49 protein-coding genes (1 of these 49 running past the window's edge) are annotated in these 57,671 nt (G+C 57.3%); 26 read left to right on the plus strand and 23 right to left on the minus strand.

Annotated features, from left to right (window positions below):
• Positions 1-177: 177 nt before the first annotated feature.
• On the minus strand, positions 178-663 hold the full coding sequence (locus V7680_RS04150; RefSeq protein ID WP_335652032.1) for a DUF2165 domain-containing protein: 486 nt from the start codon (positions 661-663) through the stop codon (positions 178-180).
• A gap of 182 nt (positions 664-845) precedes the next feature.
• Here V7680_RS04150 and V7680_RS04155 point away from each other — a divergent pair, with 182 nt between their 5' ends.
• Positions 846-1,598: a class I SAM-dependent methyltransferase gene (locus V7680_RS04155; protein WP_335652033.1), complete on the plus strand. Its 753-nt coding sequence runs from the start codon at positions 846-848 to the stop codon at positions 1,596-1,598.
• Here the strand turns inward: V7680_RS04155 and V7680_RS04160 are convergent.
• The 5 genes from V7680_RS04160 to V7680_RS04180 all read right to left on the minus strand — a co-directional run bounded on the left by V7680_RS04160 (position 1,574) and on the right by V7680_RS04180 (position 7,291).
• Positions 1,574-2,035 carry a DUF3237 domain-containing protein gene (locus tag V7680_RS04160; RefSeq protein ID WP_335652034.1) on the minus strand — a complete coding sequence of 154 codons (462 nt, stop codon included), beginning with the start codon at positions 2,033-2,035 and terminating at the stop codon, positions 1,574-1,576. The two genes, V7680_RS04155 and V7680_RS04160, sit on opposite strands and share 25 nt — an antisense overlap.
• Positions 2,036-2,078: 43 nt before the next feature.
• Positions 2,079-3,176, minus strand: a complete 1,098-nt coding sequence (gene ribA / locus V7680_RS04165) for a GTP cyclohydrolase II (RefSeq protein ID WP_335652035.1) — start codon at positions 3,174-3,176, stop codon at positions 2,079-2,081.
• A complete protein-coding gene (gene xth, locus V7680_RS04170; protein ID WP_335652036.1) occupies positions 3,173-3,967 on the minus strand; it encodes an exodeoxyribonuclease III in 795 nt (264 codons plus the stop codon). Before xth ends, ribA begins: the two co-directional genes overlap by 4 nt.
• 290 nt (positions 3,968-4,257) lie before the next feature.
• On the minus strand, positions 4,258-4,887 hold the full coding sequence (locus tag V7680_RS04175; protein ID WP_335652037.1) for a LolA family protein: 630 nt from the start codon (positions 4,885-4,887) through the stop codon (positions 4,258-4,260).
• Between the two features lie 94 nt (positions 4,888-4,981).
• A complete protein-coding gene (locus V7680_RS04180) occupies positions 4,982-7,291 on the minus strand; it encodes a DNA translocase FtsK 4TM domain-containing protein (RefSeq protein WP_442954969.1) in 2,310 nt (769 codons plus the stop codon).
• Positions 7,292-7,463: 172 nt separating this feature from the next.
• Here V7680_RS04180 and V7680_RS04185 point away from each other — a divergent pair, with 172 nt between their 5' ends.
• Entirely contained in the window at positions 7,464-8,696 is a 1,233-nt protein-coding gene (locus tag V7680_RS04185) for a UbiH/UbiF/VisC/COQ6 family ubiquinone biosynthesis hydroxylase (RefSeq protein WP_335652039.1), read from the plus strand.
• 9 nt (positions 8,697-8,705) lie between these two features.
• Here V7680_RS04185 and V7680_RS04190 read toward each other — a convergent pair whose 3' ends face one another.
• Positions 8,706-9,473: an SDR family NAD(P)-dependent oxidoreductase gene (locus tag V7680_RS04190; RefSeq protein WP_335652040.1), complete on the minus strand. Its 768-nt coding sequence runs from the start codon at positions 9,471-9,473 to the stop codon at positions 8,706-8,708.
• A gap of 73 nt (positions 9,474-9,546) precedes the next feature.
• On the minus strand, positions 9,547-10,221 hold the full coding sequence (locus V7680_RS04195; protein ID WP_335652041.1) for an OmpA family protein: 675 nt from the start codon (positions 10,219-10,221) through the stop codon (positions 9,547-9,549).
• Between the two features lie 155 nt (positions 10,222-10,376).
• Here V7680_RS04195 and V7680_RS04200 point away from each other — a divergent pair, with 155 nt between their 5' ends.
• The gene (locus V7680_RS04200; RefSeq protein WP_335652042.1) at positions 10,377-11,693 is read left to right on the plus strand and encodes a hemolysin family protein; all 1,317 of its coding nucleotides are present in this window, start codon (positions 10,377-10,379) and stop codon (positions 11,691-11,693) included.
• A gap of 28 nt (positions 11,694-11,721) precedes the next feature.
• Here V7680_RS04200 and V7680_RS04205 read toward each other — a convergent pair whose 3' ends face one another.
• The 3 genes from V7680_RS04205 to V7680_RS04215 all read right to left on the minus strand — a co-directional run bounded on the left by V7680_RS04205 (position 11,722) and on the right by V7680_RS04215 (position 15,181).
• Positions 11,722-12,321, minus strand: a complete 600-nt coding sequence (locus V7680_RS04205) for a hypothetical protein (protein WP_335652043.1) — start codon at positions 12,319-12,321, stop codon at positions 11,722-11,724.
• Between the two features lie 148 nt (positions 12,322-12,469).
• Complete coding sequence (locus V7680_RS04210; protein WP_335652044.1) at positions 12,470-13,231, minus strand: OmpA family protein; 762 nt, start codon at positions 13,229-13,231, stop codon at positions 12,470-12,472.
• 204 nt (positions 13,232-13,435) lie between these two features.
• The gene (locus V7680_RS04215) at positions 13,436-15,181 is read right to left on the minus strand and encodes a vWA domain-containing protein (RefSeq protein WP_335652045.1); all 1,746 of its coding nucleotides are present in this window, start codon (positions 15,179-15,181) and stop codon (positions 13,436-13,438) included.
• 227 nt (positions 15,182-15,408) lie between these two features.
• On the opposite strand from V7680_RS04215, the gene V7680_RS04220 reads away from it, so the two are divergent.
• The 4 genes from V7680_RS04220 to V7680_RS04235 all read left to right on the plus strand — a co-directional run bounded on the left by V7680_RS04220 (position 15,409) and on the right by V7680_RS04235 (position 20,335).
• Positions 15,409-16,848 carry a M20/M25/M40 family metallo-hydrolase gene (locus tag V7680_RS04220; protein WP_335652046.1) on the plus strand — a complete coding sequence of 480 codons (1,440 nt, stop codon included), beginning with the start codon at positions 15,409-15,411 and terminating at the stop codon, positions 16,846-16,848.
• A 78-nt stretch (positions 16,849-16,926) separates the two neighbouring features.
• On the plus strand, positions 16,927-17,502 hold the full coding sequence (locus tag V7680_RS04225) for a hypothetical protein (RefSeq protein ID WP_335652047.1): 576 nt from the start codon (positions 16,927-16,929) through the stop codon (positions 17,500-17,502).
• Positions 17,503-17,591: 89 nt separating this feature from the next.
• Positions 17,592-18,833, plus strand: coding sequence for a putative DNA modification/repair radical SAM protein (locus V7680_RS04230; protein WP_335652086.1), 1,242 nt, complete (start codon positions 17,592-17,594; stop codon positions 18,831-18,833).
• Between the two features lie 5 nt (positions 18,834-18,838).
• On the plus strand, positions 18,839-20,335 hold the full coding sequence (locus V7680_RS04235; RefSeq protein WP_335652048.1) for a UdgX family uracil-DNA binding protein: 1,497 nt from the start codon (positions 18,839-18,841) through the stop codon (positions 20,333-20,335).
• 19 nt (positions 20,336-20,354) lie between these two features.
• On the opposite strand, the gene V7680_RS04240 is transcribed toward V7680_RS04235, so the two are convergent.
• Positions 20,355-21,641 carry an OmpP1/FadL family transporter gene (locus V7680_RS04240; protein ID WP_335652049.1) on the minus strand — a complete coding sequence of 429 codons (1,287 nt, stop codon included), beginning with the start codon at positions 21,639-21,641 and terminating at the stop codon, positions 20,355-20,357.
• Between the two features lie 229 nt (positions 21,642-21,870).
• Here V7680_RS04240 and V7680_RS04245 point away from each other — a divergent pair, with 229 nt between their 5' ends.
• Positions 21,871-23,178: a M20/M25/M40 family metallo-hydrolase gene (locus V7680_RS04245; RefSeq protein ID WP_335652050.1), complete on the plus strand. Its 1,308-nt coding sequence runs from the start codon at positions 21,871-21,873 to the stop codon at positions 23,176-23,178.
• Between the two features lie 461 nt (positions 23,179-23,639).
• Here V7680_RS04245 and purD read toward each other — a convergent pair whose 3' ends face one another.
• On the minus strand, positions 23,640-24,920 hold the full coding sequence (gene purD / locus V7680_RS04250; RefSeq protein WP_335652051.1) for a phosphoribosylamine--glycine ligase: 1,281 nt from the start codon (positions 24,918-24,920) through the stop codon (positions 23,640-23,642).
• Here purD and xseA point away from each other — a divergent pair.
• The 3 genes from xseA to V7680_RS04265 all read left to right on the plus strand — a co-directional run bounded on the left by xseA (position 24,919) and on the right by V7680_RS04265 (position 27,546).
• On the plus strand, positions 24,919-26,385 hold the full coding sequence (gene xseA, locus V7680_RS04255; RefSeq protein ID WP_335652052.1) for an exodeoxyribonuclease VII large subunit: 1,467 nt from the start codon (positions 24,919-24,921) through the stop codon (positions 26,383-26,385). The two genes, purD and xseA, sit on opposite strands and share 2 nt — an antisense overlap.
• Before the next feature lie 82 nt (positions 26,386-26,467).
• Complete coding sequence (locus V7680_RS04260) at positions 26,468-26,677, plus strand: DUF2093 domain-containing protein (protein WP_335652053.1); 210 nt, start codon at positions 26,468-26,470, stop codon at positions 26,675-26,677.
• Complete coding sequence (locus V7680_RS04265; protein WP_335652054.1) at positions 26,674-27,546, plus strand: M23 family metallopeptidase; 873 nt, start codon at positions 26,674-26,676, stop codon at positions 27,544-27,546. The genes V7680_RS04260 and V7680_RS04265 overlap by 4 nt, the downstream gene beginning before the upstream one ends.
• A gap of 8 nt (positions 27,547-27,554) precedes the next feature.
• Here the strand turns inward: V7680_RS04265 and V7680_RS04270 are convergent, their stop codons facing one another.
• Positions 27,555-28,124, minus strand: a complete 570-nt coding sequence (locus tag V7680_RS04270) for a hypothetical protein (protein ID WP_335652055.1) — start codon at positions 28,122-28,124, stop codon at positions 27,555-27,557.
• Between the two features lie 354 nt (positions 28,125-28,478).
• On the opposite strand from V7680_RS04270, the gene V7680_RS04275 reads away from it, so the two are divergent.
• The gene (locus V7680_RS04275; RefSeq protein WP_335652056.1) at positions 28,479-31,514 is read left to right on the plus strand and encodes a TonB-dependent receptor domain-containing protein; all 3,036 of its coding nucleotides are present in this window, start codon (positions 28,479-28,481) and stop codon (positions 31,512-31,514) included.
• 101 nt (positions 31,515-31,615) lie between these two features.
• Positions 31,616-33,112 (plus strand): 2OG-Fe(II) oxygenase family protein, encoded by a 1,497-nt coding sequence (locus V7680_RS04280; RefSeq protein WP_335652057.1) that lies wholly within the window; start codon positions 31,616-31,618, stop codon positions 33,110-33,112.
• A gap of 12 nt (positions 33,113-33,124) precedes the next feature.
• Here V7680_RS04280 and V7680_RS04285 read toward each other — a convergent pair whose 3' ends face one another.
• Positions 33,125-34,075: a hypothetical protein gene (locus V7680_RS04285; protein ID WP_335652058.1), complete on the minus strand. Its 951-nt coding sequence runs from the start codon at positions 34,073-34,075 to the stop codon at positions 33,125-33,127.
• A 551-nt stretch (positions 34,076-34,626) separates the two neighbouring features.
• Positions 34,627-37,212: an ATP-dependent chaperone ClpB gene (gene clpB, locus V7680_RS04290; protein WP_335652059.1), complete on the minus strand. Its 2,586-nt coding sequence runs from the start codon at positions 37,210-37,212 to the stop codon at positions 34,627-34,629.
• A 159-nt stretch (positions 37,213-37,371) separates the two neighbouring features.
• On the opposite strand from clpB, the gene V7680_RS04295 reads away from it, so the two are divergent.
• Complete coding sequence (locus V7680_RS04295) at positions 37,372-39,579, plus strand: acylase (RefSeq protein ID WP_335652060.1); 2,208 nt, start codon at positions 37,372-37,374, stop codon at positions 39,577-39,579.
• 95 nt (positions 39,580-39,674) lie between these two features.
• Here V7680_RS04295 and nadB read toward each other — a convergent pair whose 3' ends face one another.
• Entirely contained in the window at positions 39,675-41,267 is a 1,593-nt protein-coding gene (gene nadB, locus V7680_RS04300; protein WP_442954967.1) for an L-aspartate oxidase, read from the minus strand.
• Between the two features lie 103 nt (positions 41,268-41,370).
• The gene (locus tag V7680_RS04305) at positions 41,371-42,309 is read right to left on the minus strand and encodes an ABC transporter ATP-binding protein (RefSeq protein ID WP_335652061.1); all 939 of its coding nucleotides are present in this window, start codon (positions 42,307-42,309) and stop codon (positions 41,371-41,373) included.
• Positions 42,310-42,525: 216 nt separating this feature from the next.
• Here V7680_RS04305 and V7680_RS04310 point away from each other — a divergent pair, with 216 nt between their 5' ends.
• The 12 genes from V7680_RS04310 to amaB all read left to right on the plus strand — a co-directional run bounded on the left by V7680_RS04310 (position 42,526) and on the right by amaB (position 51,684).
• Positions 42,526-43,083, plus strand: coding sequence for a DUF4402 domain-containing protein (locus V7680_RS04310; protein ID WP_335652062.1), 558 nt, complete (start codon positions 42,526-42,528; stop codon positions 43,081-43,083).
• Positions 43,084-43,169: 86 nt separating this feature from the next.
• Positions 43,170-43,718 (plus strand): DUF4402 domain-containing protein, encoded by a 549-nt coding sequence (locus V7680_RS04315; protein WP_335652063.1) that lies wholly within the window; start codon positions 43,170-43,172, stop codon positions 43,716-43,718.
• Between the two features lie 47 nt (positions 43,719-43,765).
• A complete protein-coding gene (locus V7680_RS04320) occupies positions 43,766-43,975 on the plus strand; it encodes a zinc-finger domain-containing protein (protein WP_335652064.1) in 210 nt (69 codons plus the stop codon).
• 48 nt (positions 43,976-44,023) lie between these two features.
• Positions 44,024-45,451, plus strand: a complete 1,428-nt coding sequence (gene tldD / locus V7680_RS04325; protein WP_335652065.1) for a metalloprotease TldD — start codon at positions 44,024-44,026, stop codon at positions 45,449-45,451.
• A 36-nt stretch (positions 45,452-45,487) separates the two neighbouring features.
• Positions 45,488-46,021, plus strand: coding sequence for a DUF924 family protein (locus V7680_RS04330; protein WP_335652066.1), 534 nt, complete (start codon positions 45,488-45,490; stop codon positions 46,019-46,021).
• A gap of 4 nt (positions 46,022-46,025) precedes the next feature.
• Positions 46,026-46,532, plus strand: a complete 507-nt coding sequence (locus V7680_RS04335; RefSeq protein WP_335652067.1) for a CPBP family glutamic-type intramembrane protease — start codon at positions 46,026-46,028, stop codon at positions 46,530-46,532.
• Between the two features lie 13 nt (positions 46,533-46,545).
• A complete protein-coding gene (locus V7680_RS04340) occupies positions 46,546-47,103 on the plus strand; it encodes a pyridoxamine 5'-phosphate oxidase family protein (RefSeq protein ID WP_335652068.1) in 558 nt (185 codons plus the stop codon).
• Between the two features lie 3 nt (positions 47,104-47,106).
• Complete coding sequence (locus V7680_RS04345) at positions 47,107-47,319, plus strand: putative signal transducing protein (protein ID WP_335652069.1); 213 nt, start codon at positions 47,107-47,109, stop codon at positions 47,317-47,319.
• Positions 47,316-48,146 (plus strand): patatin-like phospholipase family protein, encoded by an 831-nt coding sequence (locus V7680_RS04350; protein WP_335652070.1) that lies wholly within the window; start codon positions 47,316-47,318, stop codon positions 48,144-48,146. Before V7680_RS04345 ends, V7680_RS04350 begins: the two co-directional genes overlap by 4 nt.
• Positions 48,147-48,288: 142 nt before the next feature.
• The gene (locus tag V7680_RS04355) at positions 48,289-48,627 is read left to right on the plus strand and encodes a P-II family nitrogen regulator (protein ID WP_335652071.1); all 339 of its coding nucleotides are present in this window, start codon (positions 48,289-48,291) and stop codon (positions 48,625-48,627) included.
• An 18-nt stretch (positions 48,628-48,645) separates the two neighbouring features.
• A complete protein-coding gene (locus V7680_RS04360) occupies positions 48,646-49,968 on the plus strand; it encodes an ammonium transporter (RefSeq protein ID WP_335652072.1) in 1,323 nt (440 codons plus the stop codon).
• A 207-nt stretch (positions 49,969-50,175) separates the two neighbouring features.
• Entirely contained in the window at positions 50,176-51,684 is a 1,509-nt protein-coding gene (gene amaB, locus V7680_RS04365) for an L-piperidine-6-carboxylate dehydrogenase (RefSeq protein ID WP_335652073.1), read from the plus strand.
• A gap of 25 nt (positions 51,685-51,709) precedes the next feature.
• On the opposite strand, the gene V7680_RS04370 is transcribed toward amaB, so the two are convergent.
• The 5 genes from V7680_RS04370 to recQ all read right to left on the minus strand — a co-directional run.
• Positions 51,710-53,296 (minus strand): GMC family oxidoreductase, encoded by a 1,587-nt coding sequence (locus V7680_RS04370; RefSeq protein ID WP_335652074.1) that lies wholly within the window; start codon positions 53,294-53,296, stop codon positions 51,710-51,712.
• Complete coding sequence (locus V7680_RS04375) at positions 53,230-54,276, minus strand: phosphatase PAP2 family protein (RefSeq protein ID WP_335652075.1); 1,047 nt, start codon at positions 54,274-54,276, stop codon at positions 53,230-53,232. The genes V7680_RS04370 and V7680_RS04375 overlap by 67 nt, the downstream gene beginning before the upstream one ends.
• Before the next feature lie 215 nt (positions 54,277-54,491).
• Complete coding sequence (locus V7680_RS04380; protein ID WP_335652076.1) at positions 54,492-55,391, minus strand: sterol desaturase family protein; 900 nt, start codon at positions 55,389-55,391, stop codon at positions 54,492-54,494.
• A gap of 47 nt (positions 55,392-55,438) precedes the next feature.
• A complete protein-coding gene (locus V7680_RS04385) occupies positions 55,439-55,960 on the minus strand; it encodes a TIGR01244 family sulfur transferase (RefSeq protein WP_442954968.1) in 522 nt (173 codons plus the stop codon).
• Between the two features lie 8 nt (positions 55,961-55,968).
• A protein-coding gene (recQ, locus tag V7680_RS04390) for a DNA helicase RecQ (protein WP_335652077.1) crosses the window boundary here: on the minus strand, positions 55,969-57,671 show its 3' portion. Its footprint extends 76 nt past the window's final position; the window shows 1,703 of its 1,779 coding nt (coding positions 77-1,779); its start codon lies off the right edge, out of view; its stop codon occupies positions 55,969-55,971.

A 57,671-nucleotide genomic window follows, 5' to 3' on the forward strand; every position in this document is an offset into this window, starting at 1 on the left:
GAAATGCTCGACAGCAAGCCAGGCGGCGGCGGTCAGGGCGGCGGCGCTTTTGACAGCGATCTGGACGACGACGTACCGTTCTAGGGAAATATAGAGCCGGAGATTGTCTGGTCCATTGATCGCAATTTCTACAGACTGACGGGTCGGCCCTTTTTCACTACAGAAAAAGTGGCCGGCCTATTCGTCGCGCATCCCGACAAACAGCGCAATCAATCCGATCATCCCGCAATAGCGGAAGGCAGCGTCGAGCGCCGCTTCGCGCAGGACCTCGGATCGCCACAATTCGAACCATGTTTCGGCGATGACGATCCATCCGGAAAACAGCATGAAAATAGCGACCCCACAGCCGGCGAGCGCGTATGTCTTGGCCTGTGAAAAGGCGACGGTGTCAGCTCCACGCGCGGTCCACATCTGCCACGCTCCGGTCAGGCACAAAATTGCGCTGGCAGATTTGAGCAATATGATGGCCAAGGCCCCGGCCAGAACTATCGCGGGATTGGATGTGGCTCGCCAATCGTCGGCGCCACCGTCAAATGTCGACATGGAAGTCGTAGCAGCCACGGCGCCCGTCGTTCCGTTCCAGTCGAGAATATTGCCAAAGGCGCCGAGCACGGCCCAGGTGCCGACGCTTACAATCAACAAGATTTTCAAGATGCGTAACATGCTATTGTCCCCCTCGTGGATAACGATATGCTTTCGCGTTCTTCAATTGAAGCGATTTTTCTCAACGAATCTAGCGTGATTTTCAGAATCGTTGTTCGTGGCGGTCGATATATAATGCTTCAGATCGCTTGCGAAGCTTTCGGAACAGGCTGGCGAAGAATATCGCCTGACGCTAGGCTGCAATGATGAGCGCAGTATATGACAAAATTGGCGTCGGTTATTCGCACAAACGTAAACCTGATTTCAGGATCGCCCGAGCGATCCACGATGCGCTTGGTGACTCCAGGTCGGTGGTGAATGTCGGGGCCGGAACCGGCTCCTACGAACCAACGGATCGAGTGGTGATTGCGCTGGACCCGTCAGCCGAGATGATCGGTCAACGCCCACCCGGATCTGCAACGGCCTATCAGGGGGCGGCCGAAGAGATGCCCTTTGCGGATGATCAGTTTGACGCTGCAATGGCGGTGCTGACGGTTCACCACTGGTCGGATCTCGATGCTGGTCTTCGTGAAATGCGCAGGGTTGCAAAAGGCCCATTGGTGATCCTGACCTTCGACCCGGAATCGCACTATTTCTGGCTGGCCGATTATATCCCGGAAATTATCAAACTCGATCAGCCGATCATGCCAAAGCTGGAGGCGTTCGAACGGATTTTAGTCAGAACCGAAATCAAAACCATCCCGATACCCCGCGATTGTACCGACGGCTTCCTGGGCGCCTATTGGCAACGTCCTCGTGCCTATCTTGATCCCCAGGTTCGTGCCGCAATATCCACCTTTTCAAAGCTCGAGAATATCGCGGATACTTTGGTAAAGCTGGAACAGGATCTGGCATCTGGTGTCTGGCAGGACCGTTATGACCATCTGATGGAGTTGGATAGCCTCGACGTCGGCTATCGTTTGGTGGTTGCTCAACCGATCTCGAAGAAGGAATAGATCGGACCATCTGCGGTCTGTTCGCCGGTTCCTGCGGCGACGACATTGTTCAGCCAGAGATATTGTTCTGCTCCGGCTTCGAACTTTGCGGTAACCGCCAGCGAATATTCTTCCGGTTTCAGCACCGCACCCTTGGCGAAGCGCGCCATGACTTCCGGCTCGGCCAGAAAGCGGCCCTGATAGGTCAGGTAGATCATCGCCCCGTCGTCGGTTTGCAGCGGCAAGCGGACATCGATTTCCATGACACCGTCGGGCCGGTTGATCACCCAGTCGGCGCCGGGCAGGACTTTGCCGTTCAGGCGTTCACCAGAGAAGCGGCCGCTGGTGACCGGAGCAATGCGGCGCAATCCGGCCGGCGTCTTGCCGATCATCAACATGTTCGCGAAATCGACCGTCAGGGTCAGGGTTATCAGATGTTCGTGTTTGAGCTGTGTCATCGGGGATGTCTTTTCTGTTGCTCAGGCAGGTTCGCCATGAGCGTTATAATTTGTGCCCGGTCCGGTCGCGCTTGGTATCGAGGTAAAATTCATTGTGCGGATTGGCCGCAATCTTGACCGGCAGGCGCTCTTCGACGGTCACGCCACATGCTTCCAAACCTTCCACTTTTTCCGGATTGTTGGTCAGCAATTTGACTTTGGGCACGTTGAGCAGATCCAGCATCCGGGCGGCGATCGAGAAATCCCGCGCATCAATGGCAAAACCGAGCCGCTGGTTGGCATCGACCGTATCAAAGCCCTGATCCTGCAAGGCATAGGCGCGCAGCTTGTTGATCAGGCCGATCCCGCGTCCTTCCTGCCGTAGATAAAGCAGCACACCCCAGGTCGCTTCGCCCATCTGGTCGAGCGCAGCGTGGAGCTGCGGGCCGCAATCGCATTTCAGGCTGCCGAGGACATCGCCAGTCAGACATTCGCTGTGCAGGCGGACGATCGGCGTGCTGCTGTCGCGCTTGCCGACGACCAGAGCGATATGGTCGGTGGAGTCAGCATCGCTGCGGAAGCCGTAGATATGCGCTTCGCTATTGGCGGCGACGGGAAGTCTGGCATGGGCGCTGATGATCAGCGCGTCGGCGTCGGCAAAGGCCGCAACATCCTCTGCTTGTGTGATATCTTCAGAGCCATCGACAATCACGAAGGCAGGCAGCAGGCCACCGTGCCGAGCGAGTTCCATCGCTGCGGTGGCGGCGGGCGCATTGGTCAGCGTCTCGCTGCGGAACGGGCCCTTCATCGGATAGCGCATGTCGAGCACCGGATCGACGATCGCGATAATTTCGGCTGCCGTTACCGGCGCGGACAGGCTGATCTGGATCGGCAGGTTCGGGTCGGCGGCGGCAAACTGGTTGAGCAGTTTCAGCGTCGCTGCGCGGCTGGCGGAGATGATCAGCGATATCGTCCCGGAGGAGGGCAGGGCCGCCTCCAGATCAGCGGTCTCGACCGGCAACAGGTTCAGGCGTTTGCCTTCCGCTTCCACTCCGATAGGCCAGCCCCGGCGGAGCGCATCGATCGCGCGGGCCGCACGGCGGGCGGCAGCCTTATCAGCCCCATCTACCTTACGGGCCCCGTCGAGAGGCGCTGTGTTCAAAATTCGAATTCCGTGATCAATGGCGCGTGATCCGATGGCTTGCCCCAGCTGCGCGCGTCTTCGAGAACCGAATGGCTGACCGCCTTGTCACCCAGTTCCGGGCTGACCCAGACATGGTCGAGCCGCCGGCCCTTGTCCGATGCGCGCCAGTCCTTGGCGCGATAGCTCCACCAGGTGAATAGCCGCTCGGGATCGGGAATCAGCTTGCGGCCGACATCGACCCAGCCATGGGCGTCGCGCATCTTGTAGAGATGATCGATCTCGATCTGGGTGTGGCTGACGACCTTGAGCAGGGCTTTGTGGTTCCAGACATCGGAGGCCAGCGGGGCGACGTTGAAGTCACCCATCAGGATCGTCGGTTCTTTAAGATTGGTCGACCATTCGGTCATCCGCCCGAAGAAGTCGAGCTTCTGGCCGAATTTGGGATTGATGGTTCTGTCGGCCACTTCGCCGCCAGCAGGAATATAGACATTCTCGATTCTTACACCATTTTGCAGCACCGCGCCGACATGGCGGGCTTCGCCATTATCCTGCCAGTCGTACCGTTCATCCTTGTGCAGCGGCACACGGCTGATGATCGCAACGCCATGGTGCATCTGCTGGCCGTTGAGTATTTGATGATTATAGCCGAGGCGCCGGAACATTCCTTCGGGGAATTGTTCATTGCGCACTTTGGTTTCCTGCAGGCACAGAACATCGGGTGCTTCCTCGGTGAGGAAGCGCTCGACGATGTCGAGGCGGGCGCGGATGCTGTTAATATTCCAGCTTACAATTTTCAGGGTATCGCTCATGCCGAGTCTACTAGCCACGCTCGCGAAGAAACCCAAGCCCAAAGGCGATTGGGTCGGGCAGTATTTCTATCGGTAGAGAATGTAAAACCCCCACCTCCGGGGGCATTAAGGAGGTGGGGGCTAACTCGCGTTCGTCACGCAAAAGAATGGGTTGAGGCATGTTTCGTCAGGTAACAGGGGGAAGACCTGACTGCCTCTTCTCATCCTGTGTTAGGTTATAGTCCTGTCATTCTGTCGCGAATATGAACAGAAAAAATATCATATTCTGCTGATCGGTAGTTCGTCTCGTTTCATCGCTTGCCGCGACTTTTTATCCGGGGATCGGTCCAGTTGAAGCTGCTATTGGACACCGGAACACCGAATTTCTGATTGGAAAGTCGGATCGACGTGCGATTATTTTTCGAGTCCAGTGAAACCCAGCCATCCAGAGCCAACCCGCCGGGCGCGCCCGATTTTTTGCTGAATACCATTGTAATTACGCCATATTCCGGACGTTTGGGGTCGTTGACTTCAACGCTCAGCACATTGGGATTGCGAGTCGGAACGATCTTGCCATATTTGGACAGGTCGCGTTCGGGATTGAGCAACGCAGAGAGCGGGCTGTTGCTGATTGGCCAGCGCTGTACCTGGTTCACATCATAGTCGATCAATGTCAGAGCTTTTCCGTCTCCGACGATCAGCAGATTGGCGTCTTTCTGATATTGAAAGCGGATTTTGCCGGGTTGCTTTATTGTCAGCTTCCCGGACAGCAATTGACCGCTGCGGTCGGTCTGGCTGAAAGTCGCAGTCATCGTCGACATCGAACGCAAATGGTTCGATATTTTTGACAGACTGTCGGAAGGGCTTTGCTGGGCGGTGGCGGGCAGGCTTGCTGTCAGGGCCAACGGCGCAGCGATCAAGGCGAAACCATATTTCAACATTAAGAAAACTCCAGATAATCAAGACATCTGCCTAGCCAGTGGCGATTGAACAATGGCTTAATCACTTTGTCAGCAAACGGACCGGGTCCGGTCCCTAGAGCGGCTGGCCATGTTGATCGCGCAACACTTCCCGGCGACCGATATGGTTGGGCGCGCTGATGAATTCATCTTCCTCCATCCGGTCGATGATCCGCGCGGCGGTGTTATAGCCGATCCGCAATTGCCTCTGCAGCCAGCTGGTCGAGACTTTCTGGCTTTCGAAGACAATCTGGCAGGCCTGCGTATATTGCCGGTCTTCCTTATTGTCGCTCAAATCTGCTCCATCGAGAGCGAAACTGCCGTCTTCCGGCTCTTCTGTCACGGCCTGGATATAGTCCGGCGCACCCTGCGAGCGCCAGTGATCGGCGACCCGCCGGACTTCGTCATCGGAGACAAATGGGCCGTGCACGCGGGTCAGTTGCTTGCCACCGGGCATATAGAGCATATCGCCCTTGCCGAGCAGCTGCTCGGCGCCCTGTTCACCGAGAATGGTGCGGGAATCGATTTTGGAAGTGACGTGGAAGCTGATCCGGGTCGGCAAGTTGGCCTTGATGACGCCGGTGATGACGTCGACAGACGGACGCTGGGTGGCCATGATCAGGTGGATGCCGGCAGCACGTGCCTTTTGCGCGAGCCGCTGGATCAGAAATTCGACTTCCTTGCCGGCTGTCATCATCAGGTCGGCGAGCTCGTCGACGATGATCACGATCTGCGGCAGCACTTCGAAATCGAGCTGTTCTTCCTCGTAGATCGGGCGCGATGTTTCAGGGTCATAGCCGGTCTGGACGCGGCGGCCAAGCGGCTGGCCCTTGGCCTTGGCGCCCTTTACCTTTTCGTTATAATTGGCGAGATTTCGCACAGAGATGGACGACATCATCCGGTAGCGTTCTTCCATCTGCTCGACCGCCCATTTCAGCGCGCGGATCGCCTTGGCCGGCTCGGTAACTACCGGCGACAAGAGATGCGGAATATCGTCATAGGTGCTGAGTTCGAGCATCTTGGGATCGATCATGATCATTTTGCACTCGTCGGGCGTCAGCCGGTAGAGCAGCGACAGGATCATGCAGTTCAGGCCGACTGATTTACCCGAACCGGTGGTACCGGCGACGAGCAGATGCGGCATCGGCGCAAGATCGGCAATCACCGGATCGCCGGATATATTCTTGCCCAATATGATCGGGAGCTTGCCAGTCTGTTCGGCGAAGCTGTCGCTACCGACCATCTCGTGAAGCACCACCATTTCGCGGGTCGCGTTGGGCAATTCTATGCCCATGACTGTGCGACCGGGTATTGCTGCGACGCGCGCCGATAGCGCCGACATGTTGCGGGCGATATCCTCGGCTAGCTGGATCACGCGGCTGGCCTTGATGCCAGGCGCCGGTTCCAGCTCGTACATGGTGACGACGGGACCGGGACGGACCGCATTGATCGTGCCCTTGACGTGAAAATCGTCGAGCACCGATTCCAGCAGTCGAGCGTTACGCTCGAGACCGGCCTTGTCGATCACATTGTTATTCTGTTCGGGTGCAGGTGTCAGCAGATCGAGCGAAGGCAATACATAGGGACCGAAGAAATCGCCCTGTTTGGCCTTGTTGGCGCTGGCTTTCTTCGGTGGCAAGGCACGGTCGCTGATTTCCGGTGGTGGTCGATTGTCGGGCTTGACCTCTTTGCGCGGAGCCGGGTCCTTCTTGGCTTTTACAGCACCGGAACGATCGGGCTCGATAACCAGTCCCTCGTCTTTCTGAACGAAGGGATTTTTGACCGTCGGGATTTTCAGCGAAGTTCCTGAAAATAGAGGCTTTTCGAGCCGCAAGCATGTATAGCTAAGGACCAGTCCGCATGACAGGGTCAGGGCGATCAGAATTCCCGAGGCCAAGCCGCTCCAGCTGGCAGAGATTGCGTTGAGGCCGGCGAGGGCCCCGTTTGCCAGCAACATGCCCGCTAGTCCGCCCATGCCCGCCGGCAATTCCATCTGCGGTTCCGGGAACCACAATGCCAGACTGAAGCCGACTAGCAATGTCGCTAGCAGGCACCACAATAATTGCTTTTTCCAGCCAGGCTGCGGAATGTCCCGCCACAGACGATTGGCGAGTACCAGCATCAGCGGCAGGAACAGGACCACCGGCAAGCCGATCAGCGACAACAAGAGATCGGACAGATAGGAACCGGAAATGCCCATCCAGTTATGGTCTACGCTACCCGCCGCCGTGTTGAAAGCCGGGTCGCTGGGCGAATAACTGACCAGGGCCAGAAACAGGAAGGCGGTCGCCAGCCCGATCGCGATCGCGCCGATCAAGGCACCACTGCGCAACAGGCTGAGACGCATGATCTCGCGCCAGTTCGCTTCTTTGGCTTTTTCCGCCATCATATACTCCCGTGCGTCACCCCAGCCGAAGGCGCGCGTTAACTAAACGCTCCTTTGCGCGAATCGGGGACTCTCCGTCAAGTTTCTTGGCGTTATTTTACCGGATTTGCCTTTCTTTCCCGACCATCGATGCCTACCTATATCGCATATTATGGCTCGGAAAGGCGTCTCGATGGAATCTGATTCTCGAAATAGCGATATCATCATATTGGGTGCGGGCATGATCGGTCTGACCCAGGCGCTGACTCTGGCCGCCCATGGATTGCGTGTCGCTATCATCGACCGCGCCGAGCCGGATGATTTGCTGAACCCCCAGAATGATGCGCGGGTTTCGGCGATCAACAGCGCCAGCTGGAACATGTTCGACGCCATTGGCCTAGCAGAGAAGCTCCGACCACATGGCTGCAATATCGACAAAATACTGGTCAACGACGGGCTGAAGCCGGGCACTCTGGATTTTGTACCGGGCGAGGGTGAAGGCCCGATGGGCATCATGGTCGAAAACGCGGTCTTGCGCCGGCTGCTGTTCGAGGCGGCAAAAGCCGCGGACGGCATCGATCTGCATCTGTCGACGCAGGTGGCAAGCTGTGATCGCCAGGAACATCGCGTTAATATCACGCTCGACAATGACAAGCAGCTCTCCGCGTCGCTGCTTATCGCAGCCGACGGCCGGGGCAGTCGGATGCGGGAAGAGGCCGGGATCATCATGGCCCACTGGCAATATGATCATAGCGCGATTGTTTGCAAAATCGCGCATGAGAAACCGCACGGCAATGCCGCTTATGAACTATTCTTCCCGGCTGGACCCTTTGCGATCCTGCCGATGCTCGATGATGCGGACGGCAAGCATCGTTCGGCGGTGGTATGGACGCTCTCCAGAAAAGACGGGCCGGCCTTTGCCAAGATCAACAAGCGCGCCTTTGTCGCGGAGATGATGAAGAAAACCGGTGGGTTTCTTGGCGAGCTCGAGCTGCTCACCGATCGCCAGACCTACCCGCTGGGTTTCCACCACAGTTCCCATCTCACCGCCGACCGGCTGGTGCTCATCGGTGACGCGGGTCATGGCATCCACCCGATCGCGGGGCAGGGGCTCAACCTCGGCTTGCGCGATGTTGCCGCGCTCACCGAATGTCTGGTCGAAGGTGCTCGCACGGGGCTTGATCTTGGGGATTCCCAAATTCTCGCTCGCTATGACCGCTGGCGCAGCCTCGACAATATGATGGTCTCTGCCGCGACCGATATCTTGACCCGATTGTTCGGCCTACCGGGAGAAACCTCTTCGGCGATCCGGCGCATGGGCATCGCGCTGGTACAGCGGATCCCGCCGCTCAAGGCGCAATTCATGGCGGAAGCGAAGGGCGAGACCGGCGATCTGCCGAAGTTGCTCAGGGGCGAAATGGTCTAGGATTAGAGCCTAGCGAGAACCCTGGCCGTCATCGATCTTGATCACGGTGCCGGTCACAGCGTCGGAAGACGGGGACACCAGAAACAGCAAGGTGCTGTCCATCTGTTCCGGCTGACCCAGCCGTTTACGCGGGAAATGGACGGAAAAGTCGCCCATCCGGTCGAGCATGCCGTCCATCATGTCCGATGAAAAGGCGCCCGGTGCGATGCCGTTGACGTTGATATGGAATTTCGACCATTCCACCGCCAGCGTTTCGGTCACCCGGACTACTCCGGCTTTGGTCGTTGAGTAGAGCGCGGCGCCGTGACCGTCGTAATGGGTGGCGGCGATGGAAGCGATGTTAACGATCCGGCCAGGCATTTTCTGCGCGATCAGCGGCCGGGCAAATTCGTTCGAGAGAATGAAGACGCTGCGCAAATTGGTATCGAAGACATCATTAATTAGTTCTGGCGACATCTTGGTGGCGCGTTCGGCATCAACGATCCCGGCGTTGTTTATCAAAATGTCGGGCTGGCCGAGCGCCTCGGTGACCGCGGGGATGATTGCCTGAAGCTGTTCGATATCGCGTACATCGAGAGCAAAGGCTTTGGCGGTGCCGCCCTCAGCGCTGATCTCGTCGACCAGATCGTCCAGCTTGTCCTTGCGGCGTGCCGTGCAGGCAACTTTAGCCCCGCAGGCAGCCAATACTTTGGCGAACCGGCGTCCCAATCCGGCGGAAGCACCCGTTACTATTGCGGTGCGACCTGTCAGATCGATAGAAAAATTGGGTATAGTCATAATCGGGCATCCTCTTCTGATTTTCGAAGAGGATGCCCGTAATCAATGGTTTAGCGCAAGCGCTATATTGGATTTACAGATCGGACTGTGCAATCGGAACGATCTTGATTTCGACCCGACGGTTGGCTGCCCGGCCTGCTTCTGTGCTGTTGCTGGCGACCGGCTGGCTTTCGCCATAGCCTCTTGTTGCCAGACGAGCGCGCTGGACGCCGCTGTTGGCCAAGAAATTGGCAACCGACTCTGCCCGACGTTCGGACAGGGACTGATTGTAGGAGTCGCTACCAGTGCTGTCGGTATGGCCAAGCACGTCGACATAGCTCTTTTCATAACGCGAAAGCGTATCTGCAACATTGCTGAGAGTGGTTTGAAACGCAGGACTGATAGCACTGCTGTCGACACCGAAGGTCACGTTGGACGGCATGTTGAGGATCAGATTGTCGCCTTCACGGGTGACGTCGATACCGGTACCGGCCGTCTGTTCGCGCAGTTTCTTTTCCTGTTCGTCCATATAGATACCGATGCCCGCACCAGCGAGGCCACCGACGCCAGCGCCAATGATTTTCGCGGTACGATCATTCTTGCCGCCCAAAACGTCACCCAGCAGATAGCCACCCAGGGCCCCGCCGATGCCGCCGATGGCTGCTTTTGAAATGGTCTTGTTCCCGGTTTCAGGATTGGTGACGCAGCCGCTGGTCAGTGCCAGAGCGCTTAGTGAAGCTGCCGCGATTATTGATCTGTTTATCCGCATTTTCTTTTCCCTTGTAGAAATATCTGTCCAGTCAGGATAACGCCCCGCCGACCAGAAGGTTCCACTTAACCTACGCTAAATGAACGGTGACTGACAGCAAACTTGAGATTATGTAAAACATGCTGCTAAAGGGCTTATGGCATTTCGCCCTTTCAATGGACAATATGACACCCTTTCCCTGGTTTGACGTCGCGATCATTATTCTGCTGGTGCTGATCAATGGCATATTTGCCATGTCGGAGCTGGCGATTGTCTCTGCGCGCAAGGCGAATTTGCACAGTCTGGCCGATCAAGGCAATCGCGGAGCAAAAACCGCGTTGCGTCTGGCCAGCGATCCCGGCAAATTTCTATCCACCGTGCAAATCGGTATCACCCTGATCGGCATTGTTGCCGGCGCGTTTTCCGGCGCCAGCCTTGGTGGACCAACAGCGGAGCGGTTGCAGGCGTTGGGGATGAGCTCCGAACTGTCGGGCACCGTCGGCTTTGTGCTGGTGATCGGCCTGACTACTTACGCCTCGCTGGTGATCGGCGAACTGGTACCCAAGCAGATTGCGCTACGTTCGGCAGAGCGGATCGCGATTGTCATGGCTCAGCCGATGGCGATACTGGCGCGTATTTCGGCGCCGCTGGTCTGGGTGCTCGACAATAGCAGCGCGCTGATCTTCCGGATGATGGGGATGAAGCGCGACGAAACCAGTCACGTCACCGCCGACGAATTGCAGATGGTGTTTGCCGAAGCTACCCGTTCCGGGGTGATCGAAGAACATGAGCGCGCGGTCATCGCCGGTGTCGTGCGGATGGCCGACCGTCCGATCCGCGAGGTGATGACTCCGCGGACCGAAGTCGACTGGCTCAACGTCGGGGCGACGACCGAGGAAATCCACCGGGTGTTGATCGGCTCGCCGCACAGCCGTTTTCCGGTGGCCGAAGATTCGGTCGATGATATTTGCGGTGTTGTCCAGGCGCGCGATATCGTTGCGGCGCAATTGGGTGGCGAACTGCTCGATCTGCGCAAGTTAATGCGTCCGCTCGAGAAGGTTCCTGACCAGCTTGATGCGCTCGACGCGCTGGATATACTCCGCGAGGCAGAAGTACCGATGGTGCTGGTGCACGACGAATATGGCCATTTCGAAGGGATAGTGACGCCCAATGACCTGCTCAGTTCTATCGCTGGCGAATTTGTGTCCGACCGGGATGAAAGAACCCAGCGCAGCCTGATCGAACGCGCCGATGGCAGCTATCTGGTGTCCGGTGCGATGGCGATTGATGCGCTGGCCGAACGGCTGGGAATCAGGCTATCGGAAGACCGCGACTATGCCACCGTCGCCGGTCACGCACTGGCGCAATTGCGCCACTTGCCGGAAGAAGGCGAGACGTTCGAAGATCAGGACTGGATTTTCGAGATTGTCGACATGGACGGCCGCAAGATCGACAAGTTGATCGTCCGCGCAGGCAATCCCGAAGTAGATTGAATGAGGTCAGGACCCGAGGGTCCTGATCCTAGAGCTTGCCGTATTTCTTTTCGAAACCGGCGATATCATCCTTGGCCAGATATTTGGCCTGATCGATCCAGGCGTCTCTGGTGATCCGTCCGGCGAAATTCTCGAGATATTGGTCGACCTCTGTGATTTCCGCTTCTTTCCATCCGGCGATCTGGTCGAACCGGGTGACACCAAGATTGTTGAGTAATGTGTTCAGCTTCGGACCAACGCCTTTGATCAGACGGAGGTTGTCCGGTTCCCCGACGGCTGCGGCTATCTTCGGCTGGCCGGCAGGCGCGGGTGCAGCCTCCACCTTGGCGGCTGGTTTGAGGCTTGGTTTCGGGGTGGTGACGACCGGCGTCGCGGCTACCTTGGCAGGTTCTACTGCCGACTTGGCCGGCGCGGGCGCAGGTGCTGTCACAACTGGCGGTGCGGGCTCGGGCCGGGGCTCTGCTGGCTGGACCGGTTGGCCGGCTTTCTCCAGAAGTCCGTCCTCGGCGTTGAATCCGTCGACGGAGGCTTCTCCACCGGATGCTGCCCAGACCCAAAAAGCCGTCGCAACGCCAATGAACAATGCAATCACGTAAAGCAGCCAGTTGGCGGTAATCAGCGTAATCATCTTATCAAAACCCCGTATTAATCTGGTTCATTGCCGTTCTCGGCTAATATTCTTCGGTGCTGCGGCCCCAGATAAACCAGCCGATGGCGAGGCCAATTGCAAAAGTAATCAGAAGGAGCAACAGATTTTCAAGCAAAAGTGGCATGGTTCATTCTCCCTGTTGCGCTTTGGCACCATTTTTTGGTGCACCATTCGCAGATCCGATCCGGAATTCTATCCGCCGGTTCTGCGCATCAGCCGCGGCATCGTTACCCTTTGCGCGCGGGCGAGTTGAGCCATAGCCGGTTGCGGTAATCAGGTCTGCGGGAATCCCGCGGTCGACCAGACCGGCCTTGATCCGGTCGGCCCGCTCTTGCGACATGACCTTGTTGACAGCTTTGTCGCCATTGTCGTCGGTATGGCCTTCCACCGCTATCGACAGTCCATCGCATGGCTTCAGAGCCGTTGCGAGTATGTCCAGAATTTGATTGGAGTCGGGTGACACATAAGCGCTGCCGGAGCGAAAGCTGATTTTTCTCGTTTCGATAATTTTGTCGACACCGTCCTGGCATTTGGCGATCTTGCCATCCGTGGCCGAATTTGCCGTTGCTGAACCGCTTTGGTCGGCTTCAGCTGGTGTGGCTTCTTTTTGGCCGAGCCAGCTTGCGCCGGAGATGCCGGGGATCGCTGCGACCACACCCAAGGCTTCCTGCTTCATATCGTCCGCCAGCTCGCCGTCCAGAATGGCGCTGCGGGAGAGAGGAGCGCGTCCAAGGGTTACAGTGGCATTATCCAGTCCCCGCGCGGCCAATTCGGTCCGCGCATTCTGTTCCAGACCGGAAATGAAGCTCTCGCCCGATAAAATATGGCCTACCAGCCCCAAGGCGACCGTTGCCGCCGCGCCGACCAAAATCTTGCCTCCAAATTCCATAGCTAACCTCAGTCCCTGTTTCGACCCAACACCATTTCTCAAAAATGATTGAGCAAAATGGCGGATAATGATGCGCGAGTCCAGTTAGGACACGCCACCACCCTGCGGCTTTCCCGTAGAAGCTGTGCCTATATGATACAAAAGGTTACCAAATTAGGTTAATTTCGATAACTATGTCGCGCAAACCTGTCGGCCTCCGTTTATTCAACCGCTGCTGCTATCCGCCAGATCGTTCAGTTTGCGGAATTCCTGACGCCAGTAATCGCCGCCATCGCCGCTGAGCAATCCGATATTCCGGAAATCATAGTCGCCGAGATATTTGTCCCCGCGCAGCTTCTGGCCAAAGGCGGCTACCGCGACAGCAAAAGCCATGTCCCCGCTTGGGCGGCTTGCCGAACGCAGGTCTCGCGAGGCGATCGGCCGGGTGATCAGCCGTGATTTGTCGCCATCGGGCAATTTATAGCGCAACTTGACCTGCGCCATTTCGCCGTTGAAATCCGGTTGCCGTTCAACCACCCGGTTGGCGGGATAGCGCCGCTCGGGAAGCCAGCCGGACGCATTGGTCGGCATGACCTCGTAGAGCGCGGTTACCTGATGCCCGGCACCGATATCACCGGCGTCGATCTTGTCATTGGCAAAATCCTCTTCGGCCAGCAGGCGGTTTTCATAGCCGATCAGGCGATATTCCTTCACATGCGCCGGATTGAACTCGATCTGGATTTTGACATCCTTGGCGATGGTGAACAGGGTCGAGCTGAGTTCGGATCCCAGCACTTTGCGGGCCTCCATCGCGCTGTCGATATAGGCGTAATTGCCATTGCCAACATTGGCGATGCCCTCCATCAACTCGTCACGGATATTACCGCTGCCATAGCCGAGCATGGTCAGCGTCACGCCGCTTTCGCGCTGCTTGGCGACATATTTCTTGAGCTCGTCGGTATTCGATGTGCCGACATTGAAATCACCGTCGGTCGCCATGATGATCCGGTTAATCCCGCCATCGAGGAAATTGCCGCGAGCGGTTGAATAAGCCAGTTTGAGCGCGTCGCCGCCGGCGGTTGACCCGCTGGCGGAAAGGCAATCAACCGCCTGTTTGACATAGTCCTTGTTCGAGGTCGGCGCGAGCAACAGTCCGACCGTGCCCGAATAGACCACGATCGAAACCCGGTCGTCGCTGCGCAACTCATTGGCGAGCGCGGTCAGAGTCGATTTGACCAGCGGCAGCTTGTCCTGGCTGTTCATCGATCCGGACACGTCGACCAGAAAGACCAGATTGGCGCGGGGCCGTTCGTTGCTGTCGACATCATAGCCGCGCAGGCCGATTCTCAGCAGCCGGCTGCTATCATTCCACGGGGTTGTGGAAATGTCGGTGGAGACGCTGAACGGTGTGTCGCGATTTCGCGGCTTCGGATAATCATAGCGGAAATAATTGATCATCTCTTCGGTCCGCACAGCCGCTTCCGGCGGCAGGCGTCCTTCATTCAGGAACCGCCGGACATTGGAATAGCTGCCGGTATCGACGTCGACGGCAAAGGTGGAAACCGGTTCGTCGGCGACACGCTTGATGCTGGCGACATCCTTGCCGTCATAGCGTTCGCGATCCTGCGGCTGGGCTTGGGGATAAGGCAGCGGTCGGGGGTAGGGATAGGGTGCCATGCTGCGTTCGGCGGCCATCGCACCGCTGGCCACGGCCTTGCCGGTCGTCACGATTTGTGACGCGGGCGGCGGGGGCGGAGGTGGTGCCATAGAGGGTGAGGCGCGCAGCGCGCCGGTCCGCCGATTGGTGTAGCGGTCTTCGTTCACCCGCGAGAATATGCTGCAATTCACCGGATGGGGCGGAGCCGGACGGGCGATCGAACGCGCGTCGAGTGACGGTGTAGCCGATGTCAGCGCAAGGCCGGCAACCGCCAGCACCGAAAGGCTTTTTCCTGGAAAATTGAAATGCCGCATAGTTTCCCTCCATTGTTCCGACCCGATCGCAAAGCTGACAGATCGTGCCTGACTGGAGAATGAACGCATGATATGTTGTTACATTCATTGCGATCCTGATATGACCGGAAAACGCGTGGCCAGGCTCTCAACAATGGGTCGCGGCATTGCCCTTCAAACCGAAATGGATAGAATGATTTACATTCCTTATCCATCGGATAAGATACGATTTTTAGGGGGGAACTGTTGTGACCGCAAAGAAGATGACACAAAGATATTCTGGCCGGCTGGCGATCGCACTATTGGCGGGCGCTTTCGCTGCCCAGCCTGTGCTGGCGCAGGACGGTGCCGCGTTGACGCCGCATCAGCAACTGGCGCGGGATATTTACCGCGATGTGATTGCTTTCCGGACAGCGCGCGGTCAGGAACAGGTTCCGGCGATGGTCTCCTATCTTGTCGACCGCTTCAAGAAGGCGGGGTTCAGCGACGATGATATTCAAGTCACCGATTATGACAGCGACGGCGAAAAAACCCAGGGGCTGATGGTTACATATCGCGCAAAAGCGGGCAGCACGGACAAACCGATTGTTCTGCTGGGTCATATGGACGTGGTTGACGCGCTGGCCAAGGACTGGGTGCGCCCGCCCTTCACTTTGACCGAAGAGGACGGCTATTTCTTTGGCCGCGCCACGATGGACAATAAATATGGCATCACAAATCTGACATCGACCTTCCTGCGGCTCAAGGCAGAGGGCTGGCAGCCGTCGCGCGATCTGGTTCTGGTTTTTTCCGGTGACGAGGAAACCGGTATGATCTCGACCGAGGCGCAGGCGAAATATGTGGCGGAAAATATCGATCCGGCCTTCATCCTGAACAGCGATGCCGGCGGGATCGCGCTGGCGGAAGATGGAACGCCGGTCGCGTTTCAGGTGCAGTCTGCGGAGAAGACCTACGCCACCTACGAGCTGACCGTGAATAACCCCGGTGGTCATTCATCCCGCCCGCGCCCCGACAATGCGATCTACGAACTGGCCGAGGCATTGGGCAAAATCGCCGCCTATAAATTTCCGGTGCAGGCGACGGAACTGACCAGAAGCTATTTTGCCACAGCCGGCAAACTGACGCCGGGCGAGATGGGGCAGGCGATGCTGCGCTTTGCCGAAGACCCGACTGACAGTTCGGCGATCGCAACCCTACAAGCCAATCCGGAAACCGTCGGCACGCTCGGTACAACCTGTGTCGCGACCATGTTGCAGGCCGGTCACGCGGAAAATGCCCTGCCGCAATCCGCGACGGCAACCGTCAATTGCCGGATATTCCCCGGAGTGGGGGCTGCTGCAACAGAGGCGAAGCTGAAAGACATCATCGGCAATGACAATGTCAGCTTCAAGCTGATCACCGACGTCACCGAAAGTCCCGAATCCAAACTCCGCGACGATGTCAAAGCGGCGATCCGGTACAGTATCGACAAGCGCTATCCGGGTCTGCCGATCCTGCCCTATATGGAGTCGGGCGGAACCGACGGCATGCATTACCGCGCGCTTGGCTATGACACGGTGGCGCTCTCGGGTGCCGCGATGAAAGCCTCCGACATGTTCGCCCACGGCTTGAACGAACGCTTGCCGGTCGCGTCTTTCTATGGCGGACTGGATCACTGGTACTGGATTCTGAAAAAACTGGCGGAATAAGCGCGGGTCTCGGACGAATATGCTTTCTCCCTCGACGCAGATTCTGTTGCGTCGGCCTATTTTGCAAAAAGGCTTGGTATGAAAATCTGTAACTCCCGAATTTCCCGTCTGTTTGGCGGATTGTCAGCCGGGGTGCTGCTGGCAATGGCCAGCACGCCAGCCGCTGCTCAGGATAGTTCCGAACGGCAATGGTCTTATAAGGACTGGCATGCCGAATATAAGGATGGCCATTGCGCGATCTCGACTGGCGGCGACGGGTCGGGCTGGCTCCGCATCGAATTTGAAAAGGGCGGACTCAACAGCTCTGCCAGTTATTTGCCGATTGTTTACAGCCGCGAACCTTTGCCGCTGCGGGAGGATGACAAATTCGCGCTGATCATCGACAACAGCCTGGTGGGCGTCGGCGAGGAAATGTCTTATTACGACGGCCCGGACGCTTATGGCCGCTTCATGGTCGGTGCGTCGCTGACCGGTGGTTTTGTCCCCGATCTGATCACCAAAATGCGCAAGGGCGATAATCTATCGGTGCGGGTCGAGCATAGCGGGGAGGTGAACGTGATCATCGACGATTTCTCGCTATCCGGCTTTACCGCCACCTATCTTAAGATCGCCCAATGGTGTGATTTCGATCCGGATGATCTGTTTCGGTCCTGAGGGATCGGGTCATCGCCCGGGTCACGATTATTTTGGTCGCACCGATTTAGGCCGTTGAACAAAACAAGAACATAGCCTATTATATGGCTATGTCAAAAATCTCTAGATCAGAAAAGCTGGCGATTCTCGCGGACGCTGCCAAATATGATGCGTCTTGCGCGTCGAGCGGATCGGTCAAGCGCAATTCTGCCAAATCCGGAGGCATTGGCTCCACGGGCGGGATGGGCATCTGCCACAGCTATGCGCCGGACGGGCGCTGTATTTCGCTGCTGAAAATCCTGATGACCAACTATTGCATGTTCGACTGTCTCTATTGCATCAACCGCTCGTCGAGCAATGTGCGCCGCGCGGCTTTTACGGTGCAGGAGATCGTCGACCTGACGCTGGATTTCTACAAGCGCAATTATATCGAGGGGCTGTTCCTGTCCTCCGGCATCATCCGCAGTCCCGATTATACGATGGAGCAGCTGGTCGAAGTGGCGCGCCGCCTGCGGGTCGTCCATCGTTTCGGTGGTTATATCCATTTGAAAACCATTCCGGAGGCTGATCCCGAACTTCTGAAACAGGCCGGGCAATATGCCGACCGTCTGTCGATTAATATCGAACTGCCCGACGATGAGTCGATCGCGCGGCTGGCACCCGAAAAAGACGGCAAGCTGATCCGCCAGACCATGGACAATCTCGGCAAGCGGGTGCGCGAAGCGAAGGCGGAGCGCAAGACCTCTCGCAAGGCGCCGCTGTTCGCACCGGGCGGGCACAGCACCCAGATGACAATCGGTGCCGACGCGTCCGACGACGCCAAGATCCTGACCACCAGCAATGGGCTTTATGACAGCTATGGTCTGAAGCGGGTTTATTATTCCGCTTTCAGCCCGATCCCCGACGCCAGCAGCAATCTCCCGGCACAGGCTCCGCCATTGTTGCGCGAACACCGCTTGTATCAGGCCGACTGGCTGCTGCGCTTCTACGGCTTTTCCGTCGCAGAAATCATGCAGGGCGGTAGCGCGGGGCAACTCGACCTTAACATCGATCCGAAGCTCGCCTGGGCTTTGCAAAACCGCGCGCGCTTTCCGGTCAATATCAACCTGGCCGATCAGGAAAGCCTGCTGCGCATCCCGGGGCTGGGCGGCAAAGGCGTAGGCAAGATATTGCAAGCCCGCCGGTTCACCGCCTTGCGTCTCGCCGATCTCGAACGCATCTGCCAGTCGGTGAAGAAGATATTGCCGTTCATCACCACGATCGACTGGCATCCGGGCAAGCAACTGGATTCCCTGAATCTCTACGACCGGCTGAAACCGCCACCCGAACAGCTCAGCCTGTTTCCCGGCTGACGGTCATGACGATGATGCCAGATTTCAGAGGCGGCGATGCTCTCGCCAACAGTATCTACCGGATATCGCTCTCCAGCGAAGTCGATCTGGAAGGCTGGCGCGACCATGCGCGACGGTTATTGCAAGCAGGTATCGCGCCGGAACAGGTGATCTGGACGGTCGAAGGGCGTGGCACTGGCGGCGAACTGGATCTGTCGCCACCCGCCGCCTTGCCGGAGAAAAGCAGCGATCAAATTGCGCGCCAAGTCCGCATTTCAAAGACTTTGCTCTCGCTGATCAACACCGGGCTGCTGCACAGCAATGAAGATCGTTTCGATCTAGCCTATCGCCTCCTCTACCGTTCGCAATCGGTGCCCGCTCTGCACCGCAACCCCGCCGATGCCGACGTCCTGAAACTCAACCGCTACGCCAAGGCAATCCGGCGCGACATTCACAAGATGCACGCCTTTGTCCGCTTCCGCAAAATCGGCGCGTCAGAGGGCCGCGAGCAATTTGTCGCGTGGTTCGAACCGGACCATCATATCACCGAAGCGGTAGCGCCCTTTTTCCGCAACCGCTTCACCGGCATGGACTGGCTGATCGTCACGCCCCGCGCGAGCATTGCATGGGATGGGCAGAAGCTCTCGGTCGGTCCCGGTGGCTGCAAGGAGGACGTGCCGCAGGAAGATGTTGTCGAGGCAGAGTGGCGGACCTATTATGCCAATATCTTCAACCCCGCCCGGGTCAAGATCAACGCGATGAAATCCGAAATGCCGATGAAATACTGGAAAAACCTGCCCGAAGCGGAACTGATCCCGTCGCTGCTGGAGCAGGCCGGTGCGCGGGTCAAGGCGATGGTGGCGCACACGCCCGACGATATGCTATTTGACCCGAGAATGGATGAAACGGTCGCAAATCTGCCAACCTCGCTGGATCAGCTCTATGCGCTGCTGGAACAGCAACCCGACGCGCCGAAAGACAAATTCTCCGACCGATTGATCCGCGGCATCGGCCCGGACCATGCCGATATCATGATTATCGGCGAGCAGCCCGGCGATCAGGAGGACAGGGAGGGCAGGCCTTTTGTCGGACCGGCAGGCCAGTTGCTCGATCGGGCATTCGCAGAGGCGCATATTGATAGGCAACAGACCTTCCTCACCAACGCCGTCAAGCGCTTCAAATATACGCAGCGCGGCAAAAGGCGTATCCATGAAACGCCCAATGTCGGCGAAATCAACTATTATCGCTGGTGGGTCGAACAGGAGATCCGGCTGGTCGATCCGAAGTTGGTCGTCGCGCTCGGGGCAACCGCCGCCCGCAGCCTGACCGGCAAGCCGGTAAAAATTGCCCGCCACCGCGGCGAGATATTGTCCGGCGCGGATGGCCGGTCGATCCTCATCACCGTCCACCCGTCCTATCTGCTCCGCATCCCCGACGAGCAGGGACGACAGGTCGAATATGCGAAATTCGTTCGTGATCTGGAAGCAGCAGCGGCTTTCGCAAGGCAGGGCCGGGCACCATGATGATGCCCGGCACCCTTGCCTAGAAACCGAAGCCCAGCGAAAAGCCGATAGCCGTCTCTGCAAGCCGGATATTCGCCTCGCCGCCACCAAAGGGTGCCGGGATCGATCCGGAGCCGTTGACCGTCTGGCGCGGCGCGCGCATTGCGTAACCGGTGATCTCTAGATTGTCGGATGCCTTGATCGTCGCGCCCAATGTATAATGATCGCGGACCACGCCCGGCGCCAAAATATTGAGCAATGTCTCCGACTGCGGGACCGGGTTGTCGGAGCGGCCATAGCCTGCGCGCAGGGTCAGCTTGTCGCTGGCCTGATAGACTGCGCCGACTTTCCACACGTCGATATCGTCCCAGCCGAAGCCGGGACCGTTATCCGCGCCAAAGGGGACGCCCTGAAGCAAAGACGCAATCGGGTTGCCTACCGAGTTCACGCCCGAATATTCGATATGCTTGAAATCCACACCCAATGTCAGCTTCGGCGTCGCGTCGACCGAAACGCCCGCGCCCCAGGATGCGGGCATGTTGAAGCCGCCCTGTTCCGCGAACAATCCGGCATAGCGGTCGAACTCGGTGGTCCAGACTTTCGACTGGTAGAAAGCGCCGACGCGGACATCATCGCCAAAGCTGCCGAGATAGCCGACGCGGAAGCCCGCGCCAAAGGCCCAGTCTTCACCGCGGTTGGTGAAATTCGCCGGATCCTGTGAATTGGCGGCGAACGGCTGGATGCCTTCTACCTCAAAGCTTTGCACGACGAAATGCGGCGAAAGTCCGAGGCTCTGCCCTTCGGCAATTTCCACCGCAATGGTCGGTGCGATCGAGATCTGCCGCAGGTTCACGCCTGCCGCGCCGGTGGCGCCGAAACTGGCGAAAGGGTTGGTCTCGTAATCGGTGTTCATGCCGCCATTGCCGTTGACTGCGATACCGATCGACACCGTGTCGGACAAAGGCCGGACATACGCGAATTCGGGCAGGATGAAGGGGTTGGCGCCATTGCCGGAATAAGTACCGTCGAGCCCCGCCTGATTGCCGACAATCTCTGCCCCGCGATCGGGGATGAAGACTTCGAAACCGACATCCAGCCGATGCTCGATGACGGTCGCGGAAGCCGGGTTGCTGGCAATCGAGAAAGCATCCTGAGGCATTGCAATAGCCACGCCACCTGCGCCCTTGGCCTTGGCACCGACACCGTTGAGGAAGTAGCCGTCCGTCGCCTGGGCCGTGCCCGGCATGCAAAGCGCCGCGCCTGCGAGCAGGATAGTGGCCAGCGAACGGATCTGGCGATTGGCGGCAGGGGCAGTGAAACGGGACATGACTATATTACTTTCTTTTGGTGCATCGGCGGAACGGGAGAGGGTGTTTGCCGGAGCGCGTCACTAGCGATCCCGACCCGCGCGCAGCATGTAAGCATTGGTTGCCGGTGGCGTAGTTAAACTTGGCGTGATTGGGCCTGCCGGCAGATGGCCCTTGCGGTTGACCGCTGGACCGCTAGTTTCGACTTTCAATGCCAATATCCACGACCGAAGAGAAAAGGCCTCCAATATGTTCGCGATAATGAAAGCCGCCACTTCCGCATGCCTGCTGCTTGCCACGCTCACAGTCTCGATCACGAGCGCGAGCGCTAGTGACAAACCCATTCTCGACGCCGTCGACGCCAATGGCGCGGAGCAGCTGCAGTTGCTTGAAGAGACGGTCAACCAGAATTCCGGGTCGCTCAATGCCGCAGGGGTCCGCAAGGTCGGCGAAATCTACCGGCGCGAACTGGAGGATATCGGCTTTGCGGTGCGCTGGATCGACATGCCGCAATCGATGGGCCGTGGCGGTCATCTGGTCGCCGAACGGGATTTTGGCGAGGGTCCGAACCTCCTGCTGATCGGCCATCTCGACACGGTGTTCGAACCGGACAGTCCTTTCCAGCGCTTCGAGCGCGATGGCGACAAGCTGCGCGGCCCGGGCATCGCGGACATGAAGGGCGGCAATGCAGTGGTCATCTATGCTATGCGGGCGCTGATCGAGGCGGATGCAATCAAGGGCGGCAAGGTGACGATATTCTTCACCGGTGACGAGGAAAGTACCGGCACCCCGCTCGCCTATGCCCGCAAGGATCTGATCGCGGCCGGCAAAGCCGCCGACTATGCGCTTAACTTCGAAGGAGGCAGCCCTGAATGGGGAGTGATTGGCCGGCGCGGTTCCTCCAAATGGAAGCTCGAGGTGACCGGAAAGCGCGCCCATTCCTCGGGAATTTTCAGCGACGATAGCGGCGCCGGTGCCGCTTTCGAAATGGCGCGCATCCTGAACCGCTTTTACGGCGAGGTCCGCGGACCGCTCGGATTGACCTTCAATCCCGGCATGGTCGCCGCAGGGTCGGCGATCGACCCGGTCGGCAGCGCCGGAGCAGTGACGGTCAGCGGCAAGGATAATGTAATCGCCGAAACCGCCATTGCTTCAGGCGGTCTGCGCTTCATGAACGAAGCGCAATTGCGCGCCGCAGAAGCGCTGATGCAAGGCATCGTCGAGGACAGCCTGCCGCACACGCAGGCGACCATCACCTTCGAAGATAGATATCCCGCGATGGAGCTGACCGAGGCGAATGAAGCATTGCTCGAACGCCTCAACGCGGTGCACGCGCGGCTAGGCCTCGAACCCGCGAAATCCTTCCCGCCGGAAGGACGCGGCGCGGCGGACATCAGCTTCGTAGCGCCCTATGTCGCCAGTATGGACGGACTGGGCGTCGCCGGCACCGGCTCGCACACCGTCGAGGAGGAAATGGAGCTCGGCAGCCTGCAACAAGCCACGCACCGCACCGCCTTGCTGGTGGCGGATTTGCTGGCGAGTGATCTGATAAAGTGATGGTTCCCCGCTCCCTCGCTGGAGAAGGTGAAAACCGCTGTCCTACATCCGACCCGATCGCTTAATATCACAACCGCTCCGCACCATGCGCGGGACGGGCTCTTTGACAATCTGGATATGATCGCGGCGCTGGCAGCGGGGTGCGTGTTCCTATCGGACCGGTTTTGGCGGCAATCTGGAAGGTTACACTCGGTGACCGGTTGTTTTCCCAAAAATGCTGGAATTTTGCGGTCTGGGGGCAAAGATTACAGAAAATAAAAGCGGATGTTTGTGTAAAGTTCACGGCGCGACGCAAAATGGTCAAGCTCGCACGAAGACACTAAGCCACAAAGCGCAATCTCTTAGCGCCTTCGTGTCTTCGTGCGAGTCCCATAACCATGTTCCCCGACAAACGGGCAGGTGAGAACCGCTCCTTGGCCCCAACTTTGACAAACTTTGGGGTTCAAACGCGTCGCGAAAAACTAGTTCCCCGCCTCCCGGGCAACCTCGCGCCAGCCGATGTCGCGGCGGCAAAAGCCGCTCTCGAAATCGATCTGGTCGACCGCAGCATAAGCCTTGGCCTGCGCTTCGGTGGCGCTGTCGCCCAGCGCGGTGACGTTGAGCACGCGGCCGCCGCTGGCGACCAGTGCGCCGTCTTGCTCGGTGGTACCAGCGTGGAATATCTTGGCGCCCTCGCGTTCGGCTCGCGCCAGATTCTGGATCTTGCCGCCTTTCTCCGGTGTCGCGGGATAGCCCTTGGCGGCCATAACCACGGTCAGCGCGGTTTCGGGCGCAAAGATCGGGGCGCTGGTCTGGGCGAGGTCGCCCTTGGCGGTGCGCATCAGCAGCTTGGCGAGATCGCTTTCCAGCCGCATCATCAGCACCTGGCATTCCGGATCACCGAAGCGGGCGTTATATTCGATCAGCTGCGGGCCCGTGTCGGTCAGCATCAGCCCGGCGAACAGGACGCCGCTATAGGGCGTGCCCTCGGCGGCCAATGTGTCGACGGTTGGCTGGATGATCTCGTCCATCACCTGCTGTTGCAGGGCGGCGGTGAGGACAGGGGCGGGGCTATAGGCACCCATGCCGCCGGTGTTCGGGCCAGTATCGCCTTCGCCGACCCGCTTGTGATCCTGCGCGGTGCCGAAGGGGACGACCGACTTGCCGTCGGTGATCGCGAAGAAACTGGCTTCTTCGCCGGTCAGAAATTCCTCGATCACCACTTCCGCGCCGGCCGCGCCAAAGCCGCCGCCGAACATGTCGGTGATCGCGGCCTCGGCTTCGTCGCGGGTCTCGGCGATGATCACGCCCTTGCCGGCGGCCAGGCCATCGGCCTTGATCACGACGGGAATGGAGAAGCCGTCGAGTGCCTTGAGCGCGTCGGCGGAATTGGTGGTCCGGACATAGCCGGCGGTCGGGATATTGGCGCGGCTGCACAGGTCCTTGGTGAAGCCCTTCGAGCCCTCGAGCTGGGCCGCTGCCTTGTCGGGACCGAACACCGCTATGTCGGCGGCGCGCAGGCTGTTGCCAAGCCCGTCGACCAGTGGCGCTTCGGGGCCGACGACGACGAGATCGATGCGCTTGCCCTGGCAGAAGCGGACGACCGCGTCATGCTCGGCGATGTCCAGCTGGACCAGTTCGGCATGTTGCGCGATGCCGGGATTTCCCGGGGTCGCGTAGAATTTCTCGAGAGAAGGGGATTGCGCCAGCTTCCAGGCCAAGGCATGTTCGCGGCCACCGGAGCCAATCAACAGGATATTCATGGACGATTCCCTCTCATTAGACGCGAAGCTCCTAGCCGAGAGCGGGCAGGGTGACAACGCCCCGCCTTTGTCGGTTTCGGAAATATCCGGAGCGCTCAAGCGGGTGGTCGAGGATCGCTTCGGCTATGTCCGGATCAAGGGCGAGATATCGGGCTTCAAACGCGCGGCCTCCGGGCATGTCTATCTGGCGCTGAAGGACGACAAGGCGGTGATCGACGGGGTGATGTGGAAGGGCAATGCCGGGCGGCTGCCCTTCCAGCCAGAGGATGGCGTCGAGGTTGTGGTCTCGGGCAAGCTTACCACCTATCCCGGCCGCTCCAAATATCAGGTCGTGATCGACAAGATGGAACTGGCGGGCGAGGGGGCGCTGATGGCGCTGTTCGAGAAGCTCAAGGCCAAGCTGCTCGCCGAGGGTCTGTTCGATCAGGATCGCAAGAAAGCAATCCCGTTCCTGCCGAAAACCATCGGCGTGGTCACATCGCCAACCGGTTCGGTGATCCGCGATATATTGCACAGGCTCGCCGACCGCTGCCCCAGCCATGTGATTGTCTGGCCGGTGCTGGTGCAGGGCGAGGGTGCGGCGAAACAGATATCCCACGCCATTCGTGGCTTCTCCGACATGGCGCCGGATGGTCCGGTCGCCCGGCCCGATCTGGTCATCATCGCACGCGGCGGGGGTTCGATCGAGGATCTGTGGAGCTTCAACGAAGAGATTGTGGTCCGGGCTGTCGCGGATTGCGCGATCCCGATCATCTCCGCCGTGGGGCACGAGACCGATACCACGCTCTGCGATTTCGCCGCCGACCTGCGCGCACCGACGCCGACCGCTGCTGCCGAGATGGCGGTGCCGGTCCGGGCGGAATGGCTTGCTACCTTGTCGGAAAGCAAGGCGCGCATGGCGCGCAGCGTGCAGCGCAGTCTGAACACCGCTCAGGAACGGCTGGAGGCGCAGCGCCGTCTGATGCCCGCATTGACCGACTTGCTCCGCCCCCATCAGCAGCGGGTGGATGAAGTCTCCGAGCGGATGAAATATGGCATGAGCCAGAATATCGCTCACGCCCGCAGCCGTTTTTCAGCCAGCGCCGGAGCGTTGCGGCCGTCTATATTGCAGCAGCGGCTGGCGCGGTCGCAGGAACGGTTCAAACGGCTCGACTTGCCGGTCAGTCTGGTACAGCGTCCTTTGGACAGCGCGCGCCAGCGACTGGATGCGCTGTGGCGGCTGGCGGAACAAGTCTCCCCCGATGGCCCACTGAAAAGAGGCTATGCACGGGTATCGGGACCAGACGGCGGTCTGATCGCCAATCGTGCGGCTGCGCTCAAGGCCGGCCATCTCGACCTGCATTTCCAGGACGGGACCGTCGGTGCCAGCGTGACCGATGCCGCTCCAGCCAAGCCGAAACCCGCCCAAGCATCGGCCAGCCGAGTCAAAAAACCGTCGGATGACAGGCAGAAGGATTTATTCTAGTGGAATTTGCGTTAGGATTGGCCAGCTTCGGTAATCATGACCGTAAATCGCAGGTAAAGGATTCAGGGAGTAAGAACGTCCTATGTTAATGTCTAATCGCAACAAGGTGGCAAAGCTGCATTATATGCCCAATGGCTTCCGGCCGATGTCTGCGGGGGACCATGTCCTGTGCGCGGTCACCGGAGAAGCCATTCCGCTCGACGAACTCCGCTACTGGAGTGTCGAAAAGCAGGAGCCTTATGCAAGTGCACAGATTTCGGCTCGCGCCCATCTACCGGAAAGTGAACAGTGAGCGGACGGTTTAAAACCACGCTCTGCGCTTTGACGATCGCGGCGGTCGCCGTTCCTGCAGCCGTCGTATATGCCGAAGCCGATGATACCGAACAGTCCGCGTTTCGCGAGGCGATGAAATTCGGCTTTAGCGGAGAAGCCATCCAGGGCGGTGTGATGATCGGTGACGCGCCTGCGGGAACTGCCAGCCTTTCTTTCGACGGCGACCCCGTTCCGGTTGATGAAGATGGTAAGTTCATTATCGCATTCAACCGCGATGCCGGACAGGCGGCGCAACTGGTCGCGACGCTGGACAATGGTCAAACAGTCCGGAAGTTCATCAATATTGCGCCACGCAAATGGCAGATCGAACATGTCAGCCTCAATCGCAGCGGTCGGACCGCCAGCGAGGCCTTCAAGCAACGCCGTGCACCGGAGCTGGCGCAAATCAATGCTGCGCGCAGCGTCAAGAGTGACAGTGCAGGATGGCGCCAGAACTTCATCTGGCCGGTCAAGGGTCGGATCTCCGGGATGTTCGGCAATCAACGCATCTATAATGGCTCGCCTGGTAGCTATCATAGCGGGATCGATATCGCCGCTGCCAATGGCACTTATTATGTAGCACCCGCCGACGGCGTGGTGACGCTGGCGGCGAGCAGTCCGTTTACGCTTGAGGGCAATTTGCTGATGATCGACCATGGCATGGGGCTCAACAGCGCTTTCCTGCACAGTTCTGAAATTTTGGTAAAGCCCGGGCAGATCGTAAAGCGTGGTGAACCTATCGGCCGTATCGGTTCAACCGGAAGCGCGACCGGACCGCATCTTCACTGGTCGATGAAGTGGAATCAGGCGAGGATCGACCCGATTCTATTGACCGGGTCGATGGATTAGCTCGGCAATCAGTTGACCACCCGCATGACTTTGAACCCCCGGCCATCATTCACCTTGGCCAGGTAGCTCCCGAGCGCGGCCCGTTTTATCACTATCGAATCACCAGCTTTTGGAGCTCGCATCGAACTGCGTGGAGAATCGGTCTGTTGCCAAACTGCTCCATCTTCAAGGCGCATAAGCCACTTGCCGCTTCGGATCTTCCTGGCGGACTGAACCGTACCATCAATCTCCGCGATTTCGTCACCTTCATCGCCATCGCCACCGAAAAGCTTGATTCTCGGCAGGGTCAGTCCAAACAGGCCGCGCCGGGCTTCGCGAACCTGTTCGCGATCGGCAATGACCACCTGGTTGGTTGATTGGGCGGTTTGCAGCGTCGTGACCTTTTCATCGTAGCAAGCCAGTCGTGCAGTAGGATCAGCCATATCCTTGCAAGCCAATAGATCGGTGTAGACAGTCGGCGGCGCGGTCAGCGCTTTTCTGCGATCAAGCTCCTGAGCAGCTGCCGGGGCACTTAGGCCTGCTGCCACAGTGATGGTTGCTGAAATCATGCCTGCGATGAACCATTTAGAACTAACCATGCTGAGCTTTCCCGTCGTTGGAATTCAAGTTTCTCCTCACATAAGCAATAGCGCCATCGGAGGCAATTCATTGTTAAGCGACTGAAGCATGTGGATCAAGGGACCGGTGTCACACCTACAAAACGCGCGATTATCGCCGATTTTTCGGCGGCTTGAACTGTGACAAAATAGTTACAATCTCTACAAAAACTGCCCTTTTCCCTGAACAGAAGCTTTACAGGTCACAAGCCTTGTTGCAATTGACCCCCAACTCGGTGGTCGAATCCGTGCGTTTGGGGCGCGCTGATTGCCATCGGTCAACAACCGGGGATCGGCCACAATGGTCAACCTCTCCAGAATAAGGGACTGGATTACATGAGAAAATATTCAAACCTGAAGGCATCCGTTGCACCTATGGTGCTCGGACTCGCTATGGTTTCTACGCCTGCATTCGCGCAGGACCAAGAAGCAGCCGAGGCGTCTGAAAGCGTAATTATTGTTACGGGTTCGCGCATCAGCAATCCTAACCTCGTACAATCTGCTCCAGTAAACGTAGTGGGCGAAGACGAAATTGATTTGCGTCAGGCTTCCAATGCTGAAGAACTGATCGGCGAACTGCCTGGTGTTTCTCCAGGTGTTAACGGCAGCGTGAATAACGGTAGTGCCGGTTTTGCAACGCTCAACCTGCGTAACCTCGGTTCGCGTCGTAACTTGGTTCTTCTGGACGGCACTCGCTTGGTTCCATCGAGCCTGAGCAGCCAGACCGATCTTAACATCATTCCAGTTGCTCTAGTTGAACGTGTAGACATCGTAACCGGCGGCGCTAGTTCGGTTTATGGTGCGGATGCTATCGCAGGTGTTGCCAACTTCGTAACGAAGCGCGACTTTGCTGGCGTTGACATGGGCTTTTCCATGGGCCTTGCTGAAGAAGGTGACGGACAGCGTTTCCGTACCGACGTAACAATCGGCGCGAATTTTGACGACGGACGCGGTAACGCAGTTCTGAGCGTTGGCTACCAGACGGTTGACTCGGTACTGCAAAGCGATCGTGCGATTTCGCAGGACGCTCTGTTCATCGAAGGCTCGAAGATCGGTTCCGGTACATCGACACCTACCCGCATCACCAGCGACCGTGATACATTCGCTAACCCGACGTCAAACGGCATGGGTGGATTTGATGCCAACCCAAACAATCCGCTGGCTGCTGCTGATCAGCGCGCTGACCGGACTGCAAACCAGAACAGCTTTGCAAATGACGTGTTTGTTCCAACATTCAACACGTTCAACTTCGCTCCGTTCAACTACTTCCAGACCCCGCTAGAACGCTTCAACGTGTTCGGTAAAGCGCGGTATGAAGTAACCGACAATATCGAAGTTTACACAAAAGCGATGTTCACGAAGAGCACCGTAAGCCTTCAGCTCGCTCCATCCGGCCTGTTTGGTGATACGTGGCAGTTCCCATTGAACAACCCGTTCATCAACGATGCTCAGCGTCAGCAGATCTGTGCTGGTCAGGGCTTTGTGCAAGAACCAAATCCAAACTATGTCGACGAAGCTACAACGCCTGGTGTTCCGCCAACGCGGGATAGCGGTGTTCGTAATGTTGATGCGGCAACTTGTACTGCAGCCGGTGCTGCTACCAACCCAGGCGACGCTGATTACCTGGAAGTTCCAGTAACGATCAATCGTCGTTTGGTTGAGCAAGGCAATCGTCAGACCGATTATGTCACAAACCAGTTCCAAATCTGGGGCGGTGTTCGTGGTTCGGTTACCGAAACCATCGATTTTGATGTTTACGGTAGCTATGGTCAGTCAGATCGTACCCAAACCAACCGTAACTGGGGTTTGAAATCGCGGGTACAACAGGCTCTTCGGGCCAATGATGCCAACACCTGCTCGGATACCAGCAACGGTTGTGTGCCGATCAATCTTTTCGGTCCTCAAGTTGGTACCAACGAAGGTCGTAACATCTCTGCTGAATCAGTAGCATTCTTCAACCAGCCAAGTGGCCAGACTGTCAAAACCTCGCTCGCTGTAGTGAATGCCAGCCTGTCCGGTGATCTCGGTACGGAAAGCTTCCTTTTTGCTGATACGCCAATCGGTTTTGCTGTCGGTGCTGAATATCGCAAGTATACGGCGGAACAGGCTTCCGACGTAGCCAGCGGCACTCAGGACGAAGTTTTGGGTACCGGCGCACCATCGCCTAGCTACCAAGGCGAATATGATGTTAAGGAAGTCTTCGGCGAATTGATCATTCCAATCGCTGAAAATATCCCTGGTATCTATAACCTGACCGTAGAAGCTGGTGTTCGTTACTCCGACTATTCCAACTCGGGCGGAAGCACGACTTGGAAAGCTGGTGGTACCTGGGAGCCAGTTGAAGGCTACAAGATCCGTGGTATCTATCAGCATGCGGTTCGTTCGCCTAACATCGGTGAATTGTTCGCTCCTGTTGTGACCGGTTTGACTGCATTGGCTGTTGATCCATGCGCAGGCGCTGGTGGCATTGGATTGTCCGCAATCTGTATCGCTCAAGGTGCGCCTGCTGCTTCGATTGGTTCCATCCCGGTACCATCGGCTTCGCAGATCAACGCTACTTCAGGCGGCAACCCGAACTTGGGCCCTGAAACGGCGAACAGCTACACCATCGGTGTTGTTTTGACGCCACCATCAGTACCTGGTCTGTCGATCACAGCGGATTATTATAACATCAAGGTTACGGGTGCTATTACGACCCCGACACCAGGTGATATTCTGGATCCATGCTTTGTAGACCGCGATCCAACGGCTTGTGCGTTGATTGTTCGTAACCCGCTCAACGGTTCGTTGAACGGTGGTGGTGATACTCCTGGTCTGTTGTTGCAGTTGACCAATCAGGGCACGATCGAAACCTCAGGTGTCGATTTGCGGGTTGCTTATCAGCTTCCTACCAGCTTCGGTAAAGTCGCATTTGACTTTGGCGGTAACTGGACCCGGGAACTGAAATTCCAGAGTAGCCCTGCTTCGATCAACCGCGAATGTGTCAGCTTCTACGGTGAAAACTGTGAGCCAATCACTCCAGAACTCACTTTTAACGCTCGTACGACCGTTAGCCTGGATGATACCGTTGATATCTCGTTGTTGTGGACTTGGATGGATGGCGTTTCGCTTGAACCACTCAGTGCTTCCTTCGGCGGTGCTTTGCCGGAATACAGCTCGATCAGCGCTTACAGCTACTTCGATCTGACAACCCGGTTTAGCGTTACGGATAACTTTGAGTTGACCGCTGGCGTACAAAACCTCCTCGACAAGAAACCACCTAACGTTTCTTCGTTCGTCGGTTCGAGCTCATATAACTCGGGTAACACCTACCCGACGACATATGATGCGATCGGTCGTCGTTACCAGGTTACAGGACGTCTGCGCTTCTAATTAGCAGACAGTTTAGTAATCAATCAGGAGCGGCGGGATATTTCCCGCCGCTCTTTTTTTGTATATATGGCTGGCACAGCTAGGGATGGTGGGCGGTACCAATGATCAATTTATCTGACTCCGACGATGTCATGAGGGGCTCCACGGCCTTGGCAGATGGCGGCAAGATGGATGAGGCGATTGGTCTTGTTCAATCGGCGATCAAAGAACAGCCCCATGACGGAAAGCTTTGGCACATATTGGGGACATTGCACCGGACGGATCAGAATTCCGCTGCCGCGTTGGCTGCACTGGAAAAAGCCCTGAGCTATCAACCGCAGAACGCCGTTCTTCATCACGCCATCGCAAGAGTGACCATGGAAGCGGGAATGCCAGCGGTAGAGAAATTTGACCAGGCCCGGCAATTTGCACCGAATGATGGTTCAATAATAATGGGTCGTAGTGCCGCACAAATGGCCTCGGGAAAATTCGATGAGGCAATTGCAGATCTTGAACTTATCCTGGCCAGCAATCCTCTATGGCTGGAGGGTCATGATCTGCTTTCACAAGCCCGTTGGATGTCCGGCGATAAAATAAGCTTTACGACATCCTTCACCCAGGCGCTCAAAACCAATCCGCAAAATGGATCGCTATGGGCGAAATGCCTGGATGCACTGTTGAAGGCAGATCGTTTCGCAGAAGCATCGGAAACGGTAGAACAGGCGAGAGCGGCGTTGGGAGACAGTCGCGGACTGACAATGTATGATGCAATCTGCGCATCTGAACTGGGTGAAACGAAAAGGGCTGACCAGCTATTCGCAGCTTTGGCGCCGATTACTGAGATTGCGCTCGCGGTGCGGCATATGCGGCACCTGTTTCGAACCGGTCATTTTGAGTTGGCTGCCCGTTTAGGGGAGTCGTTTGTTCACGATCCTGATGCCAATCAGATTTGGCCCTATCTCTCTTTGGCGTGGAGAGCGATCGGCGACGCCCGTTGGCAATGGCTGGATGATCAAGAAGGTCTTGTCCAAATCTATGACTTGGAAGATCAAATCGACATTGCCGCACTAGCAACAAGCCTAAGGTCGATCCATGTTGCAAAGGCGGATATGATTGGACAATCGGTTCGCGGTGGCAGCCAGACAGATGGCCCGCTTTTTGCGAGGATCGATCCGGAAATCCAGAAGCTAAAATCTGTCATTCGATCGACAGTGAAAGACCATATTGACGGCCTTCCTGCGTTGGACCCGACCCACCCGGTCTTGCGGCACCGGTCAAATTCTATTCGGTTTTCTGGCTCGTGGTCGGTGCGATTGACGGGTGCCGGCTTTCACACCAGCCACCTCCATCCGATGGGCTGGTTCAGCTCTGCATTCTATGTCAATTTGCCCAACGAAACAGAGATGGGGCCACCCCCTTCTGGCTGGTTGGCCTTGGGCGCACCGCCGCCAGAGCTTAATCTCGACCTGCCTGCTATCCGGCATATAGAACCCAAACCCGGCCGACTGATCATTTTTCCATCGATCATGTGGCACGGGACAGTGCCGTTTGAGGATGGCGAGAGATTGTCTGTAGCATTTGATGTAGCGACACCGTCGCCGATCGATAACTCAGTATAGCCGACCGGCTATCTAGATAAGTGGCGCTTTCAGATCGATGTCGATCCCGACAGCTTCGGCAACTTTTCCGGCCCAGAACGCAACTTTCTCTATCTCATCGGCATGGAGTGTCTCTGCGGATGATCGTTCCTCGTTGCGGCCGTCACGATCGAATTCCGTACCGTGTTTGGAATGACTGTTAAAGGCCGGGCCGTCTACCATATGGCTTATCTGCCGGTCATCCAGATCCAGTTGATAAAGCCGGGACATATTGGTCATGGCTACGTGCGGTTCGGCGAGCAAAGTTTCACTGTCTATCGTCTTTATTCGGTCAGCACCAAAACGGGCGATGAGCTTCTGGAATATCGATTGCTGGGCGAGCCACCCGGCTGCGGCAATCTGCAAATCGGTTTGGCGAAAGTGCTGATCGTCGTCGAAACCCAGATCGACAAGCCCCATTTTGCGCAATTCAGCGAATTGCTCCCTGGCCCAAAGTCTGCCTGTAATTTGTTTTCTCGCGATCGAGCCCAGAAACACCGGCAGGGGTGCATGGATCAGAAGAGCGCGGGAATTTGGCAACAGGTCCAGAAATTGTTCAGCCAAGCCGTTGACGATACAGGAGGGTTTGACGATGGTCGTCTCGGAAGGGTTGAACGGACGAGCCAGCAATTCCAGCAAGTTTCCGACAATCTCCCGCGCTTTGTGTTTGTCAGGTGCGCCAGAATAATATCCCGTGGCATCTTGCAGGATCACAGGTTCCTTCAGGCCCATGGAGATATTCTCGAGGTCGAAAGCACGTGCCAATAAGGTCGAGCAGCAAAATCCTGAGTGCAATATAAAATGAACCGGAATATCTGCACTCGTTGGCACTGCCACGTCTGTCCGGCTGATTATCTTGCGTTCGAGATTTGTCGGCAAATATTCATCCGAGATGAATGTGGCTGATTGGTGGACCTGCCTGGGCGCGTAGACGAAATGAACCATGTCCCCATCCGGTTGATATCGGTGGGCTAGCCAATCTGGATCAAGGGCAGTTTTGGTTTTGGGATCTGTAGAATGCACATGAGCAATTTGCACCGACTTGCCGAGCGAAGCAAGAAAAACGAGCCGATTTAATAGCCCATTGAAATCGGGAAAAGATTCAAATAGAAATAGTTTCGAGGATACGCGTTTTTGATCAAAGTCTGAACTGCGGTAAGGAGATTTCACGTGCGAGTAAAAGCTATAAGTCTGACATTGGCGTCCGTTGTATTTCTGGGAGCATCTAGTGTAGCCGCTAAAGATGCAAAAAGTGCGGATGAAACCGAAACCGTAAAAGAGCAGGACGATTCAAACGTCATCAAATGCGAACGGCAAGCGGTTACCGGGTCTCGCGCACGCAAGAAGCGTGTCTGCTTGACCGTAGCGGAATGGCGGGCTCGTCGCTCTGCAGGACAGCGTACAGCAGACGCACTTTTGCAGGACGCGTCTCGAGGCTTTCCGGAAGTCAACTAACAAGCAGTATTTGGCGCTTTGAAAGACGGCTTGCCGGTGCCTTAGCTGGCAACCGGCTCCATCTTCAACGCGCCATCGCCTTCATCAATATTGACCGTGCTGTTATCCGGCACGTCACCGCGCAGGATCAGGTCGGCGAGCGGGTCCTGAAGATATTTCTGGATCGCTCGCTTGAGCGGCCGTGCGCCGTAGACCGGATCATAGCCGACCCGCCCCAGCCAGCGCCTTGCGGCATCGGTCAGGTTCAGCTCAATCTTGCGGTCCTTGAGCAATTTCTGCACCCGCAGGACCTGGATATCGACGATCGGTGCCATATGCTCCTCGGCCAGCCGGTGGAACAGGATGATTTCGTCGAGCCGGTTGAGAAACTCGGGGCGGAAATGGGCGCGGACGACTTCCATCACCTGCGGTTCGACATCCTTGACCGTCTCGCCGTCCTTAAGGTTCGCCATATACTGGCTGCCGAGATTGGAGGTCAGGATGATCAATGTGTTGGAAAAATCCACCATGCGGCCCTGGCCGTCTGTCAGGCGACCATCGTCCAGTACCTGCAGCAGCACGTTGAACACATCACTATGCGCCTTTTCGACTTCGTCAAACAGGATCACTTGATAAGGGCGCCGGCGAACCGCTTCGGTCAATACGCCGCCTTCGTCATAGCCGACATAACCCGGAGGCGCGCCAATCAGGCGTGATACGCTATGCTTTTCCATGAATTCTGACATGTCGATGCGGACCATCGCCTGATCATCATCGAACAGGAACCCAGCGAGGGCCTTGGTCAGTTCGGTCTTGCCGACGCCGGTAGGGCCGAGGAACAGGAAGCTGCCCAGGGGCCGGTTCGGGTCCTGCAGGCCAGCGCGGCTGCGGCGCACGGCTGCGGAGACTGCCGAGATTGCGTCCTTCTGGCCGATCACCCGCTTGCCGATCAATTCTTCCATTGCCAACAGTTTCTCACGCTCGCCCTCGAGCATCTTGTCGACCGGGATGCCGGTCCATTTGGAAACCACGGCGGCGATATCTTCGGACACGACTTCCTCGCGCAGCATCGCTCCTTCGCTCGCTCCAGCAGCTTCTTCCAGCGCTTTCTCGAGATTGGGAATGGTGCCGTAGCTCAGCTCTCCGGCCTTGGCGAGATCGCCAGCCCGTTCGGCCTGCTCGAGTTCAAGCCGTGCATGATCAAGCTTTTCCTTGAGCTGCGCCTCGGCGTGGATCTTGTCTTTCTCGCCCTGCCAGCGCGTGGTTAGTTCAGCAGAATGCTGCTCGAGTTCGGACAGTTCTTTTTTAAGTGTTTCGAGACGTCCTTTGGACGCATCATCGCTTTCCTTGGAAAGCGCCTCGCGTTCGATCTTTAGCTGGATAATCCGGCGGTCGAGCGTTTCGATTTCTTCGGGTTTTGATTCGACTTCCATGCGGATGCGCGATGCAGCTTCGTCCATCAGATCGATAGCTTTGTCGGGCAGGAAGCGGTCTGAAATATAACGGTTCGACAGGGTAGCCGCGCTGACCAGAGCGCCATCGGTAATCCGGACGCCATGATGCAGTTCATATTTTTCCTTCAATCCGCGCAGGATCGAGATCGTGTCCTCGACGGTCGGTTCGCCGATGAAGACGGGCTGGAACCGGCGTTGCAGGGCAGCATCTTTTTCGACATATTTCTGATATTCGTTGAGCGTGGTCGCTCCGATACAGTGGAGTTCACCGCGTGCCAGAGCTGGCTTGAGCAGGTTAGAGGCATCCATCGACCCTTCCGAAGCGCCCGCGCCGATCAGAGTGTGCATCTCGTCAATGAACAGGATGATTTCGCCCTCGGCTCCTCGTACTTCGTCGAGCACGCTCTTCAGCCGCTCTTCAAATTCGCCGCGATATTTTGCACCGGCGATCAATGAGCCCATGTCGAGCGACATCAGACGGCGATCCTTCAGGCTGTCCGGCACATCGCCATTGGCTATGCGCAGCGCCATGCCTTCGGCGATAGCGGTTTTGCCGACGCCGGGCTCACCGATCAGCACCGGATTATTCTTGGTCCGCCGCGCCAAAATCTGGATTGTTCGGCGGATTTCCTCGTCGCGGCCGATCACCGGATCAAGCTTGCCGTCGCGCGCTGCCTGGGTCAGGTCGCGGGTGAATTTCTTCATCGCTTCATAGGCATTTTCGGCCGTAGCGCTATCTGCCGAGCGTCCGCCGCGCAAATCGTTGATTGCACTGTTCAGGGCGTCGGGGGTAACGCCGGAGGATTGCAGCGCCTTGCCAGCTGCACTCTCTTTTGAAAGCAAAAGTGCAAGCAGCAGCCGTTCGACCGTGACAAAACTGTCACCGGCTTTTTCGGCGATTTGCTCAGCCTGATCGAGTACACGAACCGCGTCGTTGTTCAGGCCCGGCGTTTGCTGGGCACCGCCACCGGATACCGCAGGAATCTTGGCCAGCACTGCATCAATTTCCTGATGCGCCTTTTTGGCATCGCCGCCCGCCTTGGTGATCAGTCCCGCTGCCATGCCCTGATCGTCTTCGAGCAGCGCCTTGGCGACGTGCGCGGCAGTGATCTGCTGGTGGTTCATCCGGATGGCAACGGTCTGTGCAGATTGCAAAAACCCTTTGGCGCGGTCGGTGAATTTCTCAAGGTTCATTGGTTCATCCTGTTTAATCTTGGTCTCTTGTCATAAATATGGTGTTGTAGTCGTGCAACACAACCATATTGATGACTTTTTCCGTTGGATATATATGGTAAGCGCTAACGGGCGTTAAGATACGCGCAGCATATGATGCTGTCGGGGAGGAACAAATACGTGAAAACACTTAAGCGGGCAGGCGTCGGGCTGCTGACTTTTCTTGCGTTGGCGGCTATCGGCCTGGCGGTATGGGAACCGCTGTCCGTTGAAGCCGCCTCTGCCCCGCCGGAAGGCTCCTATGAAGCGCGGATTGTCCGTGATGAATTTGGGGTTCCGCATATTTTCGGCAAGACCGATGGGGATGTCGCTTATGGCGTCGCCTATGCCCATTCCGAAGATGATTTTGCGACGCTGCAGGAAGTGACGGCGATGACGCGGGGCCGGATGGCGACGCTCAACGGAGCGGACAGCGCGCCGATCGACTATATCGCGGCTTTGCTTGATGTCCGCGGGACTGTGACCCGCAAATATGATGATCTCCCCGCTGACGTCCGCGCTGTACTTGCCGGCTATGCCTCCGGTCTCAATGCTTATGCTGCGGATCATCCCGAGGAGGTCAGTCTGGCCAAATTATTCCCGGTCAATGGCCAGGATATTGCTGCTGGTTTTGTACTCCGCTCGCCATTTTTCTTCGGCCTTAACAATCCGATAGAAGCGCTGGTGCAGAACAAGCCACTCCCGAGAGAAGGCGGGCCGCGCCTGTCCGGCGAGCAAGAAAAAACGTCTATCCATCCGCTGAGCCCCGATAAGATAATAGAAGACGAGACCGTCACGCCGGTTGGACCCGATCCGGATGAGAACGGTTCCAACGCTTATGCAATTGCGCCGGAACGTTCTCCCGAAGGCAAGACCCGACTGATCTCAAATTCGCACCAGCCATTGCGCGGCAATGTCGCCTGGTACGAGCTGGTTGTGCATAGCGAAGACGGCTGGGATTTTGCCGGAGCCAATTTCCCCGGGTCGCCTTTCCCGTTTCTGGGGCATAATAAATATCTCGGCTGGACCAATACCGTCAACCGGCCTGATCTGGTCGATATCTACAAGCTGACGCTGAACGACAAGAAAGATGCCTACCGCTTTGATGGCGAATGGAAGCCGCTCGAGAAAAAGCGCGTCTGGCTGAAAATCAAATTTGGTCCCTTTGTCATTCCCTATCCGCAGGTCGCCTATCGGTCGATCCACGGGCCGGTCATCATGAACGACAGCGGGGCCTATGCGCTCCGCTACGCGGGTATCGACGATCTGGATATGCTGACCCAATATTACCGGATCAACAAGGCGAAAAATTTTGACGAATGGCAGGCGGCGATGGCGGGGCAGGGCGTTCCCGCGACCAACTTCATCTATGCCGATGCCGAGGGCAATATCGGGCTCTATTATAATGCGATGTTCCCCGACCGGCCCGAAGGCTATGACTGGCGAACGGTGCTGCCCGGCGATACCTCGGCGACGCTATGGCAACAACCTCTGCCGTTTACTCGTGTCCCCGCTCTGGTCAATCCGGCATCTGGCTATATCATGAACGCCAATAACACGCCGTTCATCGCGGCGGGGCCAGGGGACGAGCTCAACCCTGACAATTTCTCGCCGCTGCTCGGGGTCGAAGGTGACCAGACCAACCGCTCGCGCCGGTCGATTGCCTTGCTGGAACGCGCCAATGCCGACGGCAAGATCACCGACGCCGAATTGTGGGCGGTCAAATATGATACTGGCTACGAGAAAGCAGGCTATGCAAAAAATTGGCTAAGCAAGATTGCCGCGCTCGATTTGAAGGACAGCGCCAAACTGCTCAAGGCGCAGCAGCTGCTTGGTCAGTGGGACTGGAATCTCGATGGCAAGGGCGCTGCCGACGCGCTTGCGTTGATGGTCCTGCGTCCGGCGAACAAGTCGCATTACAACCGCGGCACTATGCCTGATCCACGACAGATACTGGAAGAAACGGTCGACCATCTGACCAAATATTTCGACCAGATCGATCCGCCGATGATGGATGTTCTACGGATGCGGCAGGGCGATGTCGATCTGCCGGTTGATGGAGGCAATGATACAATCCGCGCCTCGACCCTGTGGGATGTCGAAGACGATGGCCGGCTGAGCGTGCGCCACGGCGACAGTTTCATCCAGTTTGTCGAATGGTCCAGAGACGGCAAAGTCCACTCGCGCTCGATCCAGCCCTTCGGTGCTGCAACAACGCGGCCAAAGTCACCCCATTATACCGACCAGATGCAATTGTTTGTCGACAAGAAACTCAAACCGGTGTGGTTCGATCCCAAGGAGCTGGAGAAGCATAAGACAAGTGATAAGGTGGTGAAGAGCAAGCGCTAACCGACGGCTTCTCTACATCAAGCGCGGAGTACATGGAAGCAGCTGTGCTCAACACTTGGTGCGGAGCTTTGGCCTCAACCGGTGCAGTACGAAATCTAAGGCACCAGAACCGTATCTACCGCCTCCGGCAACAAATCCGGATAATCGGTAATATAATGCAATCCCCGGCTTTCTTTCCTTGCCAGCGCTGATTTCACAATCAAGTCCGCGACCTCGATCAGGTTGCGCAGTTCGATCAGATCCTGGGTCACACGGAAATTACCGTAATATTCCTGCACTTCGCCGCGCAGCAGGTCGATGCGATGCTGGGCGCGTTCGAGGCGTTTGGTGGTGCGAACGATGCCGACATAATTCCACATGAACCGGCGGATTTCGGTCCAGGTCTGCTTGATCACGACCTCTTCGTCGCTGTCGGTGACGCGGCTTTCATCCCAAGGGCGGATCGGGGGCGGGGCAGGGAGCTCGTCCCAATGTTCGGCGATATCCCGTGCTGCGGCGTCGCCGAAGACGAAACATTCTAGCAGACTATTGGAGGCCAGCCGGTTGGCGCCGTGCAAGCCGCTTTCGCTGGCTTCGCCCGCGGCATAGAGACCGGGCAAGTCGGTGCGTCCGGCGAGATCGATCAATATCCCGCCGCAGGTATAATGTTGCGCGGGCACGACCGGGATCGGTCCTTTTGTCATGTCGATGCCTAGCCCGAGGAGCTTGTCGTATATATTCGGGAAATGCCCCTTCACAAATTCCGGGTGGCGGTGGGAGATGTCTAGATGCACATAGTCCAGTCCGAGCCGTTTGATCTCGTGGTCATTGGCGCGGGCCACGATATCACGCGGAGCCAGTTCCATGCGTTCCGGATCAAAGCGATCCATATAGCGATCGCCAGCTTCGTCGCCTGCATCATCCGGCAATTTCAGATGCCCGCCTTCGCCGCGCACCGCCTCGGTGATCAGGAAATTCTTGACCTCGAGATTATAGAGGCAGGTTGGATGGAATTGCATCATCTCCATATTGGAAACCCGTGCGCCCGCGCGCCAGGCCATGGCTATGCCATCGCCGGTCGCGCCGCGTGGTGCGGTGGAGAATAGATAGGTCCGGCCAGCGCCTCCGCTGGCCATGATCGTTGCGCGCGAGGTCAAAGTTTCGACATGGCCGGTTGCGTTGTTGAGCGCGTAGACGCCCCAGACATGCTGGGCACCGGTGGGTGTTTCTGCATGACGGTCGACGATCAGGTCAATCGCTACCATATGCGGACGCAGGGTGATATTCGGATGCGCTGCAGCTGTATTCTGCAACGCTTCCTGAACGGCCCAGCCGGTGGCGTCATCGACATGGACGATCCGGCGGTGGCTGTGCCCGCCTTCGCGGGTGAGATGGAGGACTTCTGCTTCCTTGTTGAACGGCACGCCCATATCCTCGAGCCGTTCAATCGCTGCTGGCGCATTTTCGACCACAAATTCAACAGTTTCGCGGCGGTTGAGGCCGGCACCCGCGACCATCGTGTCGTTGATATGATTGTCGAATGTATCGCCCGCGTCGAGCACGGCAGCAATTCCGCCCTGGGCCCATGACGTGGAACCGCCGGTGAGTTCACCCTTGGCGAGAACCAGCACTTTGTGAGTCCGGGCCAGCGTGATCGCGGCGCTCAATCCGGCCGCGCCGGAACCGATGATGATGACGTCGTGGTTCAATTGATAAATTCCGTTCGTCCTGAGCTTGTCGAAGAGTGTCTCTCTTCTGACAGGCGTGATCCGACAGGCTCACTACAGACGGGGCTGGAGCGCGCTATCCGCATTAAGCCGCTTTGGCGCGGGTAAGATTGAGGAACACATCCTCAAGATCCGCCTCTCTTGTCGTGACATCGACTATCGCAAAACCGCGTTCCTGTATCGCTGCCATCACGCCGCCGGCATTGGTCCTGTCCTTGTTATAGGTGACCGCTACCGTGCGCGCGCCAATGATTTCGGCTTTTTCGAAAAGGTCATTAGCGAAGGAGACCGCATCCTGCGCTTCGCTGATGTCGCGGTCCAACGTCAGCTCGACCAGTTTTTCACGCGCCATGTCGACCAGTTCCGGTGTTGGCTTGTTGGCGATCAGCTTGCCGTGGTTGATAATAGCGATCCGGTCGCACAGATTTTCTGCTTCTTCGAGATAATGGGTGGTCAGCACAATCGTCACGCCGGCCTTGTTGAGTTCGATCACATATTCCCAAAGCTGTTGCCGCAGATCGATATCGACGCCCGCAGTTGGTTCGTCGAGTACCAGAATCGGCGGAGAGTGGACCATCGCCTTGGCGACCAGCAGCCGGCGTTTCATGCCGCCCGACAATGTCCGGGCATAGGCGTTGGCCTTGTCCTCAAGATGCACCGCGCGAAGCAATTCCATCGTCCGGCGCTTTGCTTTCGAGACACCATAGAGCCCGGCCTGCACTTCCAGCGCTTCAAACGGCGTGAAGAACGGATCGAAAATAATCTCTTGCGGTACGATCCCGATCGACGCTTTGGCGTTGCGCGGACTGTCATCAATATCAAAACCCCAGATATTGGCGCTGCCGCCGGTTTTGCGTACCATTCCGGAGAGAATGTTGATCAGGGTAGACTTGCCCGCGCCATTGGGGCCCAAAAGCCCGAAGATCGAACCGCGAGGGACATCAAAACTGATGTCATCCAGAGCCTTTTGCCCTCCGGCATAGGTTTTCGAAAGATTCTTGATCGAGATCGCTGCATTGGTCATTCGCTTCGCATAAACATCTTGTCGGGGACAATCAAAGGCTTTGCTGTTTTAGAGTGAAGGGACTGCGTCGGCCCGTCTCCCATTCGATTTTGTGTAAATATGGCGGTTTTGAACCACTCCCCGTTTGAAATCCGGAAATCAACAATTGGCACTGTAACATTTGGTTAATCTAGATTTTCAATAATATTTAGTAGTTTGGCGTTTATAGCTTCGAGGGTGAACAACAGGACATATTTTGCGCGGACCAAATGGTCCGCATTTTATTGCGCGGCGCTTATTCCGCTATGTGCAATTCTATATGTCCCGCTGACTGTCGTCGAAGCGGCGTCCGGCAGTGCCCAAACACGAACGACGGTCAACCAGGGTGTGAACATCACCAAGAATGCAGACCTGCACTTCGGGAATTTTGCCGCAGGCACGACCCAGAGCCGGTTCAGCATCGATCCGGACACGGATGCCTTGACCCAATTGAGTGGCAATGCTGTCTCGTTGGGCGGAACCCGGACAGCTGCGTCGTTTTCGGCATTTGGAACGCCGCTGGAGCGGGTCCGCTTCACGGTCAGTCAAAACCAGATCAATCTGATTCGTGTTGGTGGCACCCAGACCATGCGAGTCGATCAATTTCGCCTTGATGGCGGGAATGGGACGAGGAACCGCTTTCTGAATGCGGCCGGGAGAGCCGACTACAAGCTTGGGGGACGGCTCACAATCGGCGCTAATCAGCCAGGGGGTGCTTATGTGGGGACATTCAACATCACTATTGATTATCAATGAACGGTGTCATTCCATCAATGGGATTACCGGGAAATTAACTATAGCTGTAAATGCAAAGTTGCAGCTTTCGACTTAGGGCAGTTTTTGTGAAGACCAGAGATCAAATTCTACCGCGCCTTATTGGCGGCCTGTTAATCGTGCTTGTCGCTCTGACCAGTGCACCGGCCGCCTTTGCGCAAACCGATACGGCCGAGGCTGATGCCGTGGTCGTCAGCCCGCTGTCGCTCGTGCCGGTTGACGATCTCAATTTCGGCAATCTGATTCCCGGGTTGCTGGGAGGCACCGCAATAGTAAGCACGTCGGGTGTCCGTACCGTGTCCGGAACAGTGGTTGCGGCAGGCGGTTCGGTGAGCAACGCCGAGTTTCAGGGCTATGGTACGGCTAACCGGTACGTATATATTACGACGGGGTCCGCTACCTATTTGCTTAATCGTGTCGGTGGGGGCGCCAATATGACGATGCGCTCGCTTACCCTGCAGGCGGATAATCTGACGCCGACATTTTTCCCCGGCCTCTTCCGCATAACGGCGACGGATGTGATTACGCTTCGTATCGGCGCGACTTTGGACGTAGGCCCCAGTCAGCAAACCGGTGTCTATGAAGCGACCTTCCCGCTCACCATGAACTATTTCTGATATTTGCAGGATTGCGCGACGCTCGATCCGTTGCTAATCGCTTCTACATGATTGACGCTCCGGAAATTGTCAGAACAACCAAGAAACGCAACGCTTGCGATGGTGCCACCGATATTCCGGGCGGCGCAGCCCTCGGTCATCCGCTTGTGTGGCTCGAGATTGACGAAAAAGGCTATGTCGACTGCGGCTATTGTGACCGGCGATTCGTTCTGAATGGCGGCCCTGCAGACGTTGCCCCGGCTCAGCCCGAAGAATAATCCGACATAGGGGGTGCAAGGCCCCCGATTCATTTCTATATGTAGGGAATGATAAAAAACCTTGATCCCCGCTCGTTCCTATATCGTCCCGATGGCCTCGACCCCGAGCGCGCAAAAGCGCTTGTTGCGGGCAGCCTGTCTGCTTGTGACGATGGTGAACTCTATCTGCAATATAGCGCGGTTGAGAGTTTCGGCTTTGATGATGGCCGTCTGAAAACTGCTGATTACAGCACCGACAGCGGCTTTGGCCTTCGCGGTGTCTCGGGCGAGATGACCGGTTTTTCTCACAGCAACGAAATCAGTGAAGCGGCGATCAAACGCGCTGCACAAACCCTGCAATTGCTCGATCCGGCCAAGGGCGAAAAGGCTCCGCCACCGCGCGGCAACAACCGGCATCTTTATGGCGAAGCCAATCCGCTGGAAGCCATTCCATTCGCGAAGAAAGTCGCTCTCTGCCAGCAGATTGATGCGGCCGCCCGCGCCCGCGATCCCCGCGTTGCCCAGGTTTCGGTGGGCCTGTCCGGCAGCTGGAGCGTGATTGAAATTGTCCGTCCCGATGGCTTCGTCGCCACGGATGTACGACCTCTGGTGCGGCTCAATGTTTCGATTGTGGCAGAGCAGAACGGCCGCCGTGAAAGCGGCAGCTTTGGCATGGGCGGGCGTTATCTCTATGACGAACTGTTCGAAGAAGCGCGCTGGAAACGCGCGGTCGACGAAGCGTTGGCGCAGGCTCTTGTCAATCTCGAGAGCGTCGACGCGCCTGCCGGCGAACAGACCGTGTTGCTCGGCCCAGGCTGGCCCGGCATCATTCTCCATGAAGCGATTGGTCACGGCCTCGAAGGCGACTTCAACCGCAAGGGCACTAGCGCTTTCTCCGGCAAAATCGGTCAACGCGTAGCCGCTCCCGGCGTTACCGTGGTCGACGATGGCTCGATCAGGGAACGGCGCGGCTCGCTGAGCATCGACGACGAAGGCACACCGACGCAGGAAAATGTGCTGATCGAGGACGGCATTTTGAAATGCTATATGCAGGACCGGCTCAACGCTCGATTGATGGGCGTTCCGGCAACGGGCAACGGGCGGCGCGAAAGCTATGCCCATGCGCCGATGCCCCGGATGACGAATACCTTCATGCGCGGCGGCAATGATGATCCGGCCGAGCTGATGAGCCGTGTGAAGAACGGAATATATGCCAAAAGCTTTGGCGGCGGACAGGTTGATATTGTCTCGGGCAAATTCGTCTTCTCCTGCACCGAGGCCTACAAGATCGAGAACGGCAAGCTCGGCGCGCCAATCAAGGGCGCAACCCTGATCGGCGACGGCCCGACCGTGCTGACCAAGGTGTCCGGTGTCGGCAATGACATGGCGCTCGACGAAGGCATCGGCATGTGCGGCAAGGGCGGGCAATCCGTGCCGGCTGGTGTTGGACAGCCGACCTTGCTGGTTGATAGTCTGACGGTCGGAGGGACGGCGTAAGCCCAGCGCACATATGACAAAAGCGGATATATCCTGATGGGCTGGGTTGATGAGATATTGACCTTCTGGTTCAAGGAACTCGATTCGAAAGACTGGTGGGCCAAAAGCGAAATGGTCGACGAACTCTGCAAAACCCGCTTTCTGGAGCTCTGGGAAGAGCAGAAGTCGAAAACCGCCGCTGACTTCTTGACGTCGCCAGAGACAGCGCTTGCGGCGACCATTCTGTTCGATCAGATCCCCCGCAATATGTTTCGCAATAGCGCCGATGCCTTTTCGACTGACCATCTGGCGCAGCAAATCGCCGAACAAGCGGTTAATCTGGAACTCGACGACAAGCTGCCTGAGCAGCAACGCCCATTCCTCTATATGCCGTTCATGCACGCAGAGGACCTGCAGTTGCAGAATAAGTCGGTCACGCTGTTCACGAAACTCGGCTCCAATGAGAAATTTGCCAATGAACATCGCGATGTGATCGCTCAATTTGGACGATTTCCGCATCGTAACGAGATTCTTGGGCGGCAATCTCGGCCTGAGGAAGTCGCAGCCATTGCTGCCGGGGCGAGTTGGTAACTCAATGCTGGTAGCAGCAGTGAAGCAAACCTGGCGGGCGTTGCAAATCTGGCCGGACAGAGCGCGCTGGAAGGCCGCTCTGGGCATAGCGCTCCCGACGACAGCGATTATTGCTCTCGCGGGCTATCTCGGCGGCTGGATAACGTTTGACCCGGTCGGCGATTTCCGGTCGGCATTGATCGCTGCCATCATCCTGTTCTTTGTTCCCGCCTTGGCCGAGGAACTTTTCTTCCGCGGCGTTCTCTTATCCTGGCTGGCGCGTTTTTCGCAGCGCTGGGGGAGCTGGCTTTCGGCCCTGCTGTTCATGCTCTGGTATCCGTTTCAGGCTTTGACCTTCGGCCCGCCATGGTCTGCTATCTTCCTCCAGCCCTCGTTTCTGTTTGCTACGTTCATATTGGGCATTATATTGACCCATATCCGGATCGTGTCACAATCTGTGTGGCCGGTTATCGCGATCCACTGGATATTAGTGCTGCTATGGAAGCTATTTTTCGGCGGCCCATTTTACTGAACGGGAATCTAGCATGGCGGATTTTTTTGATGCCCTGAACGATGATCATATCGCTTTCATCGCGAAACAGCCGATGTTCTTTGTCGCGACTGCGTCCAAAGACGGCCGGATCAATCTTTCGCCCAAGGGCTATGACGCGTTTCGGGTGATTGGCCCCAATCGGGTGGCCTATCTCGATCTGGGTGGTTCGGGCAATGAAACCCATGCCCATCTGGTTGCCGACGGCCGGGTGACAATCATGTTCAACAATTTTGCCAATCCGGCGCTGATCATGCGGTTCTATGGAACCGGACAGCCAGTTCTGCCGCAGGATAGCGGGTGGGAGGAACTGGCCGCGCATTTCGACATTCTTCCCGGCACCCGCCAGATTTTCGACATCCATGTCGACAGCATACAGACCAGCTGCGGCTGGGGTGTGCCGCAGATGGAGTTGAAAGCCGAGCGAGATACGTTGATCAAATATCATCGCCAGGCCGATCCCGACATCTGGGTGGAAAAAACCGCCGGCCGTGTGACAAGTATCGACGGTCTGCCGACGCGCGCGTCGGACCGCTATTTTGGCGAGCAATAGATCATGAGTCTGGTGGAACTGTCCCGGCACATGCACGGTGTCGAAGCCGAGATTATCCGTGGTCGGCTGGAAGCCGCCGGGATCGGAGCAGTCTGTTTCGATAGCGGTGTGAACATAGTCGAAGGAGCCGGTATCGCGCTTCCCGCTCGGGTTATGGTGCTGGCCGAGGATCTGGCAGAAGCAAAAGCAATATTGGCAGAGGACGTGTCGCTATGAGCGGAGCCGGAAAAATCTCGCTCGCCCTTGGCGGCGGCGCTGGTCTCGGCTGGACCCATATTGGTGTGCTCCGCGCGATTGATGAATCGCCGCTGGAAATTGCTGCCATTGCGGGCACTTCGATGGGTGCGATCGTTGGCGCCAGCTATGCGGTCGGCAAGCTCGACTATCTCGAGGACATGGCTCGCAACGTCAATTTCCGCAACATGCTGCGGTTCATGGACCCGCATTTCAAGCGCGGTGCCGTCATGGGTGCGCGCAATATCGAGAAAGAGCTGGGGATCGAATTCGGCGATCTCGACTTCGAGGACCTGCCGTTTCCGGTCGCTGCGGTCGCTGCTGACCTGCGTACCGGTGATACGATAATCATGAAATCGGGCAAGCTGGTGCCGGCCATCCGGGCCTCGATGTCACTGCCTGGAATATTCAAGCCGGTGCAACATGAAGGCCGGTTGCTCGTCGACGGAGGCGCTGCTTTGCCGGTTCCGGTGTCGCCGGTCCGCGAACTCGCGCCTGAGGCTTTGTGCCTGTCGGTCAACCTGCAGGATGATTTCATCAATCGTGCGATCGCGGCCGGGATCGCGGAACAAAAGGGCAAGGAACCCAATAGCCTGGCGATCGTAAAGGCATCGGTCGGCTTGTCGCTACGCAATCTCGGTCGCTATTCGCTGGCGCTCGACCCGCCCGACTTTGCGATGTCGCCGCCGGTTGGCCATATCGACATCCAGAACTTCACCCGCGCCGAGGAACTGATCGCCATCGGCCGACGCGAGACCGAGAAAGTCATCCCGCATATATTGGCCAAACTGGCCGAGGGGCGTGCCTAAATTTTGTGCATTCGTGCTGCAATGCACAAAATTTACTCTTTCTTAAGCGACTGAATTTCTTGAAAACCCTTTAAATCCATAGGCTTGTGATTCTGGCACGCGCCTTGCGATGTGTCCCCAAGTAACAACCATAGGGGGCGTAATGAAATTTATCATAGCCATAATCAAACCGTTCAAACTTGACGATGTTCGTGAAGCACTGACCGGTGTCGGCGTGTCCGGCATGACCGTAACCGAAGTCAAAGGCTTCGGTCGGCAAAAGGGCCAGACGGAAGTCTATCGCGGTGCAGAATATACCACCAACATGGTACCGAAACTGAAAATCGAAGTGGCTTGCAGCAGTGCTGTTGCCGCCCAGGCGGTCGAGGCCATTCAGGCAGCGGCCGGGACGGAATCGATCGGCGACGGCAAGATATTCATGCTTGGCCTTGAAGGCGCCGTTCGCATCCGCACCGGCGAAACCGGCGACACAGCAATTTAATCGGGGAAGCAGATAGACATGAGAAAATTTTTGACAAAACTGACGGGAATGGGGGCCTTAGCCAGCCTTTCCGTTCCAGCCTTTGCGCAAGAGGCTGCCGAGGTGGCCGCAGCCGTGCCCAATCCGGGGAACAATGCTTGGATGATGACGGCAACTATCCTGGTCTTGCTGATGATACTGCCGGGCCTCGCTTTGTTTTACGGCGGTCTGACACGCACCAAGAATATGTTGTCGACGATGACGCAAATCGGTGGAGCAGCCTGCCTCGCTATGCTGATCTGGGTCATGTATGGCTACGGTCTGGCGTTCGGACCTGAAGGCAATGCCTTCATCAGCTGGGGCAAGTTTTTCCTCGCTGGCGTAGACAGTTCCAGCACCGCTGCAACATTCTCCGACGAAGTGATCTCGGAATATGTGTTCATCTCCTTCCAGATGACCTTCGCGGCTATCACCCTGGCACTCGTGCTCGGGTCGGTTGTGGAGCGGATGAAATTCTCGGCGGTCATGGTGTTCGGCGCGGTCTGGTTGACGATCGTTTATTTCCCGATCGCTCATATGGTCTGGGCCGGCGGCGGATTGCTCTTTGAAATGGGCGCTCTCGACTTTGCTGGTGGTACGGTTGTGCATATCAATGCTGGTGTATCGGCGCTGGTTGCAGCTCTCATCCTCGGCAATCGCAAGGGCTATCCAAAAGAGCCAATGGCACCACACAGCCTGACGCTGACCATGATCGGTACCGGACTGCTCTGGGTTGGTTGGTTCGGCTTTAACGCTGGTTCCGAACTGGAAGCAGACGGCACAGCCGGCCTTGCGATGATCAACACATTTGTTGCCACTGCTTCGGGCGCCCTGTTCTGGATGCTGGCTGAAAAGATGAGCGGTCACAAAGGATCGGCACTGGGCTTCTGTTCAGGTGTAATCGCCGGTCTGGTTGCGGTAACACCTGCAGCGGGTAACAGCGGGCCTTTCGGTGCCATTGTCCTCGGTGCGGTTGCATCGCTGGTCTGCTACTATGCGGTTTCCTTCCTCAAACCGAAACTTGGTTATGATGATTCGCTGGATGCTTTCGGCATCCACGGCATCGGCGGCATGGTCGGTGCGATCGGTACCGGCATCGTCTATCAGCCAATGTTTGGCGGACCTGGCGACGGTTCTACGGCAATGGGTGCACAGGTTGTGACCCAGATCGTCGGTGTCCTGGTCACAATCGGCTGGGCTGGTGTCGGAACGGTTATCGCGATGTATACCGCCAAGCTGATCACCGGACTGCGGGTCACCGAAGAAGTCGAGCAAGAAGGTCTCGATCTCGGCGAACATGGTGAGCGCGCCTATAACTACTAATTCTAGAGTTTGGCGCCGGCCTTCCTCTCCCAAATCGGGTCGGCGCCTCCATTTGTTCCTCCTGCGAACAAGCAACTTTATGGCCGGTGATGTGAAAACATCCCGGCCTTTTTTGCGTTTCTAAGCCTCTGGCCTCTACCTTGTTTCATTTGCAATTATCGGGTGCGACTGTCATTTGCAGCCGCTTAGCCACAGCAAGGAACCGCCATGTCCTATAAAGATCAGACCAGTGAAATATTGCGCGGGATCGGCATATCCGCAGATCGCCTTTCTGACGGAGGACTTGCGGTTCACTCTCCGCTTACCGGAGAACAGATCGCGGCGGTCGGCATGACGGAGGCCAGCGCTGTCGATCGCACGATTGCGCGAGCCCATCAGGCATTTCTGCAATGGCGGTCGGTGCCAGCACCCCGGCGCGGTGAGCTGGTCCGGCTATTCGGCAATGCCTTGCGCGAGCATAAGGATGATCTCGCCCGGCTGGTCTCGATCGAGGCGGGAAAAATTCCATCCGAAGGCGCTGGCGAAGTGCAGGAAATGATCGATATTTGCGATTTTGCGGTCGGTCTTTCGCGTCAGCTATATGGTCTGACGATTGCTTCTGAACGGCCCGGCCACCGGATGATGGAAACCTGGCATCCGCTCGGCGTGGTTGGAGTGATATCGGCGTTTAATTTCCCGGTCGCGGTTTGGGCGTGGAACACAGCGATCGCTCTGGTCTGCGGCAACAGCGTGGTCTGGAAACCATCGGAGAAAACGCCTCTGACCGCTATGGCCTGCCACGCGATATTCGAACGGGTCGCAGCAGATTTTGAAGAAGCTCCTGAAGGTTTGACCGGCCTTGTCGTCGGCGCGCGTGATGTCGGGGAGATATTGGTTGATCACCCTCAGGTACCGCTGGTCTCGGCAACTGGTTCGACCGCGATGGGTAGGGCAGTGGGGCAACGCCTCGCCAGCCGCTTCGCCAAGTCGATATTGGAACTGGGTGGCAATAATGCCTGTATCGTGGCGCCTTCGGCTGATCTGGATATGGCTGTGCGCGGCATATTGTTCAGCGCGGTCGGCACGGCGGGGCAGCGCTGTACCAGTATGCGGCGGTTGTTCGTCCATGACGATATCTACGATGATCTGCTGACTCCGCTCAAAGCCGCTTATGCCAGCATCTCGATCGGCGACCCGCTGGCACAGGATGCCTTGGTCGGACCGCTTATCGACCAGGCTGCCTTTGACGGTATGCAAGACGCGCTGGCGCAAGCCAGAGAGCAGGGCGGGGCCGTGACCGGCGGCGCTCGCCACGACAGCGGTGTTACTGGAGCGTATTACGTCAAACCGGCATTGGTCGAGATGACGGAACAATCCGATATTGTCTGCCGCGAGACATTTGCACCGATCCTCTACGTGATGCGCTACAACGAACTGGATGAGGCCATGGCACTGCAAAATGCAGTCGGAGCGGGCTTGTCATCGTCGATCTTCACGATGAACATGCGCGAAGCCGAGCAATTTCTGTCAGCGGCCGGCTCCGATTGCGGCATTGCCAATGTCAATATTGGTACGTCCGGCGCAGAAATTGGTGGGGCTTTCGGCGGCGAAAAGGAAACCGGCGGTGGCCGGGAATCCGGCTCCGATGCGTGGAAAGCCTATATGCGCCGTGCGACCAACACCATCAACTATTCAGCCGACCTGCCGCTCGCACAAGGGGTGAATTTCGACCTATAGACTCCGCGTTCCGCGCCCGGGCCGCTTAGCCCAGATCCGCCTTGATGAAATCTGCCGCCCGTTCACCGATCATGATGCTCGGCGCGTTGGTGTTGCCGCTGACAATTTCCGGCATGATCGAGGCATCGGCAATATAGAGGCCTTCCAGCCCCTTGAATTTCAGCCGTGGATCGACGACCGCGTCATCGTCCGCACCCATGCGACAGGTGCCGACCGGATGATAGACAGTGTCAGCGCGAGCCCGGATCAATGCATCCAGTTCCGCATCATTGTCGATGTCGATTGGATGCCGGTCGGTCGGTGAAAAATCGGTCAGCGGCGGGGTTTCTAATATCCGCTTCATGTGCCTCACGCCCTTGCGCAGGGTTGCGATATCCCGGTCATCATCGAGAAAATTCGGGTCGAGCGCCGGAGGCGCGGTCGGGTCACTATTGTTGAGACGGACCGTGCCCTTGCTATGCGGCCGGAGCACGCAGGCGTGACAGCTGAAGCCGTGGCCCTTGACCTTCTCGCGGCCATGATCTTCGAGCATCGCCGGTACGAAATGATATTGGATATCGGGGGCTGGAACTTCCGGTCCGCTGCTCCAGAAACCGCCTGCTTCGGCATAGGGAGAGGTCATGATGCCCGTGCGCTTCAGCCTGTGCTGGAAGATTGCCTTGCCCATGCGCCAAGTGCCAGCAAGTGAATCGCCGATCAATTCGGTGGATTCGGTCTGATAGCCGGAGACAAAGTCGATATGATCCTTCAGATTCTCGCCGACTTCGGGCTTGTCGACGATTACATCAACGCCCTTTTCCTTGAGATGTGCTGCCGGACCAATGCCTGAAAGCTGGAGGATATGGGGCGTTCCGAACGCGCCGGCGGAGAGGACTACGGCCTCGCGGGCAGAAATAGTCTCGCTGCCGGAACCGCGCTTGATTTTCACGCCGGTGACACGGCCGTTTTCGATGATCAGTTTTTCGACCAGCGAATCGGTCTTGATCGTAAGATTCGGACGGGAACGGGCAGGTTCGACATAGGCGCGCGCAGCTGACCAGCGTTCGCCACCTTTCTGCGTCACTTGGTATATTCCCATGCCTTCCTGCTTCTCGCCGTTGAAATCGTCAAGAATCGGTAGCTGCAGATTGCGCGCCGCTTCCACGAAGGCGACGCTTCCCGGATTGGGCCATTTCTGATCGGACACCGAAAGCGGACCATCGCCGCCATGATGGTCATCGCCGCCGCGTTCATTGCCTTCCGATTTCTTGAAATAGGGCAGGACATCATCATGGGACCAACCGGTACAGCCCATCGCCGCCCAATTGTCATAATCCCATTTATTGCCGCGGATATAGACCATCGCGTTGATCGCGCTCGATCCGCCAAGCCCGCGTCCGCGTGGTTGATAACCGGTGCGCCCGTTCAGGCCTTTTTGAGGAATTGTATCAAATTGCCAATTGGTGTTCTTTGGTAAAAACGGCAGTAGTCCAGGTGTTTTGACAAGAAAATTGTCATTGCTTCCGCCCGCTTCGATCAGGCAAACGGTGCGTTTCCCGTCTTCGCTCAGCCGTCCTGCGACTGCACTACCGGCGGAACCGCCGCCGATGACGATGATGTCAAATTCTGCCATATTCCAATCTCTCTCCATCTGCGTTCTTGCCGCAATTTGGGGAGGCTATATTGTATTGCACCGGCCGTGCACAGTGCAAATAATCCAACAATTGCACCGCCGATCATATCGATCAGATAATGGGTCCCCTCAACCGGGGTCGACAGCAGCATCGCGCCATTGATAACCAGCAATGGCCAGCGCAAATAGCGGCATTGCCACGCCATCGCGATATAGATGACGGCGGCCGCGGTGTGGAAACTGGGCGCGCAAACCAGCCCCTGCAGCGCGCCGAGATCAACCATGAAGAATAGATTGTCGCGCAGCAGTGGAATGAATTCCGCCTGATATAGCGCGCTGGTTGGCATATAGGGAACCGGCCCTTGCCAAACATAGGCCAGCGGACCGACAGCGGGAAAAGCGAGAAATGCCACCATGGTGATCAGGGCAGCGAACCAGAAGCTGAACAGGAAAAGCTGAGCGCGGGCGCGTTCGCCGCTGAGCGCGAGACCGCCTAGCAGCAGTACGGGTGACATATAGATATTGGCATAGGCGATGCTGCCTGCCGTTTGCAGCCAGGGGTTGTTGGCGACCAAAATATACCAGTTGATCCACTCGAAACCCAGGAAAGCGTCGATCCGTGCCAGCGCTGGGTCGACAAATCCGCTGGTTGCGGCAGCGGCGGGATAGGTCGCGGTCGCTCCAAGCAAGCTGATGAACACAAAAAGGCCTGCATATTCGCAAAAGTCACACACAACCCGTTGCCATCCGCTCGGATGCGCCCGCAGCATATAGCGGCCGGTTGCGAGCAGGGTCAGCAGCAGGAAATACTTGCCGTTGCTCATCTTGAGCAAATCCATGCCGAGACCGGCCCATCCCATCATCGCGATGACGATTAGCAGGCTGCAGGCGAGCAAGCCGAGAAACCAGCTGGTCGGGACGATCCGTGCGATCCGTGATTGTTTGTCGACGTGAAGGTCCTGGACGTCGCTCATATCCATGAGCAGGCGCTCCTGCACAGTATCTTTGCAAACCATGTCTGAATAGATACCAGCGCGCGGCGTGCGCGACCGTACTCTCCCGAAAATCCCAAAATGTTTCCAATGTGCGACCCGCGTGCGAATCATGCACGGCTGGAGGGGCCTCCACCCTCTAACGCGCGCTTGCGCTCTTTTTCAGACAAAGGATAGTAACAAAAATGTAACGTCTGATAACGCTAGCTTTTAAGGTCCCGCTGCCAGCGATCCCTGATCATCTCGCTGCTTTCGCGGCTGCCATCATGGCTCCAGCCGGGCGGCTTGACTATATAGTTCCACTTGTGCCGCCATGGCGCTGACCACAGGTCCTTGGCAATGCCTATCCATTCATGAAAGGCGGCCCAGAAAAGGTTGAAGTTTTCCAGATTCTTGATGATGCCATATTGGATTTTTTCCGCATCTGTCTCCGGTTCATAGGTGCCGAACATCTTGTCCCAGACGATGAACACTCCGGCATAATTGCGGTCGAGATAGCGCGGGTTGGTCGCATGATGGACGCGGTGGTGCGAAGGCGTGTTCATCACCGCTTCGAACCAGCGAGGCATCCGGTCGATCGCTTCGGTGTGGATCCAATATTGATAGATCAGGTTCAGCCCCGAGAGGAAGAAAATCAGCGCCGGCGGAATGCCGAGGAAGAACAGCGGCATCGAAAAAATGAAACTGAGGGCAAAAAAACCGGTCCAGGTCTGCCGCAGCGCTGTCGTGAGATTATAATGCTGGCTGCTGTGGTGGATGACATGCGCTGCCCAGAACCAGCGGACGCGATGCGCCGTGCGATGGAACCAGTAATAGGCGAAATCGTCGAGCACGAAGGCCAGCGGAGCAAGCCAGAGAAGGGTCTTCCAGTCCAGTTCGATATCGATGATTCGATGCTCGTAAACCCACAGGCTGAGTGCCAGGACAAGGCCGCCGGTCAGCAGTCCGGCAACAACGCTGCCGGTACCCAGCGCCAGCGAAGTGAGCGCATCCTTGGTCTCGTAGCGGATCTTGGTGTTCCTGCGGCTCCAGATCCATTCCATCGCGACGGTGAGGATGAAAAAGGGGACAGCCCAGTTGGTCGGAGATGGCAGGTTTTCCATAGATCCGATTACTTACACAAATGTTAGTGGCTGTCTAGCTACCGCGATCACTGCCCTGCGGAGAGCGCATCGACCATCGCCCGAACCGGGGTGATATCATACCCTGCATTGCCAGCGAGCCGGGAGATTTCGTCCGGCGAGACGCCTTGTTTTGCCTGTGCCAGCGACCATAACAATGTGGAGCGCGTACCCGAACGGCAATAAGCGAGAATCTTGTCACCATCGGCGAGTGCTGCGATCATTGCATCGACCTGCGGCCCCGAAAAGCCGCTGTGGGTTATCGGGATCGCGATATATTTCATGCCCGCTTCCCGAGCAGCCGCTTCGATATCGGCACTCTGAGGAGCAGACGGATCCTCGCCATCGGGACGATTGTTGATGATCAGGGTCACGCCTTCGGCCTTGGCCGTAGTGATGTCGTCAAGACTGATTTGCGGTGCCACGCTGATATTGTCGTTAATTTTCCGGAACATGCTCTGGGTCTCCTCTGTAGGAATGGGCGTATCGGTTGCGGTTGCCGCGCTACAGCCGATCAAGGCTATTGGTAATAAGGCGGGCAGAAATCTCATATATTGGCCTAGGCTGCTTCGGTCACTTCGCGGATCACCGCCAGAAACGCGTCGCCATGTTTTTCCAGTTTTGCCGCGCCGACGCCGGGCAGTTCACTGAGCGCTGACAGGCTATCCGGTTTCAGGCCGGTCATATCACGCAGCACGCTGTCGTGAAAGATTACATAAGGCGGCACGCCCAGTTCCTTGGCCAGTTCCATACGTTTTGCACGCAGCGCCTCGAACAAGGGGTCACCAAACGGGTTGGGAGAGGCGCTGCCGCCGCGCCGTTTCCGCGATGTCCGCTTGGGCGGTTCGACGATCGCGATTTCCTGCTCGCCCTTGAGAATTTTCCGCGCTTCGGGTCCGAACATCAGGCCGCCATGATCGGTGTTGCGCAGCGCATCGCGCAGCAACAGCGATCGTGAGACGGGCTTGATCAGAGCGGCTTCCTCTTCACCGACAATATCGAAAACCGAAAGCTGGTCATGCCCGCGCGCGAGGATTTTCTCGTCTTGCCGCCCAGTCAGCACCGCCTCGAGATGAGTGACACCGAAACTCTGTCCGGTGCGATAGACGGCCGAGAGGAATTTGCGTGCCAGTTCGGTGACGTTGCGGGTTTCCGGAGCGTTCAGGCAATTGTCGCAATTGCCGCATTGATCGGCTGGATGCTCGCCAAAATGTCGGAGCAAAATCGCGCGGCGGCATCCCGGAGTCTCGACCAGACCGCCCAAGGCCGCGAGTCTAGTTCGCTCGCTCTCCAGCCGGGTCTCATCGATTTCGCCCAGCCGTTGCCGCGCTCTGGCGAAATCTTCTGCGCCCCAGAACATATGCGCCTCCGCCGGGTCGCCATCGCGGCCGGCACGACCGGTTTCCTGATAATAGGCTTCGATCGATTTGGGCAATCCGGCATGGGCGACGAAGCGGACATCCGGCTTGTCGATCCCCATGCCGAAAGCGATGGTGGCGACCATCACCATGTCTTCCGATGCAACGAAATCATGCTGGTTCTGCTGACGAACTTCCGACGGCAAGCCAGCGTGATAGGCGCGGGCGCTGCGTCCGGTGCTGGCGATCTGGCTGGCCATTTTCTCGGTGGCGGCGCGGGTCTGTGCGTAGACAATCCCGGGTCCAGGAATGCGATCGACGAGATCACCGATCTGCCGAGCCAGACCGCTGCGCGGGCTCATGCTATAGCGGATATTGGGGCGGTCAAAACCGGCAAGGATCAGGCCGTCTTGTTCGATTCCCAGCTGAACCAATATATCGTCGCGGGTATGGGCGTCGGCGGTGGCAGTCAGCGCCAGCCGCGGCACTTGGCCAAAATGATCGAGCAGGGGGCGGAGCAATCGATAGTCGGGCCGGAAGTCATGGCCCCATTCGGAAACGCAATGCGCTTCGTCGATAGCAAAGAGCGAGATGTCTGTCTGTTCCAGCAATTCGCGAAAATGCGATTGGGACGCGCGTTCCGGCGCGGCGTAGAGCAGGTCCAGCTGGCCAGCCTTCAGACGGGCAATTGTCTCGGCGCGGTTATCGTCGGCCGAGGTGAGGGTGGCTGCCCTGATCCCGACCGCTTCGGCGCTACGTAACTGATCGTGCATCAGCGCGATCAGCGGCGATATCACGATGGTCGTGCCCCTATTGGCGATGGCGGGTAATTGGTAGCAGAGCGATTTTCCGGAGCCGGTCGGCATGACGGCGAGCGTATTCTGCTTCGCCATCACCCGCTGCA

The sequence above is a fragment of the Parasphingorhabdus sp. genome (assembly GCF_036963705.1).
Taxonomy (GTDB): domain Bacteria; phylum Pseudomonadota; class Alphaproteobacteria; order Sphingomonadales; family Sphingomonadaceae; genus Parasphingorhabdus.

What these genes read in the sequence shown, in the direction of transcription:
- V7680_RS04150 (WP_335652032.1), bottom strand. Translation starts at nt 663, where the DNA reads ATGTTACGCATCTTGAAAATCTTGTTGATTGTAAGCGTCGGCACCTGG.
- V7680_RS04155 (WP_335652033.1), top strand. Translation starts at nt 846, where the DNA reads ATGATGAGCGCAGTATATGACAAAATTGGCGTCGGTTATTCGCACAAA.
- V7680_RS04160 (WP_335652034.1), bottom strand. Translation starts at nt 2,035, where the DNA reads ATGACACAGCTCAAACACGAACATCTGATAACCCTGACCCTGACGGTC.
- xth (WP_335652036.1), bottom strand. Translation starts at nt 3,967, where the DNA reads ATGAGCGATACCCTGAAAATTGTAAGCTGGAATATTAACAGCATCCGC.
- V7680_RS04175 (WP_335652037.1), bottom strand. Translation starts at nt 4,887, where the DNA reads ATGTTGAAATATGGTTTCGCCTTGATCGCTGCGCCGTTGGCCCTGACA.
- V7680_RS04180 (WP_442954969.1), bottom strand. Translation starts at nt 7,291, where the DNA reads ATGGCGGAAAAAGCCAAAGAAGCGAACTGGCGCGAGATCATGCGTCTC.
- V7680_RS04185 (WP_335652039.1), top strand. Translation starts at nt 7,464, where the DNA reads ATGGAATCTGATTCTCGAAATAGCGATATCATCATATTGGGTGCGGGC.
- V7680_RS04190 (WP_335652040.1), bottom strand. Translation starts at nt 9,473, where the DNA reads ATGACTATACCCAATTTTTCTATCGATCTGACAGGTCGCACCGCAATA.
- V7680_RS04195 (WP_335652041.1), bottom strand. Translation starts at nt 10,221, where the DNA reads ATGCGGATAAACAGATCAATAATCGCGGCAGCTTCACTAAGCGCTCTG.
- V7680_RS04200 (WP_335652042.1), top strand. Translation starts at nt 10,377, where the DNA reads ATGGACAATATGACACCCTTTCCCTGGTTTGACGTCGCGATCATTATT.
- V7680_RS04205 (WP_335652043.1), bottom strand. Translation starts at nt 12,321, where the DNA reads ATGATTACGCTGATTACCGCCAACTGGCTGCTTTACGTGATTGCATTG.
- V7680_RS04210 (WP_335652044.1), bottom strand. Translation starts at nt 13,231, where the DNA reads ATGGAATTTGGAGGCAAGATTTTGGTCGGCGCGGCGGCAACGGTCGCC.
- V7680_RS04215 (WP_335652045.1), bottom strand. Translation starts at nt 15,181, where the DNA reads ATGCGGCATTTCAATTTTCCAGGAAAAAGCCTTTCGGTGCTGGCGGTT.
- V7680_RS04225 (WP_335652047.1), top strand. Translation starts at nt 16,927, where the DNA reads ATGAAAATCTGTAACTCCCGAATTTCCCGTCTGTTTGGCGGATTGTCA.
- V7680_RS04230 (WP_335652086.1), top strand. Translation starts at nt 17,592, where the DNA reads ATGTCAAAAATCTCTAGATCAGAAAAGCTGGCGATTCTCGCGGACGCT.
- V7680_RS04235 (WP_335652048.1), top strand. Translation starts at nt 18,839, where the DNA reads ATGACGATGATGCCAGATTTCAGAGGCGGCGATGCTCTCGCCAACAGT.
- V7680_RS04240 (WP_335652049.1), bottom strand. Translation starts at nt 21,641, where the DNA reads ATGTCCCGTTTCACTGCCCCTGCCGCCAATCGCCAGATCCGTTCGCTG.
- V7680_RS04245 (WP_335652050.1), top strand. Translation starts at nt 21,871, where the DNA reads ATGTTCGCGATAATGAAAGCCGCCACTTCCGCATGCCTGCTGCTTGCC.
- xseA (WP_335652052.1), top strand. Translation starts at nt 24,919, where the DNA reads ATGGACGATTCCCTCTCATTAGACGCGAAGCTCCTAGCCGAGAGCGGG.
- purD (WP_335652051.1), bottom strand. Translation starts at nt 24,920, where the DNA reads ATGAATATCCTGTTGATTGGCTCCGGTGGCCGCGAACATGCCTTGGCC.
- V7680_RS04260 (WP_335652053.1), top strand. Translation starts at nt 26,468, where the DNA reads ATGTTAATGTCTAATCGCAACAAGGTGGCAAAGCTGCATTATATGCCC.
- V7680_RS04270 (WP_335652055.1), bottom strand. Translation starts at nt 28,124, where the DNA reads ATGGTTAGTTCTAAATGGTTCATCGCAGGCATGATTTCAGCAACCATC.
- V7680_RS04275 (WP_335652056.1), top strand. Translation starts at nt 28,479, where the DNA reads ATGAGAAAATATTCAAACCTGAAGGCATCCGTTGCACCTATGGTGCTC.
- V7680_RS04280 (WP_335652057.1), top strand. Translation starts at nt 31,616, where the DNA reads ATGATCAATTTATCTGACTCCGACGATGTCATGAGGGGCTCCACGGCC.
- V7680_RS04285 (WP_335652058.1), bottom strand. Translation starts at nt 34,075, where the DNA reads ATGGTTCATTTCGTCTACGCGCCCAGGCAGGTCCACCAATCAGCCACA.
- clpB (WP_335652059.1), bottom strand. Translation starts at nt 37,212, where the DNA reads ATGAACCTTGAGAAATTCACCGACCGCGCCAAAGGGTTTTTGCAATCT.
- V7680_RS04305 (WP_335652061.1), bottom strand. Translation starts at nt 42,309, where the DNA reads ATGACCAATGCAGCGATCTCGATCAAGAATCTTTCGAAAACCTATGCC.
- V7680_RS04320 (WP_335652064.1), top strand. Translation starts at nt 43,766, where the DNA reads ATGATTGACGCTCCGGAAATTGTCAGAACAACCAAGAAACGCAACGCT.
- tldD (WP_335652065.1), top strand. Translation starts at nt 44,024, where the DNA reads ATGATAAAAAACCTTGATCCCCGCTCGTTCCTATATCGTCCCGATGGC.
- V7680_RS04330 (WP_335652066.1), top strand. Translation starts at nt 45,488, where the DNA reads ATGGGCTGGGTTGATGAGATATTGACCTTCTGGTTCAAGGAACTCGAT.
- V7680_RS04335 (WP_335652067.1), top strand. Translation starts at nt 46,026, where the DNA reads ATGCTGGTAGCAGCAGTGAAGCAAACCTGGCGGGCGTTGCAAATCTGG.
- V7680_RS04340 (WP_335652068.1), top strand. Translation starts at nt 46,546, where the DNA reads ATGGCGGATTTTTTTGATGCCCTGAACGATGATCATATCGCTTTCATC.
- V7680_RS04345 (WP_335652069.1), top strand. Translation starts at nt 47,107, where the DNA reads ATGAGTCTGGTGGAACTGTCCCGGCACATGCACGGTGTCGAAGCCGAG.
- V7680_RS04350 (WP_335652070.1), top strand. Translation starts at nt 47,316, where the DNA reads ATGAGCGGAGCCGGAAAAATCTCGCTCGCCCTTGGCGGCGGCGCTGGT.
- V7680_RS04355 (WP_335652071.1), top strand. Translation starts at nt 48,289, where the DNA reads ATGAAATTTATCATAGCCATAATCAAACCGTTCAAACTTGACGATGTT.
- V7680_RS04360 (WP_335652072.1), top strand. Translation starts at nt 48,646, where the DNA reads ATGAGAAAATTTTTGACAAAACTGACGGGAATGGGGGCCTTAGCCAGC.
- amaB (WP_335652073.1), top strand. Translation starts at nt 50,176, where the DNA reads ATGTCCTATAAAGATCAGACCAGTGAAATATTGCGCGGGATCGGCATA.
- V7680_RS04370 (WP_335652074.1), bottom strand. Translation starts at nt 53,296, where the DNA reads ATGGCAGAATTTGACATCATCGTCATCGGCGGCGGTTCCGCCGGTAGT.
- V7680_RS04375 (WP_335652075.1), bottom strand. Translation starts at nt 54,276, where the DNA reads ATGGATATGAGCGACGTCCAGGACCTTCACGTCGACAAACAATCACGG.
- V7680_RS04380 (WP_335652076.1), bottom strand. Translation starts at nt 55,391, where the DNA reads ATGGAAAACCTGCCATCTCCGACCAACTGGGCTGTCCCCTTTTTCATC.
- V7680_RS04385 (WP_442954968.1), bottom strand. Translation starts at nt 55,960, where the DNA reads ATGAGATTTCTGCCCGCCTTATTACCAATAGCCTTGATCGGCTGTAGC.